Origin of the sequence: Stenotrophomonas sp. AS012628 (assembly GCF_010608305.1) — a bacterium.
GTDB lineage: Bacteria > Pseudomonadota > Gammaproteobacteria > Xanthomonadales > Xanthomonadaceae > Stenotrophomonas > Stenotrophomonas geniculata.
Map to the genome: position 1 here is coordinate 1 of NZ_VMBJ01000026.1, position 57671 is coordinate 57671.

Below are 57671 nucleotides of genomic sequence, written 5' to 3' on the forward strand. Positions count from 1 at the left end.
CGCCCCCCCCGCCGACGGCGAACTGGCCCAAGACCGTGCCGGACAACCCCGAGGCGGCCAACTCGGTACTGATGCGTGCCATCAGCCTGGTCGGCACGCCCTACCGCTACGGCGGCAACACCCCGGATTCCGGCTTCGACTGCAGCGGTCTGGTCGCCTATGTCTATCGCGAGATGCTGGACCTGAAACTGCCGCGCACCTCGCGCGACCTGGCGGCGGTACAGGGCCCGAAGATCGATCCGCAGCGCCTGGCCACCGGAGACCTGGTGTTCTTCGGCAGCCGCGGCAGCGTCACCCATGTCGGTATTTATGTGGGTGAAGGGCGCTTCGTGCACGCGCCGAGCACCGGCGGCACGGTACGCCTCGACTCGCTCAGCGGTCCCTACTGGAAGGACCACTACACAGGGGCGAAACGCGTCCTTCGCTAAAATGAACAGGCAATATATTCAAAACTGTGACGCCCATCACCACGAAGCTAACGGTTTACTAACGGAATTTTTAACTTATTGCCGCTTTTACAGGGCATGATGCCCCATCGTTTTTTTCCTGTGACCGACGCGTGACGACTGACGACCTGAAAAGCGAAGGCCAGACTTCCGTATCTTCACGTAGTGCCCGCCCGCTGTTGCTTGGCCTGGCACTGTGTCTGACCAGCCTTCCGGCCTGGTCGCAGACTGCTCCGAATCGTTCCGATGTGACCCCGGCCCCGGTGGCCGAGAGCACCGCCCGACCGGCCACCAAGGCCGAGGCCGCTGCTCCGCAGCGCAGCCGCGTCGATGCCGCCGCCAGTGCCACGCTGGCCGCCCTGCTGCCGCACCTGGCCGCCAATGACACCATTCCGCTGATGGACCGCTCGGCCGTGGTGGCCGGCGATCTCAGCCGCCTGCTCGCCAACTACGACACCAGCAGCGCCGCCAATGGCAGCGTTGTCGGCACCGCCGCCGATAATGGCAAGGTGCAGTCGCTGCTGCGCCGAGCGATGACCCTGCTAGGCACCCCGTACCGTTGGGGTGGCAGCAACCCGGACAGCGGCTTCGACTGCAGCGGCCTGGTCGGCTACGTGTTCCGCTCGGCGCTGGGCATCGAGCTGCCGCGCGTCTCGCGCGAGATGGCCCACGATGACAACGCCGAGCTGATCAACGACCGCACTGCGCTCGCCGCCGGTGACCTGGTGTTCTTCGGCCGCAAGGGCCGCGTCGACCACGTCGGCATCTATGTCGGTGATGGCCGCTTCCTGCACGCACCGAGCTCGGGCAAGGACGTCCGCGTGGACACCCTGCTCAGTGGTTACTGGGGCAACAAGTTCATGCAGGCCCGCCGGGTCGATCTCTGACCCGCTGGCGCTACGGCGCCGCCTGAAAGACAAAAAGCCGCTGCCCCGCAGCGGCTTTTTTGTTTGCGCCCCCGGTAGGTGCCGACCTTGGTCGGCATCGCGCCGCCTGCCCTGGTGGGTGCCGACCGTTTGTCGGCACTGCCTCCATCCACGCATGGCGTGGATCTACCAGGACCCGCCTTGGCCGCCACCGCGCCAACCAGCTCCCAAACAAAAGGCCCGCCGGGTCAGGGCGGGCCTTTTACATCTCCACGCAACCTCAGGCGCGTGGCGGTGTCGGGTCCGGATCGTCCACCCCGACATTGCTGGACGGATTGTCATACACCGCCTGATCGAGCAGCCCGGTCTCCTTGGCCACGATCACCGGCACCAGCATCTGGCCCGTCACGTTCGTCATCGTGCGCATCATGTCCAGGATGCGGTCGATGGCATACAGGTAGCCGATGGTCTCCAGCGGCAGGTTGGCCGCGCTCAGCACCACCGTGGCCATGATCACCGCGGTACCCGGCACGCCGGCGGTACCGAAGCTGCCCAGCACCGAGGCGATCAGCACCACCACATACTGTTCCGGGGTCAGCGGCACACCGCTGTACTGCGAGATGAACACCGCGCACAGCGCCGGGTAGATCGCGCCGCAGCCATCCATCTTGATGCTGGCGCCCAGCGGCACCGCGAACGAACCGTAGTCCTTGTTCACACCCAGGTTGTGGGTGATCGAACGCAGCGCCACCGGCATCGCGGCGAAGCTGGACGAGCTGACAAACGCCACCTGCATGCCCGGCGCGGCGCCACGGAAGAACTTCAGTGGGTTCAGGCCGTGCGCCAGCAGCAGCGCGCTGTAGACCACCACGATGTGCAGGGCGCAGGCCACGTACAGGGCCAGCACGAAATGCCCCAGCGGCAGCAGCTTCTCGAAGCCGTAGCTGCCGACCAGGCCAGCGATCAGGCCGAAGGTGCCGATCGGGGTGACTTCCAGCACGAAGCGGGTCACTTGGATCATGATGTCGCTCATCTGGCCGACCAGCTTGCGCGCCTCGGTCACCTTCTCGCCCAGCTTGACGATGGCGAAACCGACCAGACCCGCAAAGAAGATCACCGGCAGGATCGAGCCACGGCCCGCGGCCAGCACGGTTTCGCCGGCGGCATTGACCTTGGTGCCGATGCCGGACAGCGCGTAGAAGACATTGGCCGGCACCACATCCAGCAGCACCTGCACCACGCTGGGCACTTCACGCGGCACGTAGTTGCTGGCCATCGTCAGCTGCAGGCCACCGGCGCCGGGCTGCAGCACGGTGCCCACGCCCAGGCCGACGCACACCGCCAGCGCAGCGGTGATCACGAACCACAGGAAGGTGCGGCCACTGAGCGCGGCGACCGATTTCTGGCCGTGCAGCGACGAGATCGCGTTGATGACCGCGAAGAACACCAGCGGCACCGCGATCATCTTGATCAGGGTGACGTACAGCTCGCCGAGCGGGCCGAACCACGTTTCCGCGGCCGGGCCGAGCGCCCAGCCGGCCAGCGCGCCGAGCACGAAGCCACCGACCACGCGCTGCCAGAATGGAATCCGCAGCCAGGCAGAGACCAGCTTCATAGGCAATCCAGAGGGGAAGGAAGGGATATTGGCACGATAGCCCAAGGCGGCCCGCAGAACGACCGCCCGGCCGGCAAATCAGTGTGTCATCGGCGTGCCTTGCGAGGGCGGGCATAATGAACGTCCCGTTACAGTTTGTGAGATCCCAGCGTCCATGCGCCGTTCCGTCTCCCTGTTGGCCGCCTGCGCCACCACCCTGCTGCTGGGCGCCTGCGCCAGCACCGCCCCCGCGTCCGCTCCGGCCGGCCTGAAGGTCGCCGTCGATCCTGTTACCCACCCGGCCGGCGAGACGCCGCAGTGGTGGTACCGCAGCGGCGCGGCCCAGGCTGCAGCGAACGGTGCGATGTCCGGCAAGGCCAAGAACGTCATCCTGTTCCTCGGTGACGGCATGAGCCTGACCACGGTGGCCGCCTCGCGCATCTACGAGGGCCAGCAGAAGGGTGGCTCGGGCGAAGAGAACCTGCTGTCCTGGGAACGCTTCCCGGCCACGGCGTTCAGCAAGACCTACAACACCGATTCGCAGACCCCAGATTCGGCCGGCACCATGACCGCCATCACCACCGGCGTGAAGACCCACATGGGCGCGATCGGCGTCAGCGCCGGCAGCCGCACCGACTGCGCCGACAGCCTGTCCAAGGGCCTGCTGACCTGGCTGCAGCTGGCCGACAGCGCCGGCCTGGCCACGGGCGTGGTGTCCACCGCACGCCTGACCCATGCCACCCCGGCCGCCACCTATGCACATTCACCCGAGCGCAACTGGGAAAACGACACCGACCTGACTGAAGCGGCCAAGGCGGCAGGCTGCAAGGACATCGCCCAGCAGCTGCTGTCGACCTCGCGCTATGGCCGCGGCCCGCTGGTCGCCCTCGGCGGTGGCCGCGGAGAATTCACCACCGTGGAAGAGCGCGATCCGGAGTACGACGACAAGGTCGGCCAGCGCCTGGATGGCCGCAGCCTGGTGCAGGAATGGCAACAGGCCCATCCGCAGGGCGCCTACGTCTGGAACAGCAAGCAGCTGGCCGCCGCCGCCAATGCGCCGGCCATCCTTGGCCTGTTCGAGCCGGACCACATGCGCTACGAGTACGAGCGACCGCAGGATCCGGGCGGTGAGCCGAGCCTGGCCGAACTGACGGCTGCGGCGATCAGGAATCTGTCGAAGCACCAGGAAGGCTACGTGCTGATGATCGAAGGCGCGCGCATCGACCACGCCAACCACAGCGGCAACGCCTACCGTGCACTGACCGAGACCGTGGCCCTGTCCGATGCAGTGCGCGTGGCCAACGAACTGACCTCGGCCGACGACACCCTGATCATCGTCACCGCCGACCACTCGCACACGCTGAACTTCGTCGGCTACCCGGCACGCGGCAATCCAATCCTGGGCAAGGTGAAGGACAAGGGTGGCGAAGATGGCGCCGGCAAGCTGGACTACGCGCTGGACGGCACCGGCCAGCCGTACACCACGTTGAGCTACGCCAATGGCCCGGGCCATACCGGCAGCAGCAACCAGCAGCCGGCCGGCCCGAAGCGCTACCCGCACAACCCGAGCAGCTTCGAACCGGCCAACGGCCGCCCGAACCTGCGCGAGGTCGACACCGAGCATCCGGACTACATGCAGGAAGCACTGGTGCCGATGAAGTCCGAGTCGCACGGCGGCGAAGACGTCGGCATCTGGGCACGTGGCCCGGGCAGCAAGGCGATCCGCGGCACGCTGGAACAGAACGCGATCTACCACATGATCGTGCAGGCCACCCCGGCCCTGCGCGAGCGCCTGTGCCAGGCCGGCACCTGCGATGACAAGGGCGTGCCGGTGCAGCTGCCGGCGCCGACGGCCTTCGAACGCAAGGCCGAGGCCAAGTGATCGCACTGCAGGCCCGCCCTGCGCCTGCCAGCGGCCGCTTCGCGCGGTCGCTGGCCCTGCTCGGCGTGCTGGCCAGTGCCAACGCGCTGGCGCAGGCACCGGCGTGCAAGCTGCTGACCGACGAACACGGGTTGTGGCCGCTGCCCAACTGCGAAGTGGTCGACCACCGGCCGAAGATCCAGCCGGACACCCTGAAAGACCTGAACTTTGATGACCACGGCCTGGCCGTGGTGTATGCCGACCAGGGTTTCCACTACGTCGACCGCAAGGGCCGCAGCCTGCCGGTGCTGACCTGGGACAACGGCCCGGAGATGCCGGAAGAAGGCCTGCTGCGCGGCCGCGTCGGTAATCGCGTGGGCTACTTCGATCTGACATTCCGCCAGGTGGTGCCCGGCACCTTCGATTTCGCCTGGCCGTTCCGCGACGGCGTGGCCGAGGTCTGCAACGGCTGCCGTCGCGGCACGCCGGATGCCGATGGCCACACGCCGGTGGAAGGCGGAGAGTGGTTCCGGATCGACCGCTCGGGTCGTCGGGTGAAGTAGGTTTTCGGCAGGGCTGCGCCCTGCACCTGCAGACGCAACGGCAACGGCAACGGCCGAAGCAACAGCAACAGCGTGCATTCCGTGGGATGGCGGGGCACTGTGGGTTTGCGGGGACGGCGCAAGTACGTCCATGTAGCCTTGGTCGCCGCATCCATGCGGCTCACACCCCGCAAACCCACAGTGCCCCGCCTTCGACAGTTGTCCGGTGGCCAGTAGATCCACGCCATGCGTGGATCAGATCTGTCAGATATCGAATTGAATCCGGGGTCAGATCCGTTTTCCGCAGGAAAACGGATCTGACTCAAGAGCAATTCCGACAGTTCGCAGGAAACTGTCGAAGGCGGGGTGGGTCCGGTTGCGGGAGTGTCCGCGGCATGGATGCCGCGGCCAAGCCCCCATGGATGGGTTTACGGCGTCTCCCGCAACCGGGCCCACCCCGCCATCCTTCAGGAACCCAGCTTCTGCTGTTGCTGTTGCTGTTGCTGTTGCTCTGGATCGTAGCGGGTGCAGGGCGCAGCCCTGCCGAGCAACCCTATACTTGCCGCCGTGACTGCCTTCCCTGCCCTCGTTCCGCTGGATGCGCCGCTGCTGGTGGGCTACAGCGGTGGTGTCGACTCCACCGTGCTGCTGCACTGGCTGTGGCGCTGCGCCCAGGCTTCCGGCACGGCGCTGCGTGCGGTGCACGTACACCACGGCCTGCAACCAGCAGCCGACGACTGGGTACGGCATTGCCAGCAGCAGTGCGCGGCACTGGGCGTCGAGCTGGCCGTGCGCCACGTACAGATCGACAGAACCACAGGCCTGGGCCTCGAAGGCGCAGCGCGCGAAGCACGACGTGCAGCGTTCACTGCTGAACTGCGCGAAGGCGAAACACTGGCGCTGGCACAGCACCAGGACGATCAGGCCGAGACCTTCCTGCTGCGCGCGCTGCGCGGCTCCGGTGTCGATGGCCTTGCCGCGATGGCCGATGACAGTCAGCTCGGTACGCACCGCCTGTGGCGTCCCTTGCTGCATGCACCGCGCACCGCACTGCTCGACTATGCCCGGCAACACGCGCTGCGTTGGATCGAGGATCCCAGCAACGCCGAAGACCACGCCGATCGCAACTTCCTGCGCCTGCAGGTACTTCCACTGTTGCGCCAGCGCTGGCCGCACGCCGCCGCCGCGTTGGCCGGCAGCGTCCTGCATTGCCGGCAGACCCGCGAACTGCTGGATGAAGAAGACGCCGAGCTGATCACACACCTGGAAGTCGCTCCACGCGTGCTGTCGCTGCAGTTGCTGCGTCAGGTGTCACCGGGACGCGCCGCGCGCGTGCTGCGCGCCTGGGTGATCGGCCATGGTGCCGCCCCACTGCCGGCCACGGTGCTGCAGCAAGGCCTGGACGAACTGCTGCCGGCCGGCAATGATCGCCAGGCGCGGGTGCGCTGGCACGATCATGCCATCCAGCAATGGCGCGAGCATGCCTATCTGCTACCCGCGCAGCTGCCATCGCTGCCCCGCGCGTGGCAGGCCGAATGGGATGGGCATGCCCCCCTGGCGCTGCCCGATGGCGGCCAGCTGCGGCTGCAGGGCGGCGCCGCCTTCGAGCGCCCGCTGCAGGTCCGTGCACGCGTGGGCGGTGAGCGCATCCTGCTGCCAGGTCGCCAGCATTCGCACGCATTGAAGGACTGCCTGCAACGCGAACATCTCGCCCCCTGGCGACGCGCGCAGCTGCCGCTGATCTTTGATGGCCCGCAGTTGCTGGCCGCCGCCGACGTGGTCATCTCCGCGCCACTGCAGGCCTGGTTGCAGGCCCACCAGGCACAGCTGCAGTGGCGTCCCGGCGGCTGGTGAATTGACCCCCGCGCGCGGCCCGTCCACACTTGCCACATGGCCAAGAAGTCCCCCGAAAACGCCTCCCCGGTCGCCCAGTTCGAGCAGTCGCTCGAATCGCTGGAACAGCTGGTGGAGCAGATGGAAACCGGCGAGCTGAGCCTGGAAGCCTCGCTCAGTGCTTACGAACGTGGCGTCGGTCTGTATCGCCAGTGCCAGCAGGCGCTGGAGCAGGCCGAACTGCGCGTGCGCCTGCTCAGCGATCCGGCGCAGCCGGAAGCATCCGAGCCCTTCGATCCGCCCAGCCATGACGGCTGAGGTTCTGTTCGCGCGCTGGCGCGACCGTATCGAAAGCCAGCTCGACGCTGCCCTGCCCTCGCCTGCCGAAGCACCGCAGCGCCTGCACCAGGCCATGCGCTATTCGGTGCTGGGCGGTGGCAAGCGCATGCGCCCGCTGCTGGTCTACGCCAGTGGCCACCTGTTCGGTGCACAGCTGGAAAGCCTGGATGCGGCGGCTATGTCCGTCGAACTCATCCACGCCTACTCGCTGGTGCATGACGACCTGCCGGCGATGGATGACGACGCGCTGCGCCGTGGCAAGCCGACCACCCACATCGCCTTCGACGAAGCTACCGCGATCCTCGCCGGCGACGCGCTGCAGACCCGTGCCTTCGGCCTGCTGGCCGATGCACCGCTGCCGGCCACGCTGCGCGTGGCCTGCCTGCAGACCCTGGCCCACGCCTCCGGCGCGTCCGGCATGTGCGGCGGCCAGGCCCTGGATATCGATGCCACCGGCCAGCAGCAGACGCTGGCGGCATTGACCCGCATGCATGCGCTGAAGACCGGCGCCCTGATCCGCGCGGCAGTGCGCATGGGCGCGCTGTGTGGCCAGGCCCACGAACCGCAGCTGGCCCAGCTGGACAGCTTCGCCGATGCACTCGGCCTGGCCTTCCAGGTACGCGACGACATCCTCGATGTCGAGGCCAGTTCCGAGCAGCTGGGCAAGACCGCCGGCAAGGACCAGGCGCAGGACAAGAGCACCTTCCCCGCCCTGCTTGGCATGGACGGCGCAAAGGCCCAGCTGCACGAACTCGCTGCACGCATGCAGTCGATCCTGGCCGGGTATGGCGAGGAAGCCGATGCGCTGCGTGCGCTGGCGACGCTGGCGGTCGAACGCGATCATTGATCGCTCGCCGGGCACCGCCCGTCGCTCCCCACACATGAAAACGCCCGGCAATGCCGGGCGTTTTCAGTTCCGCATGCAGCCGGTATTACTTGATCAGGCGCAGCGCGAACGGGTAGCGATAGGCTTCGCCGTTGTTGGCCTTGACCGCTGCGATGATGCTGAACACCAGGCTGATGATGCCGACGATCGGGGCCAGGAAGACGCCGATGATCACGATGGTCAGGATCATGCTGATGACCATGGCGATGGTCACGGTGATCTGGAAGTTCAGGGCTTCCTTGGCCTGGTCGATCACGAAGGCCTTGCCAGCATCGTCCTTGTTGATCAGCCAGATGATCAGTGCGCCGATGAAGCCGGTGAAGATGCCCAGCAGATGGGCAGCCAGGGCCATGGTGCGCTGGTCGGCCGGCACGTCGGTGGTGGCCGGCGGCGGCGGGACGTTATCGAATTCGCTCACGACAAAACTCCTTTTCATTGGGTGGTCTTGACCCACCAGCACCAAGCTGGTTGCGTCAGGCGGGCATAGCTTACGCCATCGACGCCATCAATCATTACCGGCGATGGTCATCCGCCCCAGCAGGATCGAACCGGTCCGGATGTGCGAGCGCGGGTCGACGTCGCTGCCGACCGCTTCGATGCTGCTGAACATCTCGCGCAGGTTGCCGGCGATGGTGATGCCATCCACCGGGTACTGGATCTCGCCATTCTCGACGCGGAAGCCGCCGGCACCGCGCGAGTAGTCGCCGGTCACCCCGTTCACGCCCTGCCCCATCAGCTCGGTCACCAGCAGGCCATCGCCCATCTGGCGGGCGATTTCATGCAGGGAGCCCGCGTTGGCGGCCAGTTGCAGGTTGTGCACGCCACCGGCATTGGCGGTGGTCTGCAGGCCCAGCTTGCGCGCCGAGTAGCTGCCCAGCACATAGCGCTGCAGCACGCCGTCACGGACCAGGGCCGAAGCACGGGTGGCCACGCCGTCACCGTCGAAGGCGGCCGAGCGCAGGCCACGGCGCAGGTGGGGCAGTTCCTCGATCTGCATCCAGTCCGGGAACAGCTGCTGGCCAACACTGTCCAGCAGGAAGCTGGCCTGGCGGTACAGGGCACCGCCGGACACCGCCGACAGCAGGTGACCGACCAGGCTGCGCGCGACTTCCGGGGCGAACAGCACCGGCATGCTGCCGGTGGCCATCGAGCGAGGCTGCAGGCGGGCGACGGTACGCTCGGCGGCACGACGACCGACCAGGCCTACCTCCTCCAGGTCCTCGCGGGCCAGCGCGCTGGTGTACCAGCCATCGCGCTGCATGCCATCGCCCTGGCCGGCGATCAGCGCACAGCCCACCGAATGATGGGTGCCACGCTCACGGCCGAAAAAGCCATGCGAATTGGCGTACACCGACAGGCTCTGCATGCTCGACACCGAGGCGCCGTCGGAGTTGCGGATCTGCGCATCGGCCTCACGACCTGCGTTCTCGCAGGCCAGGGCCAGGTCCACCGCCTCGTCGGCCTGCAGTGCCCACGGGTGCCAGGCATCCAGATCCGGGAAATCGGTGGCCATCAGCGCGGCATCGGCCAGGCCGGCAGCCGGGTCATCTTCGGTATGCCGGGCGATCGCACAGGCCTGCTCGACCGTGGCGGTGAGGCTGGCCTCGTTCAGGTCGCCGGTGCTGGCGCTGCCCTTGCGTTGGCCGAAATAGACGGTGACGGCGATACCTCGGTCGCGGGTGGACTGCACGGTCTCAACCTCGCCAAGGCGGACATTGACCTCCAGGCCACGGTCCTCGCTGCAGCTGACCTCGGCCTGGCTGGCGCCCAGCGCCCGGGCACGGTCGAGCAGCTGCTGGGAAAGGTCGGCCAGCCGTTCCAGCCGGGCCGGGCTGTCGTCGCCGACAGCGACTTCAGGGGCGATCACGTTCAATGCTTTATCCTGTACGGGTTGGGCCCGGCATCACGCCGGGCGACTTTTTTTGAGATCAGGTAGGAACGATGCGCGGACGCGACGAAGAAACCGGTGAATTCCACGACAAGAGCCGCAGCCAGAACCGGCGCGATGCGCTCGACGTCCTGGCCCTGGGCGAGAAGCTGGTGTCGTTGACCCCGGCCCAGCTGGCGCGCCTGCCGATTCCGGAAGACCTGCTGCCGCATATCGCCGAGTGCAAGCGCATCACCGCCCACATCGCCCACAAGCGCCAGCTGGCGTTCCTGGCCAAGCACATGCGCCGCGAAGAAGACGCCACGCTGGATGCGATCCGCGATGCGCTGGACGCCAACAGCGAAACCGGCCGCCGCGAAGTGGCGATGATGCACCGCGCGGAAGACTGGCGCGAGCGCCTGCTGGCCGAGGGTGACAAGGCACTGGCGGCACTGCTGGACGACTACCCGCAGGCCGACCGCCAGCAGCTGCGCACGCTGGTGCGCAATGCCCAGGCCGAGAAGGCGAAGAACAAGCCGCCGCGCGCCTACCGCGAAATTTTCCAGGTGCTGCGCGCCCTGATGCTGCCGGCCGCGTTGGGCCTGAAGGCCAGCGCCGAAGACGCCGACCCCATTGAAACCGACGAAGCCGACGAGGACTGAGTCCTCGCCGGCAGGGGCGGTGGCACTGGCCATCGCCCGGCTCAGGCCTGGGTACCGCCGACGGTGATGCCCTCGATCAGCAACGAGGGCTGGCCGACACCCACCGGCACGCTCTGCCCGTCCTTGCCGCAGATGCCCACGCCCTCGTCCAGGGCCAGGTCGTTGCCGACCATGCGCACCTTCTGCATGGTTTCCGGACCGTTGCCGATCAGGGTCGCGCCCTTCACCGGCGTGGTGATGCGGCCATCCTCGATCAGGTAGGCCTCGGTGGCCGAGAACACGTACTTGCCACTGGTGATGTCGACCTGGCCGCCGCCGAAGTTGACCGCGTACAGGCCCTTCTTCACCGAACGGATCATCTCCTGCGGGTCATGCTGGCCGGCGCGCATGTAGGTGTTGGTCATGCGCGGCATGGTCATGTGCGCGAACGATTCGCGGCGACCATTGCCGGTCGGCGCCACGCCCATCAGGCGCGCGTTGAGGCTGTCCTGCATGTAGCCGACCAGGATGCCGTCCTCGATCAGCGTGGTGCACTGGCTGGGATGACCCTCGTCGTCGATGTTCAACGAACCACGGCGTCCATCCAGCGTGCCGTCATCGACGATCGTCACGCCCGGGGCGGCAACGCGCTCGCCGATGCGCCCCGCGTAGACGCTGGTGCCCTTGCGGTTGAAGTCGCCCTCCAGGCCATGGCCGACCGCTTCATGCAGCAGCACACCGGGCCAGCCCGGGCCCAGCACCACCGGCATCACGCCGGCCGGTGCCGGTACCGCTTCAAGATTCACCAGCGCCTGGCGCAGCGCCTCTCGGGCGAAGGCTTCCGGGCGGCCGTCGGCGAACAGCTCCTCATAGCCATAGCGACCACCGCCACCGGCATAGCCGGACTCGCGACGGCCGTTGTGCTCGACGATCACCTGCACGTTCAGGCGCACCAGCGGGCGCACGTCGGCGCCCAGCACGCCGTCGCTGCGGGCGATCAGCACCGTATCGACGCCGCCGGACAGGCTGACCATCACCTGCTTCACGCGCGGGTCGGCAGCACGCAGGTAGCCGTCCAGGCGCTTGAGCACCTCGACCTTGGCCTCGTTGCCGACGCCATCAATCGGGTCCAGCGCCGGGTACAGCGCGCGCGCGTTGCCGCGCAGCAGCGAGCGCCCGGTCTGGGCACCACCTTCACGCGAGATCGCGCGCGCCGACTGCGCCGCCACCCGCAGCGCATCGGCATGGATGTCGTCGGAGTAGGCGAAACCGGTCTTCTCGCCGGAAATCGCCCGCACGCCCACGCCCTGCTCGATGGAATGCGCGCCGTCCTTGACGATGCCGTCTTCCACGCTCCAGCTCTCGCGGCGGGCGTGCTGGAAGTAAAGGTCACCAAAGTCCACACCGGGGCCGAGCAGCTGCCCGAAGGTGTGCTCCAGGCCAGCGGTATCCAGGCCACCAGGGCGCAGCAGGCGGTCTTGGGCAAGCGTCAGGGCGATATCAGTCATGGTTCTCGATCTGGGGATGCGGGGGCGCTCAGGCAAGCCCCGTGAACAGGAAAGCCGCGCTCAACGCGCGCGCGGCAGGCCGGTGACGGTCGGCGGAATGGCCGGCGCCGGTGCCGCCGCGGGTGGCGGAGCCTTGTCGCGGCTGCGCTCGATCACTTCCACCTTCGGTTCCTTCCATGGACCGGTCACCTTGTAGGTACGGGCGCCAATCTCGCCCAATGGTTTGGACAATACCGCATTGGTGGCCGCGCCCAGCGCCGCCCCCACCGGGCCACCGGCCACTGCCCCCACCACGGTCAGCAGATTGCCTGCGCGCGGGTTGACGTCGATGGTCTGGTCGAACTGCTGGTTGCGCAGGTCGGCCTGGCCGCGGATGGTGATGTTGGCTGCCGGGCCTTCGATCAGCACCTTGTCTGTGCGCGCCATGCCCTGGCCGAACTGCATGCTGCCGTCGATCTGGTTGAACGCGAAGCCCTTGGAGAAGAAGTCGCGGAAGTCGAACATCAGGCGCCGCGGCAGCTGGGTCACGCTGAGCAGGCCCAGCACGCGGCCGGCGCCCGGTTCCAGCTCCAGCAGCTGGCCGTTGCGTGCGTGCAGGTCCAGGCGGCCCTGCAGGTTGCCCAGCTGGAAGTCCGACGGCCCCCCACTCCACGTGGCCTGCAGCTGCGCCTGGCCGGAACCGCCACGCAGCTGGCCGCCGTAGTCGAGGTTCTGCATCAGTCCGCCCAGGTCCTCGCTGCGCACCTGCGCGGTCAGTTCGGTGCGGGCACCACCGGTGCGGCCCAGCCAGCGACCGCTGATGTCGATCTCCTGGTCGGGCGCACGGAAGCGCAGCTCATCCACGTTCAGGCCATTGGCCAGCGGCCGCGTACGCAGCACCGCCTGGCCCAGCACCACCTTGCCGAACTTCAGGTCGGCGATGTCCAGCGCGAACGGCGGCAGCTTGGCCGGGTCCATGTCATTGGCGCCTGCCTGTACCCGTGCCGGTGCGGCCGGTACACCTGGAGCCGCCGGCAATGACTGCCAGTGCACGCGGTCGAGCTGGCCACTGATGGTGCCGCCGTCTGCATTGGGGACGGTCAGGCGCCCGGCCAGCGACGGGCCGTCCAGGCGTACATCCAGTGCCTGCGCTCCCGGGCGCAGCTGCAACCGGGTCTGCTCGAACACACCACCGATCAGCATCAGCTTGCCGACCTGCACATCCACCGCACGCAGCGGCATGCCGTCATCGTCGTTGCCACCACGGGCCAGGCCGATCCACTCCAGCGCATCCAGGGTCGGGCTGCGGCCATTCACGGACAGTCCGCTCGGTGGCGGCTCGCGATCGGCATGGTCGCTGCCCAGCGTCACCTGCACACCCGTCTGGTTGTTGTGGCTGCGCGCAGCCAGCGCAAGGCGCTGGCCGAACGACACGTCGATGCGGCCGGCCCCCATCGGCAGCTGTGCAGCCACGGTGGTCGCCAACGGCTCGGCAGCCGGTTTGTCCAGCGGCGCCGGCAGGTCCAGCCGGGTCCCGACCAGATCGGAGCTCAACCGCAGCTCGCTGGGCGGCGCAGGCGCCCCCGGAGCGACCTTGGGCAGATTGACCGCGATGGTCCACGGCGAGGTGCCGGCGATGTAGGGCTTCAGCCACGCCATTTCCGGCGCGCGGTCGATCAGCACGCCAGCATCGAGGTTGGCCGACAACTGCGATTCAAAGGCCAGCTTGCTGTCGTGCACGTAGCCACCGGCACGCAGGCTCAGACGACCGTCCTGGCCGAGGTGGCGCACCGCCAGTTCCTCGGCGCCGAAACCGCCGTTGCTGTAGCGCGCCTGCCCGTGCATGTTGTCAAAGGTGAGCTGGAAGCGCTTGTCGACCAGCTTCACGCCGGCCAGATCGACCGTTCCCTGCAGGTGGCCGCCACCTTCATCGTGGTGCAGCGGCTGCAGCAGATCGAAGGTCACATGCGCCGGGCCCGCAGCGGTGAGGTTGTCCAGGGTGTCGCCATAATCCTTGTGCAGCGGGCTCTGCCGCAGCATGGCCAGCAGCCTGCCGGCCTCGCTCTGCGCATCGGCACGCACGTACAGCGGCTGCTGCCCGAAATCCTGGATGCCCGCCTCGAATTTCTGCACCGCCACGCCGGCCAGATCGCCGCGACCGTGCATGTCGAAGCCGGGGCCGATGAAGGCGATATCGGCATCGACCTGGCGCATCAACGGCCAGTCGTGCTGGAAGCGGATGTCACCATTGGTGATATGGCCGGTCGCCTCGAAGCGGCCATCGTTGTTGTCGAACGGCCAGTCGTCCAGGTCGCCACTGACCAGGCCGATGCCGTTGCGCACCTGCCCACCGGCCAGCGCCATGTCCAGCCAGTCGGTGGCGCCCTTGCTCATCTTGGAGTGGATCCAGAAGCGCTTGGCCGCGGTCATCGGCACGTCGTCCAGCTTGGCCGCCAGCTGCAGCCACGGCCGCGTACCGTCGCCCTGGAACCAGACACCACCGCGCACGTCCGCCGCATAATCGGTGCCTTCCACGCGCATCGCTGCCGTGCCGATGCGCCAGCCACCGCCTTCATCGCGCCAGCCCACCACCTGGCCCGCCAGGTGCAGATCGTGGCGCACGCCGAAGCCGGTCGGCCAATCGAACTGCAGCTGGCGTTGCGACTGCAGCTGCAGGCTGAAGCCATCCGCGTCGCCTTCGAAGCGCCCGCCCAGGCCGCGCAGGCCGGGCGAATTGCCCACGCTGGCGAAGCCCAGCGACTGCAGTTCGCCCTGCGCCCACAGCGGGCCATCGCGTTCGCCCGCCAGCTGCAGCTCGCGCACGTCCAGCTGCGGCCTGGACAGGAACAGCCAGCGACGCAGGCCCGGTTCAAGACGATCGCTCAGGGCCAGCGCACGCAGCGCGATGCCGGCCTGCACTTCGCGAGAACTGACCCGCAGCTGCTTGCCGAGCTGCAGCTGCAGGCCATCGAGCTGCTGCTCGCCTTCTTCGGTTTTCAGGCGCAGGCGCGGCACCTGCAATGCCCAGCCATCGGCCTGGCGCTGCCAGCGCAGGCGTGCCTGCAACCGCTGCAGCTGCAGCTGCGGAGCCGCCATCGCGGGCATCGGTGCGCCATCGATGCGGACATCACGCAGGTCCGAATCGGTGGTCACCGCCACCGGCGCGAAATCGCGCAGGGTCAGCCACAGGTTGAGTTCGCCCTTGCCTTCGCGCAGGCGCACACCGCCGGCCGCCAGCAGCGGCGACCAGGCATGAAAATCGACCGGATCGGCGCCCAGCCAGGCCTGGCCGTTGCCGCGCACGCGGTCCACGTCCAGCACCGCCGTCAACGGCAGCGCTTCGGTCTGGGCCCAGGCGCGCACGCCTACACGCAGGCGGTCGCCATTGACCCGCAGGCGCACGTCGATGCGTGGCAGCGTGGTATCGATCCCCAGCCCCGGCGCATGCACGCCCAGGCGGCCACCGATCACCTGCAGTTCGCCCAGCCGGCGCAGCGCATCCAGCGGGTCCCCGCCATTGGCGGCCTGCGGCAGGCCACGCACCGACCAGCGGCCGTCCTCGCCCTGCTGCAGGTCCAGTGCCAGGCCACGCAGGCGCAGTTCGGTCAGCGAGCGGCCGGGCAGCAGCCCGCTGTACATCGACACCAGCACCTCGGCCTCGCCGATCGCCAGGCCCTGGCCGGCGCCAATGCGCAGGCCCTTCAGCTGCAGCAGCGGACCACGACGGGTCCAGGCCGTCTGCAGCTGGTCGAAACGCACCGGCTGGCCGGCGCGTTCACTCAACCAGGCGGCAATCCTGTCGGGATGGCGCTCGGCCAGCGGCAGCAGCTGGCTGAGGGTGCCCACCAGCAGTGCCAGCCCGACCAGGCCCACCGCGCAGGCGGCAATGAAATGACGGCGGATCCTTCGCAGTCGCAGGCGCGGCGGCGCGCTCATCGGCCACCGCCGGCCTGCGGCCGGCGAGGATCAGAGCAGAACAACATCGAATTGCTCCTGCAGGTACTGCTCGTCCGCCTGGAAGCGGATGCTCTTGCCGAGGAATTCCTCCAGCTCGGCCACCGCCGCGGATTCCTCGTCGGTGATGCGCGCGACCACCTTGGTCGAGGCGATCACCAGCAGGCGCGCGGCATCGAACTGGCGCACGGCACGGGTGATCTCGCGGAAGATCTCGTAGGTCACCGTCTCGGTGGTCTTGATGCTGCCGCGGCCGCTGCACTGCGGGCAGGTTTCCGACAGCTGGCGCTCCAGGCTTTCCACCGTGCGCTTGCGGGTCATCTCCACCAGGCCCAGCGGCGAGAAGTCGTACACCGTGGTCTTGGCATGGTCACGGGCCAGCGCCTTTTCCAGCGTACGCAATACCTGGCGGCGGTGCTCGGCATCATCCATGTCGATGAAGTCGATGATGATGATGCCGCCCAGGTTGCGCAGGCGCAGCTGCCGTGCCACCGACTGTGCCGCTTCCAGGTTGGTGCGGAACACCGTCTCTTCCAGGTTGCGCTGGCCGAGGAACGAACCGGTGTTGACGTCGATGGTGGTCATCGCCTCGGTCTGGTCGATCACCAGGTAACCACCGGATTTCAGCGGCACCTGCTTGTCCAGCGCGCGGCCGATCTCGTCCTCCACCCCGAACATGTCGAAGATCGGGCGATCGCCGCTGTACAGCTCGATCTTCTCCGCCAGCACCGGCATGTACTTGGCAACAAAGGCCTGCAACTGCGCGAAGGTCTCCTTGGAGTCCACCTTCACCTTGTCCACATCCTTGCGGATCAGGTCGCGTACCGATCGCAGCGGCAGGCTCAGGTCTTCATAGATGTTGCTGCACGAGGCCGCTTCGCGGCCACGACGCTCGACCACGTTCCATACGCGCGACAGGTAGGCGATGTCCTCGGCGATGGCTTCGGCCGGCTGGCCCTCGGCATTGGTACGCACGATGTAGCCGTAGCCCCCGTGCTGCGCCGACAGTTCGGTCACCAGCGCCTTCAGGCGCGCACGCTCGGTTTCATCCTCGATGCGCGCCGACACGCCCACCACCTTGGACTGCGGCAGCAGCACCATGTAGCGCGAGGGAATGCTGATCTGGGTGGTCAGGCGGGCGCCCTTGGTGCCGATCGGATCCTTCACCACCTGCACCACGATGTCCTGGCCGTCGCGCAGCAGCTCGACGATCGGCACGCTGGACGGCGGCGGCAGCGTGGTGTTCTCGGTGTCGGCACTGGCTACCGGCGCCGGCCGCACCACGTCGTTGGCGTGCAGGAACGCGGCACGCTCCAGCCCGACTTCGACGAAGGCCGCCTGCATGCCTGGCATCACCCGCTGTACCTTGCCCTTGTAGATGTTGCCGACCACACCCCGGCGCCAGCCGCGCTCGATGTGCAGTTCCTGCAGCATGCCATTTTCGATCACCGCGACCCGGGTCTCGCGCGGGGTCACATTGACCAGGATTTCCTCAGACATCGGCAGCCTCCCTGGCGGCATCGGCAGTGGGGGCCGGCACGCCACAGCGCGCCAGCAAACGATCGGTGTGCAGCAACGGCAGCCCCATCACCCCGGAGTAACTCCCGGACAGGTGCTCGATCCAGCGCTCGGCCCCGCCCTGGATGGCGTAGGCCCCCGCCTTGTCCAGCGGTTCGCCGGTGGCCACGTAGGCGGCGATGTCGGCGGCGTCGATCGGGGCGAAGGTCACTTCGGAAATGACCAGCTCGCTGTCCAGCCCGTCCGCGCCGACCACCACCACCGCGGTCATCACCTGATGGGTACGCCCGGCAAGACGCGCCAGCATCGCCCGCGCATCGGCGGCGTCGGTGGGCTTTCCGAACACGTCGCCGTCCAGCACCACCTCGGTGTCCGAACCGAGCACCCGCGCCTGCGGGTCATCGGCCAGCACCCGGGCCAGGCCGGCGCGCGCCTTGTCGGCGGCGACCCGGCAGACATACTGTTCGGCGCTTTCAGCGGGCGCGCGCTGCTCGACGACCTCCAGGTCCAAGGCTTGGAAGGGGCGTCCGAGTCGGGCCAGCAGCTGGTTGCGTCGGGGGGAGCGGGAAGCAAGGTAGAGCATCGGCACAGCATAACCTGAGGCTGCCACCTGAATCGTCGGCAACCCGTTCTGGAACGCGCTCAACCCCGAACGGGCTCACAGCGCGTTCATCGCTACGACACCACCCTCAACGGCACAACAAGGAGTTCTCCATGCGCCTGACCGCCACCCCGCTGCTGCTCGCCCTGTCCCTCGCCCTTGGAACCTCGATGACCGCCCATGCTGCCCCGTCGTCGCCGTCGATCGCCGCTCCGGCCGAAGGCACCCTGCTGAACATCTCGGCCAACGCCGAGGCCACCCGCGTGCCGGACGTGGCCACCCTGTCGGCCGGCGTGGTCACCCAGGCCGCCGATGGCAACAGCGCCATGCGCCAGAACGCCCAGCAGATGGACAAGGTACTGGCCGCGATCAAGGCCGCCGGCATCGCCGAGCGCGACGTGCAGACCAGTGGCGTCAGCCTCAACCCGCAGTACCGCTATGCCGACAACGAAGCGCCGAAGATCACCGGCTACCAGGCCAGCAACACGGTCAGCCTGAAGGTGCGCGACATCGCCAAGCTGGGCAAGGTGCTGGACGCACTGGCTGCGCAGGGCGCCAACCAGATCAATGGCCCCAGCTTCGAGATCGACCAGCCGGAACCGGTCTATGACGAAGCCCGCCTGGCTGCACTGAAGAAGGCCCAGGCCCGCGCCCAGACCTATGCAAAGTCGCTGGGCCTGCAGGTGCGCCGCATCGTCAGCATTTCCGAGAACGCCGGCGGCGGCTACCGCCCGATGCCGATGATGCGGGCCATGTCGGCCGGCGCGGCGATGGACAAGGCCACCCCGGTCGCACCGGGTGAATCGACCGTCTCGGTCAACCTGGACGTGGTGTTCGAACTGGGTCGCTGATCCCGTCCGTCATTGCCGGCAAAGGCGGATCCCGCAGGGGATCCGCCTTTTTTCATGTCCGCAGCCGGCACTGGCTGAAGGCCAGCCCAACGATCGCCCCCCTGCCTCTAGGCAGTGGCCGCCATGTCGCGCTACTGATGGACTGCCAGCCGCGTGCGGCAACCCCGCCACGGGCCCTGGTGCGTTGAGGACTTCGTCACTGGCATGGAGGTGGACCATGGTTCGTACGTATCCCGTTGCATCCCCGCAGTTCGACCCCGCCCGCGTTGCCGCCTGGAGCGCGGCCATCGCCCTGCATCTGCTGGCCTTCCTGCTGCTGCTGATCCCGGCGACCTACCAGGCTGTGCAGGTCCCGCGTGACAAGACTGCGGTCAGGCTGATCGAGAAGATCCCGCCACCGCCCACGCCGCCGGTTCCGATCCCGCCGAAAGAGATCGTCCAGGTGGTGCCCAAACCGCGGACGCAGCCGGTGGTACCGCCGCTGCCCGCACCCACCGCGACCGTAGAGGAAACCCAGGGCATCGCACTGCCGGCCGCCGAACCGGCCCCGCCCCAGCTCGCACCGAGCATCGATACCGCCACACCACTGGCCGGCGCCCAGCTGCAATACCGCAGCGCCCCGCCGCCGGCCTACCCGCTGGCGGCACTGCGCAATCGCGAGCAGGGTACGGTGCTGTTGCGGGTAGAGGTGGACACCCACGGGCAGCCGGCGGTGGTCAGCATCGAGCGCAGCAGTGGCTCGCGCAGCCTGGACCAAGCCGCACGCCAGCAGGTGCTCAGGCACTGGCGCTTCGAGCCGGCCCAGCGTGATGGCGTGGCCGTGCCGGCCATCGGCATGGTGCCGGTGCAGTTCTCGCTGCCAGACTGAAGTGATCGCCGGCCCGGCCATCTGCCGGGCCGGCCCTTCCGTCCGGGCGGGCACGGACGGAACAGGATCAACTGTTATTGATTAAGCAAAAATTCACGACTTCGTCACCCGCCGGAAACCTAGATTGGTCCGTCCCGGAATCTACCGGAGACAGCCCTCAACGCTACGGTTTTCCAGTTAGGAGAGAAGCTGTGAAACACCTGATCCAACGGCCCGCCAGCCGCCGCCGCACCACCCTGGCATCGTCCATCACCCATATCCTTACCGGCGGCACCCTGCTGCTGGTTGGCGCCGTGGCTTCCACCTCCGCTTTCGCGCAGGAGAAGGCCACCAACCTGGACCGCATCACGGTCACCGGTTCGAACATCCCGCGCACCAACACTGAAACACCGTCCCCGGTGCAGGTGGTGACCCGCCAGGAAATCGACCGCACCGGCAAGACCACGGTTGCCGAATATCTGCAGACGCTGACCGCCGACGGTTCCGGTTCCATTCCCAAGACCTTCGGCAACGGCTTCGCCGGTGGTGGCGCCGGCATCTCGCTGCGCGGCCTCGGTGCCGGCTCGACGCTTGTGCTGTTGAATGGCCGCCGCATGGCCACCTACGGCCTGGCCGATGACGGCCAGAAGGTTTTCACCGACCTGAGCACCATCCCGCTCGACGCCGTGGAACGCGTGGAAGTACTTAAGGACGGCGCCTCGGCAATCTACGGTTCCGACGCCATCGCGGGCGTGGTCAACATCATCCTGCGCAGTGATTTCCAGGGCGCGATCCTTCGGGGCTCCTACGGCCTGTCCGGCGACAGCGATGGCGACGCGAAGAAGGCGACCTTGACCGCCGGTACCGGCGATCTGGCCACCGACGGCTGGAACGCTTTCTTCAGCCTGGATGTCGCAAAGACCGATGCCATCAAGATCAGTGATCGCAAGAACCGGAAGTGGATCGGTACCGGCGATACCCGCCCGTGGGGCTACGGCAACAATGCCCAGTTCCTGGGCGGCGCCTTCCTCAGCGGCAAGACCCGCGGTGGTGTTGGTCCGAATGGTTCGGTGTATGACGACCGCAATGTAACCGAAGATAATCCTGCCTTCCTGGTCGCCCTGCCGGGCTGTGCTGGCCTGACCACGATTCCAGGCCAGACCGAGGCTACGGCGCAGGCGCAGGGCTGCCTGTGGGATCCGAACCAGCTGTATCGCGACCTGACCCCGGAAGAGAAGTACGTCAACGTGTTTGGCCGTGCCAGCTTTGCCTTTGGTGAAGGTGGTGAGATCTACACCGAGATCGGCTACTCGAAGAAGGAAACCACTTTCAGCAACACCCCGTCGGGCGTCTCAGGTGGCTGGGGCTATCCGGAAGGCCCGGTCAATGCCAACAGTGGTGACGGCGCTACGGTGCTGGGTCCGAACCATCCTGACAATCCGATTCCCGGCCAGGCCTCTCGCCTGCGTTATTCGGCATGGGATGTCGGTCCGCGCGTGACCAACAACACCAATGAGTTCACCCGCTTCCTGGTCGGCATCAAGGGCAACTGGGGCGACTGGAGCTACGACACCGCGTATCTGCACTCCGGCACCGACCTGGTCAACAAGCGTACCGGCTTCCTCAACTACGACAATGTACGTTGCGCACTGGCCAATCCGAACTGCGCCGGTGGTGTCTGGCGTATCGGTGACAACGCCGGCATGAACTCGCAGGCGCTGTACGACTTCATCTCGCCTGACATCAGTGCCCGAGCCAAGTCCAGCCTGGACATGTTCGACTTCACCGTGTCGCGCAGCCTGATGGACCTGAAGGGTGGCCCGCTGGGCCTGGCACTGGGTACCGAATGGCGCAAGACCAGCAACAGCCTGACCCCGCAGACCTATACCGACCAAGGCCAGATCATCGGTCTGGGCTACTCGGCCTACGACGGCACCCAGAACGTGTACGCCGGCTACGTTGAGCTGTCTGCACCCGTGCTGGAAACCCTGGAACTGTCCGGTGCGGTTCGCTACGACAAGTACGAGAGCGGTGAAGGCAAGGCGACACCGAAGATCGGCATCAAGTGGACCCCGGCCGACTGGATCGCACTGCGTGGCAGCTACGCCGAAGGCTTCCGTGCACCGAACCCGGCCGAGAACGGAGATGGTGGCCTGGCCGCCTTCTCCAACGCGTCCGATCCGGTACGTTGCCCCGGCGGCAACCCCGCACCAGGTGCGAACGACGACGACTGTGGCGCCCTGCCAGTCGCCATCATCACCCGCCCGAACAAGGACCTGAAGCCGGAAGAATCCAAGAGCTACTCGGTGGGTATCGTCCTGCAGCCCACGGCCACGACTTCGCTGACCATTGATGCCTGGCAGATCAAGCGCACCAACGAAATCGCCCAGGGCAGCACTTCCGAAGCCATTGCCGCCGGCAACGTACTGCGTGACAGCAACCTGCTCAACGGCGTGCCCGGCACGGGCAGCATCCTGGCGGTCAACACGCAGTACATCAATGCTGCATCGACCCGGGTACGGGGTATCGATACCGATATCCGCCAGACCTTCGACATCGGCCCTGGCCAGCTGGAGATGGACCTGCAGTGGAGCCATGTACTCAAGTTCGAGCGCACCGATGCCGACGTGACCGTCGACTACGCAGGTACTCACGGCAACTGCGACGTGACCAACTGCATCGGCACCCCGAAGGACCGCATCAACTTCGGCACCACCTGGAGGCAGGGCCCGTGGAGCGTCAGCGGCGTGGCCAACTACATCTCGAAGATGGACAACAAGGACTTCCGTGGCCCGAATGGATCCTACCTGTTCGCGTATGCGGACGGCACGGACGTCAAGAAGATCTCCTCGTTCACCACCTTCGACCTGTCGGGCCGCTGGAACATCACTGAAGCCTTCGAGCTGAACGCCTCGGTGCAGAACGTGTTCGATCGCATCGCCCCGCTGGATCCGTCCACCTACGGTGGTGTCAACTACAACCCGCTGCACTTCAGTGGTGCCATCGGTCGTTACTTCACCGTCGGTGCCAAGTACACTTTCAAGTAATACAGGCAACACGCTTCAACGCAACTTCGAAGGCCCGGGCAGCTGCCCGGGCCTTCGTCGTTCTGCCCCTTGCAGGCATGTTCACGGGCACAAGGCTACCGTGTGCACGCGGCATCACCGCCGCAGGGGATCTCCATGGCCGCGACATCGCAGCGCTTGGGCCTGCCCGCGTTGACTGCACTGGTGGTCGGCTCGATGGTCGGCGCCGGTATCTTTTCATTGCCACAGAACGTAGCGCGCAGCGCCGGTCCGGCCGCCGCGCTGATTGGCTGGGCGGTGAGCGGCGCGGGCATGCTGATGCTGGCGTTCGTGTTCCAGGCGCTGGCCAACCGCCGGCCTGATCTCGATACCGGCATCTACGCATACGCGCGCGAGGGCTTCGGCAATTACATCGGCTTCTCCGCTGCGTGGGGTTACTGGGTTGCCTCGGTGCTCGGCAACGCCAGCTTCTTCGTGCTGATCTTCAGCGGCCTTGGCCACTTCATGCCCGTGTTCGGCGAAGGCAATACCCCGGCCGCCGTGGCCGCATCGTCATTGCTGTTGTGGACGGTGCACCTGTTGGTGCTGCGCGGCCTGCGTACTGCAGCCATCGTCAACGGCCTGGTGACCGTGGCCAAGCTGCTGCCGATCGCGCTGTTCCTGATCCTGGCCACCGGCGCGTTCCGCATGGACGTGTTCCGCGCCGATTTCCTCGGCACGCCTGCACTCGGCGACCTTGGCCAGCAGCTGCGCGGCATGATGCTGGTGACCGTGTGGGTGTTCATCGGCATCGAAGGGGCCAGCATCTATTCGCGGCGCGCGGCACGGCGCGCCGACGTGGGTCGCGCCACGGTGATCGGCTTCCTGGGCGTGTGGCTGCTGCTGGTGCTGGTCAGCCTGTTGTCGATGGGCGTGCTGTCGCAGGCGGAACTGGCCGGACTGCCCAATCCGTCGATGGCCTATGTGCTGCGCGCCATTGTCGGCGAATGGGGCGCGACGGTGATCATCATCGGTTCGATCATCTCCGTTCTCGGTGCATTGTTGGCCTGGGTGCTGCTGTGCGCCGAAGTGCTCTATGCCGCTGCAGGTGACGGCACCATGCCCGCCTTCCTGGGCCGTGAGAACGCGCGCGGCGTGCCGGCCAATGCACTGTGGTGGAGCAACGGCCTGATCCAGTTGTTCCTGCTGCTGGTGCTGGTCAGTTCCGGCAGCTACACCGGGCTGGTGCTGCTGGCCGCATCGATGAGCCTGGTGCCCTACTTCCTGTCCACGGCATTCGGCATGCAGCTGGCCTGGCGCGGGCAGGCCTATGCCGGTGAGCCGGGTGTGCGCTGGCGTGATTTCGGGGTGGCAGTGCTGGCCAGTGCGTATGCGCTGTGGCTGGTGTATGCCGGTGGCCTGGACAACCTGCTGCTGTCGGTATTGCTGTACGTGCCCGGCGTGGTGTTGTTCGCACTGACCCGGCGCCAACGCGGCGAGCGGGTATTCACGCGTTGGGAATGGGTGCTGTTCGGTGCGATCCTGATCGTGGCGATCGCCACGCTGGTGGCGTTCTGGCGAGGAGCGCTGGCACTGTAGAGCCGAGCCCACGCTCGGCTTCGCACAGGCAGCCGAGCACGGCTCGGCTCCACAACAACAGTCGAGCAAGCTCGACTCCACAAAGACGCAAAAAAAAACCTGCATCTCGCGATGCAGGTTTCTCAAGGTGGCGCCCGAAGTTGGACTCGAACCAACGACCCCCTGATTAACAGTCAAGTGCTCTAACCGGCTGAGCTATTCGGGCAGACGACTAGTATAACCACTCTTCACGCGCGATGGTAGGGGTGATTGGCGATCATTGCGGCAGCCCGATACAGCTGCTCGGCCACCACCAGGCGTACCAGCATGTGTGGCAGCGTCAGCGGTCCAATCGACCACTTCTCGTCGGCCAGCGCGGAGACTTCCGGCGAATGCCCTTCCGGGCCACCGATCAGGAACGCCAGGTCCCTGCCCTGCCCGCGCCAGTGTTCCAGGCGCTGTGCCAGCTGTTCGGAACTGAGCTGGCGACCCGGCACATCCAGCGCCACTACATAGGCATTCTTCGGCAGCGCAGCGATCACCCGCTTGCCTTCATCTTCAGTGGCGCGGCGCGGATCACGGCCTTTGCCGCGCAGGCCGGGCTCGATTTCCACCAGCTCGAACGGCAGCCAGTGCGACAGCCGCTTCTGGTACTCGGCGAAGCCCTGCGCCACCCAGCTGGGGGCGCGTTCACCGGTGGCGATCAGGCGGGCTTTCATCAATGGTCCTCCAAAACGTCGACGGCGCCATCGGCGCCGTCGAAGGGATGCATCAACGCGTGGCTCAAGCCACTTCGTCGTCGCTGGACGGCGGCTGGTCACCGACGGTCCACAGGCGCTCGAGGGCGTAGAACTCACGCACGCGCGGCAGCATCACATGGACGATCACGTCGCCCAGATCGACCAGCACCCACTCGGCTTCACGCTCGCCTTCCACGCCCAGCGGCATCACGTCGATGTTCTTGGCGAAGCGCACCACTTCATCGGCAATCGACTTGACGTGGCGGGTCGAGGTGCCCGAAACGACAATCATGTAGTCGGCAACGCTGGACCGGCCGCGCACGTCGATCTCGACCAGGTCCTTGGCCTTCAGGTCTTCGGTGGCTTGGCGGACGCTGGCCAGCAGTTCCGGCACGGACGGCGGCGGGCTGGGCAGATCGACCTTGATGGTCTGGGGCTGGGTCTGGTTGCTCAAAGTGGATCGACTCGATAAACGTGGGGGCGATTATACGGGGATGGCGCCGCTACGCCATTCACGCTGTGGCCGGGCGGTACAGCCCGTGTGCAGCCACATAGTCCGCCACGCCGGGTGGCAGCAGGGCGCGCCAGGGGCCGCCGCCGGCGATCTGCGAACGCACGGCGCTGGCCGATTCCTCGCGCAGCGGGTGGTGCAGGCGCAGGATGCGCCCGGCCGGGCTGGCGAACAGGGCCTGCTCGGTGTCGGCCCAGCGCCCTTCCAGCGCCCGGCCCAGCTCGCCATCCACCGCAGCCTGCAACGGGCTGCCCGGGCGCTCCGCCACCACGAAATGAGCCAGCCCGAACAGCGCCTCCCACTCGTGCCAGCGGGACAGGCCAAGCAGGCTGTCGGCGCCGACCAGCCAGGCCAGCGGCCGGCTCGGACCCAGCTCGCCACGCAGCTCGCGCAGGGTGTCCACGGTGTAGGACGGCCGACCGGGGAAACGCGCTGCACGGTCCAGCTCGCGGCGGTCCAACAGCAGACCCGGTTCGTCGCCGATGGCCAGCGACAGCATGCTGCAACGCTGCTCGGCCGTGGCACCGGGCACCGCACGGTGTGGCGGATCGGCGGCCGGCAGCATGCGCACGGCAACCTGCAGTTCGTCGCGGGCAGCCCGCGCGATCGCCAGGTGCCCGAGGTGCACCGGATCAAAGGTGCCCCCGTAATAGATCCGCAGGCTCATTGCTCAGGCCCGCGCCAGCAGGCGCACGGCACGCGGTTCGGCCACGGCCACCAGCAGGCGCTCCAGCGCCAGCCAGGCATCACCGTCGGCGCGCCCCTTGGCGATGCGGTCGACCAGCCCGGCTTCGGCCACGAAGCGCTCCCAGCGCTTGCTTTCCGGATGCCGCTGCAGCGCGCGCTTGTACGGCGCCTGCCGCGACTCCCAGATGCCGCGCGATTTCATTTCGGCGGCCAGGTTGCCGCCACGGGCCTGCACCCGGGCCAGGCCTGCACCAGCCAGCAGTTCGCGGATCACCATCGGCATCAGCGCGGCGACCGCCTCGCCTTCTCCGCGCAGACCGGCCAGCATGCGCAGGACCGCCGCTGCCTGGCCGGAGAGGGTGGCTTCCACCAGCCGGAACACGTCGTAGCGGGCCGCATCGGCCACCAGCGACTCCATCCGTTCCACGTCCAGCGGCTGGCCGTCGGCCAACAGCGCCAGCTTGTCGATTTCCTGGGCGGCAGCCAGCAGATTGCCTTCCACCCGCTCGGCCAGGCGCTGCACGGCGGCCGGGTCCGCGCGCAGGCCCTTGCCACGCAGGCGGCGCTCGATCCAGTCCGGCAATTCGTGCGGCTTGATCGCCCAGGCCACCGACAGCACGCCGATGCGGTTGACCGCCTCGGCCCACTTGCCCTGGTGGGCCTTGCTCCATTCGTTGGCGGTAATCATCAGCACCACGTCCGGCGCCGGATTGGCGCAGAACTCGCTGATCACCTCGGCCCCGTCCTTGCCCGGCTTGCCGCTGGGCAGGCGCACCTCGACCAGGCGGCGGGCGCTGAACAGGCTGGGCGCGTTGAAGCTGGCATCGAGCTGGTTCCAGTCGAAATCACGGCCATCGGCATCGAACACTTCCCGCTCGCCGATGCCGGCGGCGCGCGCACGCGCGCGGATGGCGTCGGCCGCCTCAAGCACGCGCAGGGTTTCCGGGCCGGCAATCAGGTAGACCGGCGCCAGCGCGGTATCAGCGCCCTGGCTGGCCAGCTGCTCCGGACGCAGTTCCATCGTCGCGACTCAGCGCTTGGCTGCGGGAACCGGCCCGGCCGGCTCCACGCCTTCAACCGGCTTGTCCTTCGGCGCCGACAGGCTGCCGCCCTTCTCGATCTCGGCACGCACCACGCTGTCGATGCGGCGGATGATCGAGGCGGACATTTCCCGGCGCAGTTCATTGGCCAGGATTTCACGTTCGGTGGTGGTACCGGTGGCGTCGGTCGGCGGTGACACGTAGTCGCGCGACAGCTCGATCACCTGCTGTGGCACCAGCTCGCTGCCGTCTTCGCGACGGAAGATGAAGATCACCGCGTAGCGCAGGCTGTATTCCTGCGCACGGCCCTGCGAGTCGATGGCGATCGGCAGGTCGCCCCAGCGTTCGGACAGCACCTGCAGCTGGGTACTGGGTTCCTTGCTGTCCTCATCGGCCAGCCTGGCGCCGGACGCCAGCAGGCTGCGGTTGAGCAGCTTGACCAGTTCGCTGTACGGCGCAGTGGAAACCACCTTCACCGGTGCCGTGTCGGTCGGCAGCATCAGCTTGTTGCGCAGATGGAAACCGCAGCCGGCAAGGCCGAGGACAAGAACGAGGGCAAGCAGGATTCGGGTCATGGAGACAGTCTGGCGGAGCCGGGCGATCACGGCAACACACAGCGTGCCCGAAGCCGCGTGAATGCAGGGCCATCAAACGCTTGGCCCTGCACCGGAATGGCACCGGCCACCATACGGGTGGCCGGTGCGGGGTACATCAGGCGGCGACGATGTTCACGATCTTGCCGGGCACGATGATGATCTTGCGCACCGTCAGGCCTTCCATGAACTTGGCCGCGTTGGGCTCGGCCAGGGCCAGTGCCTCGACCTGCTCGCGCGCGGCGTCGGCCGCCACGTCGATGGTGCCCCGCAGCTTGCCGTTGACCTGCACGGCCAGGGTCAGCGCGTCGCGCACCAGCGCACCGGCATCGGCCTGCGGGAACGGCTGGTCTTCCAGCAGGGTCTCGCCGTGGCCCAGCACCTGCCACAGGGCATGGCTGGCATGCGGGGTAATCGGGTTGAGCAGCAGCACGACGGCCTGCAGCGCTTCCTGGCGCACCGCACGCCCCTGCGCACTGCCGTCCTCGAACTTGGCCAGCGCGTTCATCAGTTCCATCACCGCGGCAATGGCGGTGTTGAAGCTGTGGCGGCGGCCATAGTCGTCACCGACCTTGCCGATGGTCTCGTGGGTCTTGCGGCGCAGTGCCTTCTGGTTGGCATCCAGTGCTGCAACATCCAGTGCCGGAGCGGCACCGTCGGCAGCATGCTTCTGCACCTGGGCCCACAGGCGGCGCAGGAAGCGGGCCATGCCATCCACGCCGGCTTCGTTCCACTCCAGCGACTGTTCCGGCGGCGCGGCGAACATCGAGAACAGGCGCACGGTGTCGGCGCCGTACTTGTCGACCATCGCCTGCGGGTCCACGCCGTTGTTCTTCGACTTGGACATCTTCTCGGTGCCACCGACCACCACCGGCTGGCCGTCGGCGATCAGGGTGGCGCCGGTGATGCGGCCGCGCTCGTCACGCTGCACGTCCACGTCGGCCGGGTTGATCCAGTCCTTCGAGCCGTCCGGGTTCGGGCGGTAGTAGGTCTCGGCAATCACCATGCCCTGGCACAGCAGGTTGCGCGCCGGTTCGTTGCTGTCCACCATCCGCGCGTCGCGCAGCAGCTTGTGGTAGAAGCGGAAATACATCAGGTGCAGGATCGCGTGCTCGATGCCACCGATGTACTGGTCGACCGGCAGCCAGTAGTTGCCGCGCTTGTCGACCGCGTCACGGGCACCCGGCGAGGTGTAGCGGGCGTAGTACCAGCTCGACTCCATGAAGGTGTCGAAGGTATCGGTCTCGCGCTCGGCCGCACCGCCGCAGTCCGGGCAGGTGGTCTTGCGCCATTCCGGATCGGTCTTGATCGGCGAACCGGTACCCGAGAACGCCACGTCCTCCGGCAGCACCACCGGCAGCTGTTCTTCCGGCACCGGCACCGCACCGCACTTGGCGCAGTAGATCACCGGAATCGGGCAGCCCCAGTAGCGCTGGCGGCTCACGCCCCAGTCGCGCAGGCGGTAGTTGACGCGGCGCTGGCCCTGGGCCTTGCGCTCGAATCGTTCGGCCAGGGCTTCGAAGGCGCCCTGGAAATCCAGGCCATCGAACTCGGCCGAGTTGACCAGCTCGAAGGCACGGCTCTTGTCGCTGTACCAGTCCTGCCAGCGGCTGCCATCCCAGGTGCGCTCCTCTTCGGTGCGCGCGTCCTTCAGGGCAATGACCTGCTTGATCGGCAGGCCGTACTTGTTGGCCACTTCGTTGTCGCGCTGGTCGTGGCCCGGAACGGCCATCACCGCGCCGGTGCCGTAGCCCATCAGCACGAAGTTGGCGACCCACACCGGCACCGGTTCGCCGGTGACCGGATGCAGCGCGCGCAGGCCGGTGTCCATGCCGCGCTTTTCCTGGGTTTCCAGCTCGGCCTCGGATACACCGCCCTGCTTCAGGTCGGCCAGCATCGCCGCCAGCTCCGGGTTGTTCTTCGCCGCGTGCAGTGCCAGCGGGTGTTCGGCGGCGATCGACACGAAGGTCACGCCCATCACCGTGTCCGGGCGGGTGGTGAACACGCGCAGCGGGTCCAGCATGCCGCCGTCTACATCACGCACGTCGAACTGGATTTCCAGGCCCTCGGAACGGCCGATCCAGTTGCGCTGCATGGTCTTGACCGATTCCGGCCAGCCGTCCAGCTCGTCCAGGCCGTCCAGCAGTTCCTGGGCGTAATCGGTGATGCGCAGGAACCACTGCGGGATCTCGCGCTTCTCGACCAGGGCGCCGGAGCGCCAGCCGCGGCCATCGATGACCTGCTCGTTGGCCAGCACGGTCTGGTCGACCGGGTCCCAGTTCACCACCGCGTTGCGGCGGTAGGCCAGGCCCTTGCGCATCAGGCGGGTGAACATGCGCTGCTCGTGGACGTAGTAGTCCGGGCGGCAGGTGGCGAACTCGCGCGACCAGTCGATGGCATAGCCCAGCGACTTCAGCTGGCTGCGCATGTGGTCGATGTTCTTGTAGGTCCACGCCGCCGGCGCGGTCTTGTTCTTGATCGCGGCGTTTTCCGCCGGCAGGCCGAACGCGTCCCAGCCCATCGGCTGCAGCACGTTATGACCCGTCATGCGCTTGTAGCGGCTGATCACGTCGCCAATCGTGTAATTGCGCACGTGGCCCATGTGCAGCGCACCGGACGGGTACGGAAGCATCGACAGGCAGTAGTACTTCGGCTTGTCCGAAGTCTCGTCGACTTCGAAGGCACGGGTGGCGTCCCAGTACTGCTGGGCGTCGGATTCAACCTGCTGCGGGTCGTAGGCGTTGGTTTCAGCGCTGGTCATGGAACACGCGGATGCGGCGGCAAAGCGGTACAGCGTACCGCAGTGCGGCAAACGTCTCCAATCCCGCCGGCTCAAGGCAGGCTCCGCCAGCGCCCGCGGCCAGTCTCAGCGTGGCCGCGACAACGGCAGGGCCAGGACCAGCCAAGCCGCCCAGCAGGCGAACGCAAGCCGTTGTGCCAGCGGCGCCGGCAGCACGCCCTGCAGGGCAAACGCCGCCAGCGCGGCCAGCACGCCACAGGCGAGCGCCACGGCGCCCAGCGCGCGCCCATGCGCCTGGCGCACCTGCGACGTGCCCAGCAACAAGGTCCCGGCGACAAAACCCAGCACCCAGATCATCCAGGCGCTGGCATGCAGCTGGCTGGCCGGCCCGTGCAGGTCGTCCACATCCAGCGGCAGCAACCCCATCGCGGCGAACGCCAACCCGGCCAGCAGCAGCATCTGGCTGCCCACCCGCGGCGCCCAGCCGGCGGTTGCCGGCAGCCTGCGGCGCAGGCACTCGGCCACAACCACCGCAAGCAGCCCCGGCAGCACGAAGCCCAGCAGATTGAAGGCCAGCGCATGCGGCACCCCCTGTGCCCCCAGCAGCGCTACCGGGTGGCGGGCCTGCGCGTAGCCGTCCAGGCCGGCACCGAAACCGAGCACCGCCAGCACGAACAGCAGCGCGGCGACCAGGCCGGACAGGCCGGACAGGCGCAGCAACGGGGACAGGGACGACATGCAGGCTCCGGAAAGAACGGCGACAGGAAGCCTGCATTGTCAGGCATTTACTACAACCCGGGTTGAGACCGGCATCGATCGTCACCATAGAATCGGTCTCCAGACGCCAAACGATGCTTCCCCCCATGACCGAGACGACCTACGTATTCGACGCCACCACTGCGACCTTCGAGGCCGAAGTCCTGCAGAAGTCGCTGCAGACGCCGGTGCTGGTCGACTTCTGGGCCACCTGGTGCGGGCCGTGCAAGACCCTGGGGCCGATGCTGGAAAAGCTGGCTGCCGAGTACAACGGCGCCTTCGAACTGGCCAAGGTCGACGTTGACAAGGAACAGCAGATCGCCGCCGCCTTCCAGATCCGCTCGGTGCCGACCGTGTTCCTGGTCAAGGGCGGCCAGCTGGTGGACGGCTTCCCGGGGGCCATCCCGGAAGGCCAACTGCGTGAGTTCCTGGCCCAGCACGGCATCGTGCCGGCCGACATCGGCGACGCCGTCGCCGAAGATGAAGCCCCGCTGGACCCGCAGGCGCAGGTAGACGTACTGCGCGCGCAGATCGCCGCCGAGCCGGACAAGGACGAGCTGAAACTCGACCTGGCGCTGGCGCTGCTGCAGATCGGCGGCGTCGATGAAGCCAGCCTGCTGATTGACGGCCTGCCCGCCAACCTGTCCACCGACGACCGGGCTGTGCGTGCACGCGCCCGGCTGGCCTTCGCCTCGGCCCTGAAGGACGCCCCGGCCGCTGAAGTGCTGGACGCCCGCATCGCCACCGATGGCAAGGACCTCAAGGCACGCCACCTGCGCGGCGTACAGCTGCTGCTCGGTGGCCACGACGAAGCCGCGCTGGCCCAGTTCCTGGAAATGCTGCGGATCGACCGCACGTTCGAGGACGGACTGCCGCGCAAGGCCCTGATCGACGCCTTCAATGTGATCTCCGACGAGGACCTGGTCGGCCAGTACCGCCGCCGGATGGCCTCCCTGCTGTTCTGAACGGAAACCCACTTCGTTCAGAATCCCTGCACTGAACGCGGGCAATAATGCGCGGGATGGCGGCCGTACGGCCGCCACGATCCGTTCGGGGGGATGAGGTCGGGGCCATGGGGTCTTGCAGCTGCGCCCCCGCATTGCCGGGATTGCAAACTGTGACCTTCGTCCGCTCGCTGTCGTTCGCCATGCGCTTCCAGGGCGCGCTGCTCTGCGCTCTTCTCTTCCTGCCGGCCATCGCCGCCGCCCAGGACTGGAACTACCGGGTCCGTCCCGGCGATACCCTGTGGGATCTGGGAGGCCTGTACCTCAAGCCCTCGGTGCGCTGGCAGCAGCTGCAACAGCACAACCGCATCGACAACCCCTACCAGCTGCCGCCGGGCCAGCTGCTGCGCTTCCCGATCAGCTGGCTGCGCATCGAACCGGCACCTGCCCGCGTGCTGTCGGTGCGCGGCAAGGTCGAATTGTCCGGCGCCGATGGCAGCGCCACGCGCGCGATACTCGCCGGGGAACAACTTCGCATTGGTGACACCGTGCAGACCGAAGGCGACTCCAGCGTCACGCTTGAATTCGCCGACGCCTCGCGCCTGCAGCTGCGCGAGTATTCCCGGCTGCGCCTGGACCAGCTCAGCCGCTACGGCCACACCGGCATGGTCGATACCCGCCTGCGCCTGCAGCAGGGCCGCGCGAGCAACCGGGTGACACCTGCCCGTGGCCCGGCCTCGCGCTACATCATCGATGCACCTACGGCGACCAGCAGCGTGCGCGGTACCGTATTCCGGGTCAGCGCCGGTGACACCGGCCACGTCGCTGCCACCGAGGTACTGCAGGGCAAGGTGCAGGTCGGCAACACCCACGGCAAACGCCTGGTCCAGCCTGGACAGGCCAGCCGCAGCATCAGCGCCGATGCCGCACCGGACGCTGTCTCCGCCCTTCTTCCCGCGCCGCAGCTGCGCAGCGACGATGTGCGCCTGGCGCCCCTGCCGACCCTGCTCGCCTGGGACCCCGTCGACGGCGCCGCGCGCTACCGTGTGGAAGTGGTGCAGGCAGCGACGCCGGAAATCCTGCTGTTTGCCGCCACCACTGCCGACACCCGGCTGGCGATCGGTGACCTGCCCCCCGGCCAGTTGCGCATCCTGTTGCGCGCCGTGGATGCGCAGGGCGTGGAAGGCCTCGACGCCAGCGCCGATTTCGAACTCAGCGACCAGCCCCCGCCGCCGCTCACCGTGACCCCCCTGCATGGGCAGACCGTCAACAGCGACCGCCCGCGCTTCCGTTGGAGCCAGGCGCCGGGCGCGCGCAGCAGCGTGCTGCAGATCGCCGCCGAGCCGAGCTTCGTGCAGCCGCTGCAGGAACAGAGCACCCAAGGCACCGACCTGCGCCTGGCGCAGCCGCTGCCGCCCGGCGAGTACTTCTGGCGGGTGGCGTCGCGCGATGGCAACGGCCACCAGGGCCGTTACGGCCAGGCCCTGCCCCTGCAACTGAGCAATGAACCGGTCGACCCTGCCCTGCAGCCGCCTGAAGCCGCGCATGGCGAGCTGACCCTGCGCTGGCAGGCCGGCAGCGAAGGCCAGCAGTACCGGGTGCAGGTGGACCGTCGTGGCGACTTCAGGACGCCCCTGGTCGACCAGACCGTGAGCGAGCCGCAGGTCAGCTTCAAGCGGCCGTGGAGCGGCACCCTGCATGTGCGTGTGCAGTACATCGACGACGACGGTCATGCGGGCGAGTACTCACCGGCCCAGCAGATCAAGCTGCCCTGCCGCCTGTGCTACGGCGCCGGTGGTGGCGCCCTGCTGCTGTTGCTGTTGTTATGAGGCGCTCGCCGCTGCCGTGGTCGAAGCGGATCCTGCTGGCACTGCTGGCCGGCGTACTGACGGTGATCGCCAGCCAGGGCCAGTGGCTGTGGCGGCAGGACGAAGCCGCCTATGACGCCATGGTCGGCAACTGGGACTACCGCCCCGACCCCAGCGTGCTGATCGTGGCCATCGACGAGGGCAGCCTGCAGCGCATCGGCCAATGGCCCTGGCCCCGCTCGATCCATGCCCGCCTGCTGGACCGGCTGACCGACGCCGGTGCCGAGCGCGTCGCACTGGACCTGATGCTGTCCGAACCTGATCGACGCGACAGCCGCCAGGACGATGAACTGGCCGCAGCGATCCGCCGCAATGGCCGGGTGGTGCTGCCGGTACTCGCGGCGCCGGCCGCCGGCGACCGCATGGCCGAGGAAATGCTGCCGATTCCGCAGATCGCGGCCAGTGCCGCGGCGATCGGCCATACCGACGTGGAAGTGGATGGCGATGGCGTCGCGCGCGGTGTGTATCTGCATGCGGGCATCGGCCAGGCTCACTGGCCGGCACTGGGCCTGGCGCTGGCCGCCCTGCCGCCGGGCGCGGTGCACGGCCTGCCCGACCCTGATCCGGAGATCGGTTCGCCCTACCAATGGCGGCGCAACGACTACGTGCGCGTGCGCTATGCCGGGCCGCCCGAGCGCCTGCCACAGGTGTCCTATGCCGACGTGCTGGATGGTCACGTGGACATGGCGATGCTGCATGGTCGCCGCATCGTGGTAGGCATGACCGCCAGCGGCATCGCACCGCGGCTGCTGACCCCGACCACCCGCGAGTTCTGGATGAGCGGCAGTGAGTACCAGGCCAACATCGCGTCGATGCTGCTGCAGCACAAGCAGATCGATCTGCTGCCCCGCCTCTGGCAGCACGCCATCAGCGGCGTGCTGGTGGCGCTGTGCGTGATCCTGCTCGGCCTGCGCCTGCCATGGCTTGCTGCGCTGTGCTCGCTGCCGCTTCCACCGCTGCTGAGCTGGTTGCTGTTGCGCGCCGGTGACCTGTGGTGGGCACCGGCCAGCGCAATGCTGGGCATCCTGCTGGTGCTGCTGGCCTGGGCGATCTGGCGAGTCTCGGCCTGGCACCGCCTGGCCAATCGCGATGCGCTGACCGGTCTCGGCAATCGCCTGCGTTTCGAGCAGTCGCTGCAACAGGAATGCGATGCCGCGCGACGCAGTGGCAAATCCCTGAGCCTCGCGCTGATCGACGTTGACCATTTCAAGCGCCACAACGACCGCCACGGGCATCAGGTCGGTGACCGCGTGCTGCGCGATGTCGCGCGCCTGATCGGTGCACATGCGCGACGTCCACGCGACATGGCCGCGCGCTACGGTGGCGATGAGTTCGCACTGGTGCTGCCGGATACCCCGGCCGAAGGCGCACGCCAGGTCATCGAGGACCTGATCGCCTGCGTGCGTGCACTGCCGGCGCCTGGTGACGGCGGCGAAGCAGGCGTCACCCTCACCATCGGCGTGTTCACCCGCGTACCCGACGGCACGCTGCAACCGCACCATTTCGTCGAAGGCGCCGACACCGCGTTGTACCAGGCCAAGGCCAACGGCCGCGACGGGTATGTGATCGACGGCGAGGCATGACCCTCGCCGCCCGGGGTGCAACATACGCATGCGAATGGTTAGACTGGGCGCCTCGCCCTGCGCTCCCGGATCCGCATGAACGCCCGCCTGTTCCGCTTCGGCATCAATCTCTGGCCGCCGTTCCTGTTCACCGGCATCCACGTCACCCGCATCACGCCGGACTACCGGCAGATCGATGTCGAACTGCGCCTGCGACCATGGAACCGCAACTACGTCGGTACCCACTTCGGTGGCAGCCTGTTCGCGATGACCGATCCGTTCTGGATGCTCGGCCTGCTGCACATCCTCGGCCGCGACTACTACGTGTGGGACCGCGCCGGCGCCATCGACTTCCTCAAGCCGGGCCGTGGCATCGTGCGGACGTCGTTCCGCATCGACGACGCGCTGCTGGACCAACTGCGCGCCGAAGCGGCCAGTGGCGAGAAGGTGCTGCGCTGGTTCAGCAACGACGTGATCGATGAGAGTGGCGAGGTGGTCGCCCAGGTGCGCAAACAGGTCTACCTGCGGTTGAAGCCACACGCACGCTGATCATCGCTTGGGCGCTATCCTCTGGCCTCTGCCATGGAGGCCCCGATGCGCCCGTACACCCTTGCTGCACTGCTGAGCACCCTGCCGTGCGCGGCCCATGCGCTGGACCTGCCGCCGGTGCAGTACCCGACGCTGCCGGCACAGGCTGCCACTGCCGCCGGCTTCGTGCCCAACGGCTGGACGCTTGAATCCAGCATCGAAGGCGATCTCGACCAGGATGGCCGCGCTGATCTGGTCCTGGTACTGCGCCAGCAGGACCCGCGCAACGTCATCGAACACGATGGCTTCGGCCCGTCCCCGCATGACAGCAACCCGCGCATTCTCGCCGTGGCGTGGTCACGGCCAACCGGCTATGTGCTGGCGGTGCAGGACCATCAGCTGATTCCGCGCCCGGAGAACCCGGTGATGAGCGATCCGCTTGAAGAAGGGGGTGTCAGCATCCAGCGTGGCACGTTGAAGGTCGCGCTGTTTTCATTCGCCAGCGCCGGAAGCTGGTCGATGGGTACCACCGCCTTCACTTTCCGCTGGCAGGACGGCGCGTTCGCGCTGATCGGCTACGACCAGGATTCGGTGATGCGCAATTCCGGAAAGACCGAATCGCTGAGCGTGAACTTCTCCACGCGCAAGGTAAGGCGCGTCGAAGGCAGCATCGAGAACGACAAGGACAGCGTGCGCTGGCAGCCACTGCGCGGCACCCGTCGCTGGACGCTGCAGACGGTCGGCGATGGCTGGGCATTCGATCCGCAGGCCGGCACCGACTGAGCCACGGCTCAGTCGCGGGCAGCGGCGGTTGCGCCGGCGCCGGCCACCAACGGTACGGACAACCACGGGCTCTCAGCGTTGCCACGCGGCGGCGAACGACGCGGCACCTGCAGATGGTGGCCATCGGCGGACAGCTGCGGCGACCGCACCGGCGAGCGGAACTGCGCCGGCAGCCGCTGCAGGGCGTGCACCGGATCATCCGTCTGCTGCCGCAGCCAACGCTGCGCCCCCAGCAGCCGCAGCATCGCCGCAGCATCCTGTGGCCGTGACGAATAGGCAGGATAGATCGGCGCGGCGATATCGGTCAGCACGCAGCCCATGACGTTCGACAGGCAACCGAAGTCATGCTGCGGTGGCGCCGGCACTGGCAACGGGCGATCCACTTCCAGTGCCGCTGTGGCTGCCGCGCCACAGGCCCAGCCGAGATTGCCGGCCGCGCGGGCCAGGGTGCTGCTGCGATCCAGCACCAGCACGCCGCCGAACTCCCGCGCCGATGTCTCGATCGCCGCCCGGCTCATCGCGTACTCGCCCTGCATTGCCCGGCACAGGCTTTGCTCTTCGGCCCGCAGCGGCTGCAGCGCCTGTTCGCATTCCCTTGGCAACGGATGGTCGGCAGGCAGTTCAACCAGCATGTCGGCCAGCAGCTGGGCATTGGCCTGCACCAGGCTGGCACCGATGATGCTCTCGACCAGATAACTGCTGCCGGGCACCAGCCGCCGGCCCAGCTGCAGGCCACGGCAGGCGCCACGCAGGGCACCGTCGATATCGCCCTGCACGTACGCCAGCGCGCGTGCACTGGTGGCGTCCATCACCACGCCATAGGCCGGCAACGGGACCAGAATGCCCTCGCCCTTCGGCGGAAACGGCGACATGAAGTAGTCCGCTTCGGCCAGCTGATCCAGCCGCGCATGCAACTGCTGGTGGCCGGCGTGGGCCTCCACGAAGCGTTGCGGGTCCGCGCGGACCTGGGCGAGGCAGCCGCTGGCGGCCGGCCCGCAACTGGCACCGGGCCGCGAGTGCAGCTCGGCATGGTTGGCCACCAGGTGTGTCCGGCCGCCGCCTCCACCGTGTGGGTCGGCCTCCCAGCGCCGTACATCCTCGGCCAGCGCCTGCTCGCGCTGCTGGGCATCCAGGTCGTCGAATGGCAGCGTCCACAACAAGGCATAACCGTTGTGCCCGGTCGCCGGCAGGCGTGCTTCCAGTCGCTGCTGCGCCTGCAGCCGCGATTCGGGTACCGGCCACATGCGCGAGGCGCACCACACCACGATGGCCAGCACCAGCAGGCCTGCCAGGGTCCAGCCCAGTCCGCGCAGAATCTTCAACACAGCTTCCCTTCCATGTGCCGTTGCCGCAGTCGATTTCCCAGCGTAATCGACCTGCAGTGACCGCTACAATGCGCGCATGTCGCTCGAAGCCCCCGCCCTGGTCCCCCGCCCCTCCCTGCAGCGCCTGTTCCTGACCGGCCTGCTCACCCTGCTGCCGATCTGGCTGACCTGGGTCGTGGTCAAGTTCGTGTTCGTGCTGCTGTCGGGCATTTCCAGCCCGCTGGTGGTGCCGCTGTCCGAACAGATCGCAACCAGCTTCCCGCACTATCTGGGCTGGGTCCGCGCCGAGTGGATCCAGGACACCATCGCCCTGCTGGCCACCCTGCTGGTGATCCTGGCGGTGGGCGTGGCCAGTCGCCGCGTGCTTGGCCAGCGCCTGCTGCGCTGGGTCGGCGCGGTCATCAAGCGCATCCCCCTGGCCAGCATCATCTACGACAGTGCCAAGAAGCTGCTGGACATGCTGCAGACCGAGCCGGGCAGCACCCAGCGCGTGGTGCTGATCGACTTCCCGCATCGCGACATGAAATCTGTCGGGCTGGTCACCCGCGTGATCAAGGAACACGGCACCGACCGTGAGCTGGCCGCGGTGTACGTGCCGACCACGCCGAACCCGACCTCGGGCTACCTGGAAATCGTGCCGGTGGAACTGCTGACCCCGACCGACTGGACCGTCGACCAGGCCATGAGCTTCATCATTTCCGGCGGTGCCGTGGCGCCGTCCAGCGTGCCATTCACCCGCGCCGGCGAACGCACCGAATGACCCCGGCGCCGATCGAGCGCCCGCTGCAGGACCGCGCGGTCCTGCTGTTCATCGTGCTGGCCGCGTTCTTCTGCGGCAATGCGGTGCTGGCCGAGCTGATCGGGGTGAAGATCTTCGCGCTGGAAGACACCCTCGGCATCGCTCCACTGAACTGGAACCTGTTCGGCCAGACCGGCTCGCTCAGCTTCACCGCCGGCACCCTGCTGTGGCCGGTGGTGTTCATCATGACCGACACCATCAACGAGTTTTTCGGCAAGCGCGGCGTGCGCTTCATCTCGTGGCTGGCGGTGGTGCTGATCGGCTACGGCTTCCTGTTCGCCTTCGCCGCCATTTCACTGGCGCCGGCCAGCTGGTGGGTCACGTCGATGGATGGCCACGGCGTGCCCGATTACCAGGCCGCGTTCGCAGCCGTGTTCGGCCAGGGTATGTGGACCATCGCCGGTTCGCTGGTGGCCTTCCTGCTCGGCCAGCTGATCGACGTGGCCGTGTTCCATCGCATCCGCCAGGCGACCGGTGAGCGCCATGTGTGGCTGCGTGCGACCGGATCGACCGCGATCTCGCAGGTGGTGGACAGCTTCGTGGTGATCTGGATCGCCTTCGTGCTGGGCCCGCAACACTGGCCGACCTCGCTGTTCCTGGCGGTCAGCAGCGTCAACTACATCTACAAGATGGGCTTTGCGATCGCACTGATTCCGTTGCTGTACCTGATGCGGCGTGCCATCACCCGCTATCTGGGGGCCGAGCGGGCCGCATCGTTGCGGGCTGCCGCTGCGGCTGACTGAAGCCCCAGCAGCGGAAAGCTGACTGCGCCCTCACGCTGGCCGTACGCGGCCGGATCGTGCAAGCTCCACGGTCTGTGTTCCACGGAAGCTCCTGATGCCGCATCCCACCCGCGCCCTGGCCGTCGCCATCGCCGCGTTGTTCCTGTTCAGCGCCGTGCCGTCGGCCGAAGCAGCGAAGAAGAAGGCCAGCCGCCCTGCCGCCGCGCAGACCCGCCAGGCCGCCAAGCCCAAGGCCCGGCCCGCCCGCGCCACCGCGCCGGCCCGTGGCAGTTCGGCGCGCCGCACCGCGCCGCGTCCGGTCGCAGCGGCCCGGGCCGTGCCCAAGCAGGTGCAGCTGGAGCGCCTGTACGACGAATACTGGGATGCCTCGATGCGGTTGAATCCGCTGCAGGCAACCTTCCAGGGCGAGGCCCGCTACAACGACCAGCTGCCCAACATCCTGTCCGCCGCATGGCGCCAGCAATCGCACGACTTCACCACCGAGTGGCTGGGCAAGGTCGAGAAACTCGGCAGCGACGGCCTGCAGGGCCAGGACCTGCTCAGCTACGAGATCTTCGTGCGCGACGCGCGCGCATCGCTGGCCGCCGAGCGTTACCCGAGCTGGATGATGCCGATCAGCCAGTACTACAACATCGGCAGCATCATGGCGATCCTCGGTGCCGGCGCCGGCGCGCAGCCGTTCAACACCGTGCAGGACTACGACACCTGGTCGCGCCGCTCGCTGGGCATTCCCGAACTGTTCGACCAGGCCATCGACAACATGCGCCAGGGCATGAAGGCCGGCGTGGTGCAGCCGCGCGACCTGATGGAGAAGGTGCTGCCGCAGCTGGATGCGGTGATCAAGCCGACCGCTGAAGAGAGCATCTTCTGGTCGCCGATCCGCACTATGCCCAATACCATCGCGGCCGAGGACAAGGCGCGCATCAGCGCCGAGTACAAGCGCATGATCGAGCTGCGCATCATGCCAGCCTATCGAGCCCTGCGCGGTTTCATCGCCACCGAATACCTGCCGGCCACGCGCACCAGCAGCGGCCTGGGCGCACTGCCCGATGGGCAGGCCTGGTACGCCAACCTGATCGTGCAGACCACTGCCAGCGACCAGACTGCGGCGCAGCTGCACGCACTGGGCGAACAGCGCGTGCAGGAGCTGCAGGCGCAGATCGCCACCGTGATGAAGGATGCCAGGCTGCGTGGCACGCCGTCCAAACTGTTGCGCAGCATGCGCAACGATCGCCAGTTCCAGTACGGTGACGCCAACGCATTGATCAACCGCTACCGCCAGGTGCAGCAGCAGGTCAACGCACGCCTGCCGCAGGTGCTCGATACCCTGCCCAAGTCCACGCTGGACGTGCGCGCAGTGGAACCGGAGCGTGCGCTGACCGCTGCAGCAGCGGCCTACCAGCCGTCTGCGGCCGGGCAACCGGGCGTGCTGTACGTGAACACCCGCGACCTGCCCAGCCGCAAGCGCTGGAACGTGCCGGTGCAGTACCTGCATGAAGCAATCCCCGGCCACCATGTGCAGCTGGGACTGCAGCAGGAGCTGGCCAAGCTGCCGCGTTTCCGCCGCCTCGGTGGCGACCTCGCCTTCGTCGAAGGTTGGGGCCTGTATGCCGAAACGCTGGGTGAGAACCTCGGCATCTACACCGATCCCTACGACCGCATCGGCTACCTGTATTCGCGCCTGCTGCGTGCTGCCCGCGTGGTAGCCGACACCGGCGTGAACGCCCAGGGCTGGAGCAAGCAGCAGGCCGTGGCCTACCTGCAGAAGACCGTGGACATGAGCAGTGACGACGCCAACGCCGAAGTCGAGCGGATCATGGCCCAGCCCGGCCAGGCGCTGTCCAACGTGGCCGGCCTGACCACCATCGTCGCCCTGCGCGACAAGGCCAAGAGCCGCCAGGGCGCCGCCTTCGACCTGCGCCGCTTCCACGCCGAACTGCTGAAGGACGGATCGATGCCGCTGGACGTGCTGGACCGCAAGATGGAACGCTGGATGGCGCAGCCCGCCAGCGCCACACCTGCCCCTTCACCCTGACCCCCTCCGGAGCCGCCATGCGCCCTGCCGTCGCCCTGTTCGCCGTCGTGCTGGGCCTGCTGCCAGTGGCGGGCTGCGCCGCACCGGTGCTGACTCCACCGGATGCGGGCATCGACGGCCTGATGCAGGCCTACGACGGTCAGGTACCCGGCGCTGCGGTACTGGTACTGCACGACGGGCAACCGGTGTTCCGCCGCGGCTACGGCCTGGCGGTAGTGGAAGACGGTACTGCGGTCACCGCGGCAAGCAACTTCCGGCTGGCCTCGGTCAGCAAGCAGTTCACCGCCGCGGCGGTGCTACTGCTGGTGGAAGACGGCCGGCTCGGGCTGGAGCAGACTGCCCGGCAGTGGCTGCCCGAGCTGCCGCCGGCAGCGGCGGCCATCACGATCCGCCAGCTGCTCTCGCATACCAGCGGCCTGATCGACTACGAAGACCTGATGGATCCGGCTGACCCTCGGCAGGTGCATGACGCCGACGTGCTGACCCTGCTGTCGCACGAGGACCGGCTGAATTTCGCACCCGGCACGCAGTACCGCTACAGCAACAGCGGCTACGCGCTGTTGGCACTGATCGTCGGCCGCGCGTCCGGGAAAGATTACGCGACCTTCCTGCAGGAGCGCATCTTCCGCCCGCTGGGCATGGCGCATACCGTGGCCCACCAGGACGGCGTGGACACGGTCGCCGCACGCGCCTATGGCTACAGCCGGATCGACGGCCGCTGGCAGCGCACCGACCAGAGCACCACCAGCGCCGTACTGGGAGACGGCGGGATCTATTCCTCGCTGGACGACCTCGCCCGCTGGGATGCGTCGCTGTACGACGACCGCCTGCTGTCGAAGGCCTCGCGCCAGGCGATGTTCAGCCCGGCCACATCGACGCCCGAAGCCGACGTGCCGCACTACGGCTTCGGTTGGCGCTTGAATGGCCCGGTGCAATGGCACAGCGGCGAGAGCATCGGCTTCCGCAACGTGATCGTGCGCCACCCGGAAAAGCACCTGACCGTGATCGTGTTGACCAACCGCAACGATCCCGAACCCTATCCGCTGGCGCAGAAGATCGCCCAGCGCTGGCTGGACACCCTGCAATGACCCCCGGTTCCGACGCCCTGCTGGGCATCCACCACGCTGCGCTGATCTGCAACGACTACGCACGCTCGAAGGACTTCTACGTGCGTATCCTCGGCCTGCGCGTGCTGGCCGAGAACCACCGTGCGGCGCGCGACTCCTGGAAGCTCGATCTGGCCCTGCCCGACGGCGGCCAGCTGGAGCTGTTCTCCTTCCCCTCGCCACCGCCCCGTCCCAGCCGCCCCGAAGCCCAGGGCCTGCGCCACCTCGCGTTCCGCGTGGCTGCACTGGAACCCTTCATCCAGCGCCTGGCCGCGCATGGCGTGACCTGCGAACCGATCCGCGTGGACGAGTACACCGGCCGCCGTTTCACCTTCTTCGCCGATCCGGATGGCCTGCCGCTGGAGCTGTACGAAGTCGGTTGAGCGTTTTTCAATCGTGATTCATCCATGCACGGCATGGATCTACGTGTCGACCAAGGTCGACACCCACCGAGAGCAGGCCGTGCCATTCCGACAGATCGCAGGAATCTGTCAGAGGTGGGGCGGTGTGGATGGGCAGGACCGTTGGCGCCATGGATGGCGCCATCGAGCCCCCATGGATGGGTTTACGGCGTGTCCTGCCCACCCACACCGCCCCGCCATCCCACGGATAGCTCGCTGTTGCGGTTGCTTCGGCTGTTGCCATTGCCTCTGCAGGTGCAGGGCGCAGCCCTGCAAGCCCCCCCCTTCCCCATACCCCGCCGAATGGGTATACAGTCGACCCGTACCGGCACCGTGCCGGAATGAACCCTGGGAGGGGACCATGCGCAAGACCTTCAAGACCCTGCTGCTGGCACTGCCGCTGTGCCTGGCCGCGCTCTCGGCGCAGGCCGCCGATGGCGCCGCCGGCCGCTGGAAGACCATCGACGACAAGACCGGCAAGGTGAAGTCGATCGTCGAGATCACCCAGGCCGCCAACGGCACCCTGACCGGCAAGGTGGTCGACATCCTGCACTCGGACAAGGGCCCGAACCCGGTCTGTGACGGCTGTGAAGGCGCCAACAGGAACAAGCCGGTGAAGGGCATGACCATCCTCTGGAACCTGAAGGCCGACGGCGCCAACAAGTGGTCCGGCGGCACCATCCTCGATCCGGCCAATGGCAAGACCTACAAGTCGAAGATGGAACTGCAGCCCGGCGGAACCAGGCTTGACGTGTCCGGCTGCATCGCCTTCATCTGCCGCGCGCAGACCTGGCAGCGCGAATAAGCGCCCCCCCTGCTTCACCCCCGTGACCCGGCCCCGGCCGGGTCACCTCGTTGCGGGCATGCGATACTCTGCGGTTCCCCTCGGCTTCACCCCGCGACCATGACCCGTACCGCGCTCGTCACCACCGCCCTGCCCTACGCCAACGGCCCGCTGCACCTGGGCCACCTGGTCGGCTACATCCAGGCCGACATCTGGGTGCGTGCGCGGCGAATGAGCGGCGGCAAGGCCTGGTTCGTCTGCGCCGACGACACCCACGGCACGCCGATCATGCTGGCCGCGGAAAAGGCCGGGGTCACCCCGGAAACTTTCATCGCCAACATCCAGGCCAGCCACGAACGTGACTTCGCCGCCTTCGGCGTGGCCTTCGACCACTACGACTCGACCAATTCGGCGGCCAACAAGGCGCTGACCGAGCAGTTCTACCTGAAGCTGGAAGCGGCCGGTCACATCAGCCGCCGTTCGGTGGCGCAGTTCTACGACCCGGCCAAGGGCATGTTCCTGCCCGACCGCTACGTCAAGGGCATCTGCCCCAACTGCGGCAGCCCCGACCAGTACGGCGACAACTGCGAAGTCTGTGGCGCGACCTATGCGCCGACCGACCTGAAGGAACCGCGTTCGGTGATCTCCGGTGCCACGCCGGAAATGCGCGATTCGGAGCACTTCTTCTTCGAGGTGGGCCACTTCGACGCGTTCCTGCGCGAATGGCTGACCGGCGACGTCGCCCTGCCGGGCGTGAAGGCCAAGCTCGGTGAGTGGCTCAATGCCGAAGGTGGCCTGCGCGCGTGGGACATCTCGCGCGATGCACCGTACTTCGGTTTCCAGATTCCCGGCCAGCCGGGCAAGTACTTCTACGTCTGGCTGGACGCGCCGATCGGCTACCTGTCCAGCTTCCAGACTCTGTGCGGCAGGATCGGCGAGGACTTCGAAGCGCATCTGCGCGCCGGTACCGCCACCGAGCTGCACCACTTCATCGGCAAGGACATCGTCAACTTCCACGGCCTGTTCTGGCCGGCGGTGCTGCACGGTACCGGCCACCGCGCGCCGACCCGCCTGCACGTCAACGGCTACCTGACCGTGGACGGCGCCAAGATGAGCAAGTCGCGCGGCACCTTCGTGATGGCGCGCACCTTCCTCGACGCGGGGCTGGAACCGGAAGCACTGCGTTACTACTACGCAGCCAAGTCCGGCGGTGGCGTCGATGATCTCGACCTGAACCTGGGTGACTTCATCGCCCGCGTCAACGCCGACCTGGTCGGCAAGTTCGTCAACCTGGCCAGCCGCTGCGCCGGCTTCATCAGCAAGCGCTTCGACGGCCAGCTGGCCGCGCAGCTGCCCGATGCCGCGCAGTACCAGCGCTTCGTCGATGGCCTGGCGCCGATCCGTGAAGCCTACGAGCGCAACGACCCGGCCGCGGCGATCCGACTGACCATGACCCTGGCCGACGAAGCCAACCGCTACATCGACGACGTCAAGCCGTGGGTCATCGCCAAGCAGGAAGGCGCCGACGCGCAGCTGCAGGCGGTGTGCAGCCAGGGCCTGAACCTGTTCCGCGTGCTGGTCACCGCCCTGAAGCCGGTGTTGCCGGCCACCGCCGCGCAGGCCGAGGCCTTCCTGGCCGCGCCGGTCAACGACTGGACCGAACTGGCGCAGCCGCTGCTGGGCCACCGCATCACCGACTACACCCCGCTGTTCACCCGTATCGACCCGAAGAAGATTGACGCCATGATCGACGCCTCCAAGGACACCCTGCAGCCGGCCGCTGCCGCCGCCCCCGCCGCCAAGACCGAAGCGGTCAAGCCGGCCGCCTCGGCCCCGGCCAAGGACGACGCAAAGAGCGCCGACGCCCCGGCCTACATCGGCATCGACGATTTCGCCAAGCTCGACCTGCGCATCGGCAAGGTGCTGGTCTGCGAGTTCGTGGAAGGTTCGGACAAGCTGCTGCGCTTCGAACTGGACGCCGGCGAGCTGGGCAAGCGCCAGATCTTCTCCGGCATCCGCGGCAGCTACGGCGAGCCGGAAACGCTGGTTGGCCGCAGCGTGGTGTTCATCGCCAACCTGGCCCCGCGCAAGATGCGCTTCGGCCTGAGCGAGGGCATGATCCTGTCGGCCGGTTTCGACGGCGGCGCACTGGCGCTGCTGGACGCCGACAGCGGAGCGCAGCCGGGCATGCCGGTCCGCTGATGCCCGCAGCGGGCGTGGTTGCGGCCACGCCCGCCGGCAGCACCGGCCACGGGGCAACGCGATGGGAGGCAACGGAATGGAACTGGCGCTGTTCGACTTCGACCACACCGTGACCACCTGCGATACCTATGGCCGTTTCCTGCGCCGCGTGGCCACCGCCGAACAGCTGGCACAGGCGTGGTGGAAGATTGGTCCATGGCTGGCCGCGTACAAGCTGAAACTGATCTCGGCCGAGCGCATCCGCGCGCGCGTCACCCGTTTGACCTTCAGCGACCGCCACAGCGATGACATCGCCACGCTGGCCGCCGGCTTCTCGCGTGAGTTCCTGCCCGACGTGGTGCGCCCGGAAATGCTGGAGCAGATCCGCTGGCACAAGGAACAGCAGCACACCGTGGTGATCGTGTCCGGCTCGCTGGACCTGTACCTGCGGCCATGGTGCGAACAGCTGGGCCTGCAGTTGATCTGCAACAGGCTGGAAAGCCAGGACGGCCGCCTCACAGGCCGTTATGCCGGTGGCGACTGTGGCCCGCGCAAGGTTGAGCACATCCGTCGCCAGTTCGACCTGTCGCGCTACGTGCGCATCCATGCCTACGGTGACAGTTCCGAAGACAAGCCGATGCTGGCGCTGGCCCACGAGCGCTGGTTCCGTGGCAAACCCCTGAAATGACCCCAACGCGCAGCCTTCGCCACGCATGAGCCTGATCCCGCCCCTGACCGAACGCCTCGACCGCCTGCTGCCGCAGACCCAATGCGGGCAATGCGGCTACGACGGCTGCCGCCCGTACGCGCAGGCCATGGCTCGCGGCGAAGCAGGCGTGGACCACTGCCCGCCGGGCGGAGATACCGGTGCGCGCGCACTGGCGCAGGTGCTCGGAGTACCTGCCATTCCCTTCGATCGATCGCGCGGCGAGCACAAGGCGCCGCAGGTGGCGCTGATCGTGGAAGCCGACTGCATCGGCTGCACCAAGTGCATCCAGGCCTGCCCGGTGGACGCCATCGTCGGCGGCGCCAAGTACATGCACACGGTAATCGCCGATCTGTGCACCGGCTGCGAGCTGTGCATCCCGCCATGCCCGGTGGACTGCATCGAGCTGGTGCCGCTGTAACGGGGTCAGATCCGCTTTCCTGAGCGAAAAGGATCTGACCCCATTCAATCGTTACGGTACTGCCGCCGTCACCACGATCTCGACCTTCCAGTCAGCGTGGGCCAGCTTGGCCTCGACCGTGGCACGTGCCGGGGTCGCGCCTTCAACCACCCACTCGTCCCACGCCTTGTTCATGCCGTCGAAGTCGGCCATGTCGGCCAGGAACACTTCGGCGCGCAGCACGTGCTGGCGGTCACTGGCGACCAGCGCCAGCAGCTTGTCGATCTCCGCCAGCACCTGCCGGGTCTGGCCGGTGATGTCCTGGCTGGTGTCTTCCGGAATCTGGCCGGAGAGGTAGGCGACCTTGTTGTATACGGTCATTTCGGACATGCGCGGTCCGACGTCGTAACGCTCCATCATGGGCGTGGCTCCTGCGGTTGATCAGGCCTGCATTGTCCTCCAAACCGGTCGACGGTGGGTGCACGGGTACCCTCCGCGACACGTCACTACCGGGCTCCGACGGTCCCACTGGTCAAATGACGATGACAGGCGCACGATGCGCCACGCCCGCGTTGACACCGCCCTCGCCCCTCCTGCCGCACCCTTGCGCCGATGACCGCCCCCGTCGATTCCACCACTGCCCCTTCCACGCCAACCTGGAAGCGGGTTGCCACCATCGTCATCCCGCTGCTGATCCTCGCCCTGGCCCTGCACGGCCTGGCCAATGAGTTCGACGAGCACGGCTATCGTGCGATCCGCCAGGCGTTCCGGCAGCTCAGCGGCACGCAGATCGCGCTCACCGTGGTACTCGGCCTGGCCAGTTACGCCTGCCTGATCGGCTTCGATGCCATCGGCCTGCGTCGCAGCGGCATCCGCGTGCACCCCGCGCGCGTCGGCATCACCGCTTTCCTTGCGCACACGCTGGGCCAGACCGTGGGCTTTGCCGCGTTGACCGGTGGCGCGGTGCGCCTGCGCGGCTACCGCAGCGCCGGCCTGGACCTGGCGCAGATTGGCCAGGTGGTGCTGATGAGCACGCTCGGTTTCGTATTCGGTGCATGGCTGTTGATCAGCGTGGCCCTGTGCATGGAACCGGCGGCGGCAGCGTTGGCATTGCCCTTGAATCCCGATGCCGTGCGCATCGTCGGCATCGTCGCCCTGCTCGCCTATCTCGGCACCGTGCTGCTGGTCGGCCGCGATGGACGGCAGTTCAGCGTGTTCGGTCACGCCTTGTGGCTGCCCGACCGCAGCACCATGATCGGTGTCACCGTACTCAGCGTCATCGAGCTGGTGCTGGCCAGTGCCGCGTTCTACGTGCTGCTGCCGGACTCCACGCCGACCGGCCTGCCGGGCTTCGTCGGCCTCTACCTGGTGGCAGTGCTGGCCGGCCTGGTCTCCACCGTGCCCGCAGGCCTGGGTGTGTTCGAGTGGAGCCTGCTGAAGCTGTTGCCGCAGGTGGCACCGGCAGCGGTGCTGGCGGCAGCGCTGATCTACCGCGTCACCTACTACGTGCTGCCGCTGGTGCTGGCCACCCTGCTCGCCCTTGCGCCCGCCCTGCGTCAGCCGCTGCAGGCCAGCGCCGGGGCAACCCGTGCCGGCTGGAACGCGCTGCGCCCGTGGCTGCCGCAGATCATCGCACTGGCGGTGTTCAGCATCGGCGCCGCGCTGGTCATCGACGGCACGCTGCCGACGCCACGCCGTCACCTGGTCAACGCATCGCTGCCGATCCTGGAAACCTCGCACCTGATCGGCAGCCTCAGCGGCGTCGCCCTGCTGCTGATCGGCCAGGGCCTGGCCCGGCGCAGCCACGCCGCGTGGATGCTGGCAATGGCGGTGTGCGTGATCACCCCGTTGCCGCTGTGGCTGCGGGGTGGCCAACTGTTGATCGCCGTCTCTGCAGTACTGGTGGCGATGGCGCTGTGGGCCGCACGTCGCGAGTTCTACCGCCAGGGTGCGCTGCTGGACGAAGCCTGGTCGTGGCCGTGGCTGCGCAATCTCGGCCTGGTGCTGGTCGCGGTCACCTGGCTGCTGTTCTTCACCTACAGCCATGTCGAGTACCAGAACGAGCTGTGGTGGCAGTTCGCGGTGTCGGGCAACGCACCGCGCGCGCTGCGTGCATTGCTGGTGGTAGCCATCGCGCTGGTGATGTTCGGCCTGGCGCGGCTGCTGCACAGCACCCGCAGCCCGCTGCCGGCCGCCGACGAAGCCACGCTGCAATCACTGGCGCCGGTATTGGCCGGCGCCACCGATACCCAGGCCTGCCTGGTACTGACCGCCGACAAGGCAGTGCTGCGCGATGATGCGAAACAGGGCTTCGTGATGATGCAGCGCTACGGCGGTTCGCTGATCGCGATGGGCGACCCGGTCGGCCCGCCCGACGTGGCGCGCGCGCTGATCTGGCGCTTCCGCGAGGAAGCCGACCGGTTGGGCCTGCGCCCGGTGTTCTACCAGGTGGGCGAGACCTACTGGCAGACCTACCTCGACCTGGGCCTGGGCCTGGTCAAGCTGGGCGAGGAAGCGATGGTGCCGCTGCATGATTTCGGGCTGGAAGGTCGCGAACGCGCCGATCTACGCCAGGCCTGGAACCGGGGCAAGCGCGGCGGCCTGTCCTTCCGCGTGGCACCGGTGGAGGAGATTCCCAGCCTGCTGCCGCGCCTGCACGCAATTTCCAATGCATGGCTGGAAGACAAGGCCGGCGATGAGAAGGGCTTCTCGCTGGGCAGCTACGACCCCGATTACCTGGTGCGCTTCCCGGTAGCGCTGGTCGAGGCCGAAGGCCAGATCGTGGCGTTCGCCAACCTGTGGCAGGCACCGGCCGGCGCCGAGCTGTCGGTCGACCTGATGCGCCACGTCAACGAAGCACCGAAGGGCACGATGGACTTCCTCTTCATCGAACTGTTCCTGTGGGGCCGCGCGCAGGGTTATGCGCGTTTCTCGCTGGGCATGGCGCCGTTGTCCGGTCTGGCCCAGCATCGGCTGGCCGGTCGCTGGAACCGCCTGGCCGGCCTGCTGGCGCGGCATGGCGAACGCTTCTATGGCTTCAGTGGCCTGCGCCGCTTCAAGTCGAAGTTCGATCCGCAGTGGCGGCCACGCTATCTCGCGGCGCCCGGCGGCATGCATCTGCCGGCCGCGCTGCTGGATGCCACGCGCCTGATCTCGCTGGATCCGCGGCGGAACTGAAGCCGCGATGCGTCGGGCATGGCTTGACGCTACGCCCCGCCCTTGAGGATCACTTCAGCCAAGCGATCGTAGTCACCCCCGAAATGGTGATCGCCCGGCAGCTTCACCTTCCTCACGCCGTCATTGGCCGGCAGGTCCGGGCACAGTGCGTCCTCATCCTTGTCGCCGTACACGCACAACGTTTTTTCCGCCGGCAGCCTGGCCACTTCCGGCGCGATCGGCAGGCCGTCGCCGCCACCGCCCAGCCAGTTGCTGACATGGAATTCGAAGTCGGCCTTCCTGCCCACCGACAGCAGCACGATGCGCTCCAGCGCCTCGCGGGTACCGGCGTCGAGCTGGTTGATCGTGGCCGGCAGCACGTCGGCGCCCTGCGAGAAACCAATCAGCATCACCTTGTCTCGGTGCCACTGCTGGCGGTAGTGGTCGATGATCTTCTGCAGGTCGCCCGCAAAGCCCTTCGGTGTGCGCTCGCTCCAGAAGTAGCGCAGCGAATCGATGCCGACTACCGCCACGCCATGCTCGTTGAGTGACGACGCCACGTTCTTGTCCAGGCCAGCCCAGCCACCGTCGCCGGAGACGAACACCGCCAGCGTATCGCCGTTGCCGGTCGCCGGCATTTCCACCACCGGCAGGCCCTTCAGTGCAGCAGGCGGGGGTGCCAGGCTGACGCCGGCCTGCGCGCCGATCACCCGTGCCGCAGCCACCAGGCCCGGTGACGCATCACCGCGCGCAGTACGCTTGAACTCGCGCGCCATGGCGACCTGCTGCACGAACTGGCTGGCCTCCCCCACCTTGCAGCCGTGGTCACCGGCCGCACTCAACCACGGGAAGTTCAGCTCGGTAGGCTGAAGTTTGTTGTGCTTCACACCATCGCCGCAGACCATGCGCTGGTGGTTGTGGTCCGGGCAGAAGCCGGTGGTCAGCACGCCGGCGAACACCTGGGTATCGGCCTGCGCTGCGAGCGAATAGGCCATCTCGGCACCTTCACCATCACCGCCGACCAGCGGCAGGTGGTAACCGGGCAGATGCAGCGAGGCCTGCAGCCAGCGTGAGAAATTCTCGACGTCACCGGAACCGAACGAACAGGTCGGGTCCCCCTCGCGCTTGAGCACACCGCGCAGGTGCGCAATGTCCACTGCCGCGACCAGCGCGCCATCGGCACGTAGGGCCTCGATCGGCAGGCGGCTGGTGTCACCGCCAGCCGTGGGTTCATGGAACCAGATCACCACCCGTTGCGGCGTGCCGGCCGGCATGTGCACCGGAATCTGCTCGAACCGCCCATGGCTGAACTGCTGCGGGGTCACTGCCGCCGTCGCCGGCAGCGCGGCCAGCGCCAGTACCACACCCATTGCCCTGCCCAGCCCTGCACGCTTCATATCGCATCCCCGATGGAATGCGCACACGATACGCCGCCGCCGCGTGCACGGCACGTACCGGCGCAGGCCGTTGGGGATTCAGTGGGCCGCGGCCTGGCGGCTGCGACGGTACAGGGCCATCGCCAGATACAGCAGCCAGCCAACGATCACCGCGATCACCACTTTCTGTCCCAGCCCACGCGGTGGTCCACCACGCCACAGCACATGCAGCCACAGCAGCACGAAGGCCAGCCATGCCCAGCCCCAGAGCAGGCCCGCGGCGGACTGCCAACCCGGTTCGCGGCGCAGGTACCAGGCCTGCAGCAGCATGCCGACGCTGGCACACAGGAACGCCGTGTTGGCTGCCAGTCCATGGATGAACGGTGCCAGCAACGGCGTCGCTTCAGGCAGCCAGCTGTCGCCGATCGCCACCGTCGCCAGGCCCAGCGCGGAAACCGTGAACAGCAAGGGGGCGGCCGCACTGCGCCGCGGGCCGATGCTGCCGCGATACAGCGCAATGCCAAGTGCGGCAATGGCCAGCGCCAGCAGGCAGTAGGCAGCACGCAATGCAAGCCCCCACGGCCCGTGCAGGTACAGGCTCAAGGTCGCCCGCACCCAGTCCAGATCACTGCGCGCGACCTGGGTCCACAGCGCGGTGGCCACGAACAGCAGCAGCGCCACCAGTGCCAGCACCGCCGCCGGGCGCGCACGGCTCATGGTGCGGCCTCGGGATGCCGCGCCTTCCACTCGGCCAGTGCCTTGCGGTAGCGCTGCAGCTCATCGGAATACAGGTCCAGCACGCACAGCGGGCAGCCACTGCCGCAGCATTCGTTGGGACCGGGCTCTTCCGGTGGCAGCGGGCGGGGATCGGGATCAGGAACGGACACGGTCGGAAACAACAATCATTGGAAACAGGCCACCAGTGTAACGGGCCAGCTCAACCACCCAGTTGGCGACGCAGGTTGTCACGCGCGGCCGCGTCCAGGCGCTGATGGAAGAACTCACTGAGGAAAATCCGCGGTGCGCGCAGCAGGCCCTGCAGGAATCGGCGGCGGCCGGCACGGTACAGGAAGCCGGGCACCACGCCCTTGTATTCTTCGGCCACGCCACGGTCATAGGCGGCGAACACCGGCTCCGGTGCAGCCAGGATCGCCATGTCGCAGTCCAGGAACAGCGCCGCCTCGGCATCCACATCCTCCGGACCCAGCGCGCCATGGCGGGCGGTCAGCAGGATCAACTGCTCCACGCGAGCAGCGTCGACACCGGCAAGCGCCGGCGCCTGTGCGATCGCCTGCAGGGCCAGCTGCGCCGAACGCGCCTCGTTGTCCTTGCGCCCCGCCTGGTAGATCGCGTCGTGATAGAGCACGGCCAAATAGATCTCGGCCGGCTGCTTCCAGCCGGGGCCATCGGCCACCTCCTGGCAGTGCTGCAGCACCGCGCGCACATGGCCGAAGTGGTGGTAGGCGCGTGGCGGCGTGGCATAGCTGTCCTGCAGCGCCTGCCACTGCGCCGGGGCAAGCGTCAGCGGTGAGAAGTCCATGCCCGGATCATCCCGCCTGTGCCGGCGCCGGGCAAGCTGGCGGTTTTTTCACCACGCACTCACAACGCTTGCCAGGCGAGGCCCGGAGCCAGTTGTCCACAGCTTTGTCGCGCGCTGGTCCACATCGGTTGTGGATGAACGCGGCGCCGACCAACGGTCGCTGCAGCTGGACATCCATGGGAATACACTCGCCACAGGCGGGAGCGCCCGCCGCTGCCGGGAACCGTCATGTACCGTTCTGCCGCCCATTGCCTCACCCTTTCGCTGCTGGCCTTCTGTGCTCCTGCCTTCGGCGCAGGCCAGGCACCGCCCGCCGATGTGGTGACGACCCCGACCATCACCGTGTCGGCCGCACGCGTGCCGACCCCGGAAGAAGTGTTCGCCATTCCCGCGGACCTGCGTGCGATGCTCCAGAAGCAGGTGATCCAGCGCAGCTACTCCCGCGACCAGCGCCTGCAGGCGCTCGTGGAGATGATCTTCGACCAGCACGGGCTGGACCTGCAGTACGACGCCAATGCGACCTACACCGTCAGCGATATCTGGCAGCACCGCCGCGCCAACTGCCTGGCCTTCACCCTGCTGTTCGTAACGCTTGCGCGGGAGGCGGGCATCCAGGCCCGCGTGCAGGAAGTGGGGCAGGTGGTGTCCTGGTACCAGGACCAGGACGCGGGCGTGGTCTACAGCGTTGGTCACGTCAACGCCGGCGTCGATGTCGGCGGCCGCTTCGGTACCGTCGACCTGGATCGCAATGTGCTCTATGACCGCCGCGGGCCGGTTCCCGTCAGCCGTGCGCGGGCATTGGCGCATTTCTACAACAACCGGGGTGCGGAGCGCCTCGCCGACGGGGACTTCGGCGGCGCCCGTGCATTCTTCGACGCGTCCCTGGCTCAGGACAGCGGATTCGCTCCGGTGTGGAACAACCTCGGCGTGCTCGACCACCGCGAAGGCAACAACGAGGCGGCGCGGCAGGCGCTGGATCGATCGCTGCAGCTGGACGGCCGCCAGGATGCCGCACTGACCAATGCCTCCGCGCTGTTCCGCAGCCTGGGCTTGACCGCGCAGGCGCAGTCACTTGAGCGCCGGTTGAAGTCGGTGCAGCGCGAAGACCCGTTCGCGCAGTACATGTTAGGCGCCAAGGCCGAACGGGCCGGCCAGCTGGACCAGGCGATCCGCTATTACCGGCAGGCCGTGCGCCTGTATGACACCGCGCATCAGTTCCACTTCGGGCTGGCGCGGGTCTATTTCCTGGCTGGCCAGCTCAAGCGCGCCGATCGCGAACTGCTGCGTGCACAGGAACTGGGGGGCGCGCCGGAGCAGGCGCGCTACCAGGCCAAGCTGGACAGCCTGGCCCGCTGGCGCGCGCAGCAGCAGGCCAGGCGCTGAAGGCGGTCAGGCCTTCTTGAGGAAGCAGGTCTTCAGGACCAGGCCCTTGATCTTGTCCGAGTTGCCTTCGATGTGCTCGGCATCATCCTCGACCAGGCGGATGTTGCGGATCACGGTGCCCTGCTTGAGCGGGATCGAGGAGCCCTTGACCTTCAGGTCCTTGATCACGGTGACGGTGTCGCCGGCCTGCAGGGTATTGCCGTTGCTGTCACGCACGACCAGGGCGGACCCGGCGCTTTCCTCGGCGGTCCATTCGAAACCGCAGTCGGCGCAGATCCACAGCGCACCATCGGCGTAGGTGTTTTCCAGGGTGCACTGCGGGCAGGCGGGGGCAGAAGACATCAGCAAGTACCTCAAAGTGAATCAACAGCCGCCATTGTAACCGGCTGGCTTCCCCGGCCCTTTTCCGGGCAGGCTCCGGCTGCCCACTGGACCCGGACCAGAACAGCACGCCCGCTGGAACTTGCAGTCGGCGGCGAACTGCAGCAGAGTGCGCGGCCCCTGATCGCCCCCGGAACTCCCCATGCGCCTCGGCATCGACTTCGGTACCAGCAACTCCGCCGCCGCCATCGTGCATGAGGGAAAACTGCTGCCGATCCGCTTCGGCGATGCCGAGCAGTTCCGCACCAGCGTGTATTTCCCCGGCGTGGTGCCCGACCCGGACGACTTCCAGCTCGATGACGGCCAGGAACACCAGCTGCAGCAGATGATCGACAGCGCCGCGCGCGCAGCCCGTGCCGCCGGCCAGGAACGCACGCCACAGGCACTGCGCCGCGAAGCCCTGCGCGCACTGCGCCGGGAATGGATGGAAGCCCGCGCCGGCAAGGAACGCAGCGCCAGCGACCTGCTGCAGAACGCGGTCTACGGCGATGACGCGCTGGAAGCCTATTTCGAGGAACACGAAGGCAACCTGGTGCAGAGCCCGAAGTCGATGCTGGGCTACAACCTGCACCCGCGCGCGAAGCAGACCATCACCGGCATCGCCGCGCACATCCTCGAACATATCCGACTGACCGCCAGCGCCCAGCTCGGCCAGCCGCTGCGCGCGGCCCTGCTCGGTCGCCCGGTGCAGTTCCGCAGCTCGATCGGTGCGGCCGGCAACGACCAGGCGCTGGACATCCTGCGCGAGGCCGCCACCCAGGCCGGCTTCGACCAGATCGATTTCCTCGAGGAACCCGCTGCGGCGGCCATGCATTACCACGCCGAAAGCCGCGAGCGGCACCAGGCGGTGATCGTCGACATCGGTGGCGGTACCACCGACATCGCGCATGCCGAAGTCGGCGGCGACGATGCCCCGCGCATCCACCGCGCCTGGGGTATCGCCCGCGGCGGTACCGACATCGACCTGGCGCTGAGCCTGTCCAGCTACATGCCGCTGTTCGGCCGCGGCATCACCCGCGTGCCGGCCCACCACTACGTGGAAGCGGCCACGGTGCAGGACATGACCCGCCAGCGCGAGTTCCGCCTGCACAAGTACGACCATGTGGACGCACCGTGGGGCGACCGCCTGCAGGCGCTGCAGGACATCGGCAACACCGCGCGGCTGTACCGCGACGTCGAACGCGCCAAGATCGCCCTCAGTGCCGCCAGCGAGCACCGCAGCACGCTGGACTACATTGCCCGCGACCTGCATGCCGACAGCAGCGCCGCCGGCCTGGCCGCTGCCGCTCACGGCTACCTGGAGCAGATCCGGGAACTGCTGGCCCAGGTCCGCAGCGACATCGGGGGCGACCCGGATGCGGTGTTCCTCACCGGCGGCATGTCCCGCGCCGGTTACCTGCGCCAGGCCGTGGCCGAGGCCTTTCCAGGCGCCCGCATGGTCCACGGCGAGCCCTCGCTGGGCGTGGTCCAGGGCCTGGCCTTGGCGGCAGCCAGCCAGGATTAACAAAACGTTACGCGGTCTAAGTTACTCTTGGTTGGCTAGAACTCCGCTGCACCTTCCACCGGCCACGCCGGTGTGTGTCCACGGTGCAGCCTGGCCCGCCCTGCGGGCCTAGCGGCCATGCCTTCCTGGCTCGTTCATGGTCCGCGCAGCACCTGAGCCGCCATCGAGACCCGCTTTGGGCACCCGCCAGGCCCCTGTGGCCTTACAACCTGACGCAGCACCTGCACCCATCGACTGCCGCCGTTGTGACGCGGTCTGTTGCCGGCTGCCCGTGCTGCTGCAGCCCGGCGACCACGTGCCTGGCCAGTTCCTGTCACGCGACACCCACGGCCGTGCCGTGATGGCGCGCAACGAGGAAGGCTGGTGTGCGGCGATCGATCCCT

Annotated in this window: 51 protein-coding genes and 1 tRNA gene (1 of these 52 running past the window's edge); 30 read left to right on the top strand and 22 right to left on the bottom strand. The window is 67.6% G+C overall.

Annotated features, from left to right (window positions below):
- Together G5A07_RS12655 and G5A07_RS12660 are read left to right on the top strand one after the other, a co-directional pair.
- On the top strand, positions 1–428 hold a 428-nt coding region (locus G5A07_RS12655; protein WP_164173645.1), incomplete at its 5' end, for a C40 family peptidase.
- 197 nt (positions 429–625) lie between these two features.
- The gene (locus G5A07_RS12660; RefSeq protein WP_134958098.1) at positions 626–1333 is read left to right on the top strand and encodes a C40 family peptidase; all 708 of its coding nucleotides are present in this window, start codon (positions 626–628) and stop codon (positions 1331–1333) included.
- A 259-nt stretch (positions 1334–1592) separates the two neighbouring features.
- Here the strand turns inward: G5A07_RS12660 and G5A07_RS12665 are convergent, their stop codons facing one another.
- A complete protein-coding gene (locus G5A07_RS12665) occupies positions 1593–2927 on the bottom strand; it encodes a dicarboxylate/amino acid:cation symporter (protein WP_019338617.1) in 1335 nt (444 codons plus the stop codon).
- A gap of 154 nt (positions 2928–3081) precedes the next feature.
- Between G5A07_RS12665 and G5A07_RS12670 the strand changes: the two genes are divergently transcribed.
- From G5A07_RS12670 to G5A07_RS12690, 5 genes are all read left to right on the top strand, one after another.
- Positions 3082–4788 carry an alkaline phosphatase gene (locus G5A07_RS12670; RefSeq protein WP_171955195.1) on the top strand — a complete coding sequence of 569 codons (1707 nt, stop codon included), beginning with the start codon at positions 3082–3084 and terminating at the stop codon, positions 4786–4788.
- Positions 4785–5330, top strand: a complete 546-nt coding sequence (locus tag G5A07_RS12675; protein WP_191863392.1) for a WG repeat-containing protein — start codon at positions 4785–4787, stop codon at positions 5328–5330. The genes G5A07_RS12670 and G5A07_RS12675 overlap by 4 nt, the downstream gene beginning before the upstream one ends.
- 546 nt (positions 5331–5876) lie before the next feature.
- Entirely contained in the window at positions 5877–7163 is a 1287-nt protein-coding gene (gene tilS / locus G5A07_RS12680) for a tRNA lysidine(34) synthetase TilS (RefSeq protein ID WP_049482160.1), read from the top strand.
- 36 nt (positions 7164–7199) lie between these two features.
- On the top strand, positions 7200–7460 hold the full coding sequence (locus G5A07_RS12685) for an exodeoxyribonuclease VII small subunit (RefSeq protein WP_005410522.1): 261 nt from the start codon (positions 7200–7202) through the stop codon (positions 7458–7460).
- Entirely contained in the window at positions 7450–8328 is an 879-nt protein-coding gene (locus G5A07_RS12690; protein WP_019338621.1) for a farnesyl diphosphate synthase, read from the top strand. The genes G5A07_RS12685 and G5A07_RS12690 overlap by 11 nt, the downstream gene beginning before the upstream one ends.
- Before the next feature lie 85 nt (positions 8329–8413).
- Here the strand turns inward: G5A07_RS12690 and G5A07_RS12695 are convergent, their stop codons facing one another.
- Complete coding sequence (locus tag G5A07_RS12695) at positions 8414–8785, bottom strand: DUF4870 domain-containing protein (RefSeq protein ID WP_134958095.1); 372 nt, start codon at positions 8783–8785, stop codon at positions 8414–8416.
- 87 nt (positions 8786–8872) lie between these two features.
- The gene (pmbA, locus tag G5A07_RS12700; protein WP_049482167.1) at positions 8873–10240 is read right to left on the bottom strand and encodes a metalloprotease PmbA; all 1368 of its coding nucleotides are present in this window, start codon (positions 10238–10240) and stop codon (positions 8873–8875) included.
- 68 nt (positions 10241–10308) lie between these two features.
- Between pmbA and yjgA the strand changes: the two genes are divergently transcribed.
- A complete protein-coding gene (gene yjgA, locus G5A07_RS12705) occupies positions 10309–10896 on the top strand; it encodes a ribosome biogenesis factor YjgA (protein ID WP_010482967.1) in 588 nt (195 codons plus the stop codon).
- Between the two features lie 41 nt (positions 10897–10937).
- On the opposite strand, the gene tldD is transcribed toward yjgA, so the two are convergent.
- From tldD to G5A07_RS12725, 4 genes are read right to left on the bottom strand one after another with little or no spacing between them, the layout of a single operon-like run.
- Positions 10938–12383 (bottom strand): metalloprotease TldD, encoded by a 1446-nt coding sequence (gene tldD / locus G5A07_RS12710; protein WP_010482965.1) that lies wholly within the window; start codon positions 12381–12383, stop codon positions 10938–10940.
- Positions 12384–12443: 60 nt separating this feature from the next.
- A complete protein-coding gene (locus tag G5A07_RS12715; protein ID WP_191863393.1) occupies positions 12444–16298 on the bottom strand; it encodes a YhdP family protein in 3855 nt (1284 codons plus the stop codon).
- 30 nt (positions 16299–16328) lie between these two features.
- Entirely contained in the window at positions 16329–17816 is a 1488-nt protein-coding gene (rng, locus tag G5A07_RS12720; protein ID WP_049454682.1) for a ribonuclease G, read from the bottom strand.
- Positions 17809–18417 (bottom strand): Maf family nucleotide pyrophosphatase, encoded by a 609-nt coding sequence (locus tag G5A07_RS12725; RefSeq protein WP_029379848.1) that lies wholly within the window; start codon positions 18415–18417, stop codon positions 17809–17811. Before G5A07_RS12725 ends, rng begins: the two co-directional genes overlap by 8 nt.
- A 131-nt stretch (positions 18418–18548) precedes the next feature.
- Here G5A07_RS12725 and G5A07_RS12730 point away from each other — a divergent pair, with 131 nt between their 5' ends.
- From G5A07_RS12730 to G5A07_RS12745, 4 genes are all read left to right on the top strand, one after another.
- Positions 18549–19286 (top strand): SIMPL domain-containing protein, encoded by a 738-nt coding sequence (locus G5A07_RS12730; RefSeq protein WP_006382138.1) that lies wholly within the window; start codon positions 18549–18551, stop codon positions 19284–19286.
- A 217-nt stretch (positions 19287–19503) separates the two neighbouring features.
- A complete protein-coding gene (locus tag G5A07_RS12735; RefSeq protein ID WP_019338627.1) occupies positions 19504–20154 on the top strand; it encodes an energy transducer TonB in 651 nt (216 codons plus the stop codon).
- 191 nt (positions 20155–20345) lie between these two features.
- A complete protein-coding gene (locus G5A07_RS12740) occupies positions 20346–23180 on the top strand; it encodes a TonB-dependent receptor (protein ID WP_043402691.1) in 2835 nt (944 codons plus the stop codon).
- A 135-nt stretch (positions 23181–23315) separates the two neighbouring features.
- Positions 23316–24737, top strand: coding sequence for a basic amino acid/polyamine antiporter (locus tag G5A07_RS12745; RefSeq protein WP_049454678.1), 1422 nt, complete (start codon positions 23316–23318; stop codon positions 24735–24737).
- 128 nt (positions 24738–24865) lie between these two features.
- Here G5A07_RS12745 and G5A07_RS12750 read toward each other — a convergent pair.
- The 8 genes from G5A07_RS12750 to G5A07_RS12785 form a co-directional block, all read right to left on the bottom strand.
- Positions 24866–24942 (bottom strand) — tRNA-Asn (locus G5A07_RS12750).
- 22 nt (positions 24943–24964) lie between these two features.
- Entirely contained in the window at positions 24965–25435 is a 471-nt protein-coding gene (gene rlmH, locus G5A07_RS12755) for a 23S rRNA (pseudouridine(1915)-N(3))-methyltransferase RlmH (protein ID WP_005418108.1), read from the bottom strand.
- Between the two features lie 64 nt (positions 25436–25499).
- Entirely contained in the window at positions 25500–25910 is a 411-nt protein-coding gene (rsfS, locus tag G5A07_RS12760) for a ribosome silencing factor (RefSeq protein WP_005418109.1), read from the bottom strand.
- Between the two features lie 58 nt (positions 25911–25968).
- The gene (nadD, locus tag G5A07_RS12765; protein ID WP_171955189.1) at positions 25969–26634 is read right to left on the bottom strand and encodes a nicotinate-nucleotide adenylyltransferase; all 666 of its coding nucleotides are present in this window, start codon (positions 26632–26634) and stop codon (positions 25969–25971) included.
- A 3-nt stretch (positions 26635–26637) separates the two neighbouring features.
- A complete protein-coding gene (holA, locus tag G5A07_RS12770) occupies positions 26638–27675 on the bottom strand; it encodes a DNA polymerase III subunit delta (protein WP_191863394.1) in 1038 nt (345 codons plus the stop codon).
- Positions 27676–27684: 9 nt separating this feature from the next.
- Positions 27685–28269: an LPS assembly lipoprotein LptE gene (gene lptE / locus G5A07_RS12775; protein ID WP_191863395.1), complete on the bottom strand. Its 585-nt coding sequence runs from the start codon at positions 28267–28269 to the stop codon at positions 27685–27687.
- Between the two features lie 136 nt (positions 28270–28405).
- A complete protein-coding gene (gene leuS, locus G5A07_RS12780; protein WP_171955188.1) occupies positions 28406–31048 on the bottom strand; it encodes a leucine--tRNA ligase in 2643 nt (880 codons plus the stop codon).
- A 105-nt stretch (positions 31049–31153) separates the two neighbouring features.
- The gene (locus G5A07_RS12785) at positions 31154–31765 is read right to left on the bottom strand and encodes a DUF998 domain-containing protein (RefSeq protein ID WP_049482177.1); all 612 of its coding nucleotides are present in this window, start codon (positions 31763–31765) and stop codon (positions 31154–31156) included.
- A 125-nt stretch (positions 31766–31890) separates the two neighbouring features.
- Here G5A07_RS12785 and trxA point away from each other — a divergent pair, with 125 nt between their 5' ends.
- The 5 genes from trxA (at position 31891) to G5A07_RS12810 (ending at position 37468) form a co-directional block, all read left to right on the top strand.
- Positions 31891–32748, top strand: a complete 858-nt coding sequence (gene trxA, locus G5A07_RS12790) for a thioredoxin (RefSeq protein WP_019336992.1) — start codon at positions 31891–31893, stop codon at positions 32746–32748.
- Positions 32749–32855: 107 nt separating this feature from the next.
- On the top strand, positions 32856–34556 hold the full coding sequence (locus G5A07_RS12795; protein ID WP_043402713.1) for a FecR domain-containing protein: 1701 nt from the start codon (positions 32856–32858) through the stop codon (positions 34554–34556).
- The gene (locus tag G5A07_RS12800; protein ID WP_043402716.1) at positions 34553–36178 is read left to right on the top strand and encodes a CHASE2 domain-containing protein; all 1626 of its coding nucleotides are present in this window, start codon (positions 34553–34555) and stop codon (positions 36176–36178) included. Before G5A07_RS12795 ends, G5A07_RS12800 begins: the two co-directional genes overlap by 4 nt.
- 75 nt (positions 36179–36253) lie before the next feature.
- The gene (locus G5A07_RS12805; protein WP_049411875.1) at positions 36254–36706 is read left to right on the top strand and encodes a DUF4442 domain-containing protein; all 453 of its coding nucleotides are present in this window, start codon (positions 36254–36256) and stop codon (positions 36704–36706) included.
- A 45-nt stretch (positions 36707–36751) separates the two neighbouring features.
- Complete coding sequence (locus G5A07_RS12810; RefSeq protein ID WP_043402719.1) at positions 36752–37468, top strand: hypothetical protein; 717 nt, start codon at positions 36752–36754, stop codon at positions 37466–37468.
- Between the two features lie 8 nt (positions 37469–37476).
- Here the strand turns inward: G5A07_RS12810 and G5A07_RS12815 are convergent, their stop codons facing one another.
- Positions 37477–38793, bottom strand: coding sequence for a hypothetical protein (locus G5A07_RS12815; RefSeq protein ID WP_191863396.1), 1317 nt, complete (start codon positions 38791–38793; stop codon positions 37477–37479).
- Between the two features lie 76 nt (positions 38794–38869).
- On the opposite strand from G5A07_RS12815, the gene G5A07_RS12820 reads away from it, so the two are divergent.
- The 9 genes from G5A07_RS12820 to rnfB all read left to right on the top strand — a co-directional run bounded on the left by G5A07_RS12820 (position 38870) and on the right by rnfB (position 47969).
- Complete coding sequence (locus tag G5A07_RS12820) at positions 38870–39553, top strand: DUF502 domain-containing protein (RefSeq protein ID WP_054172268.1); 684 nt, start codon at positions 38870–38872, stop codon at positions 39551–39553.
- Positions 39550–40335, top strand: coding sequence for a queuosine precursor transporter (locus tag G5A07_RS12825; RefSeq protein ID WP_049437362.1), 786 nt, complete (start codon positions 39550–39552; stop codon positions 40333–40335). Before G5A07_RS12820 ends, G5A07_RS12825 begins: the two co-directional genes overlap by 4 nt.
- 94 nt (positions 40336–40429) lie before the next feature.
- Complete coding sequence (locus G5A07_RS12830; protein ID WP_099560692.1) at positions 40430–42370, top strand: DUF885 family protein; 1941 nt, start codon at positions 40430–40432, stop codon at positions 42368–42370.
- A 17-nt stretch (positions 42371–42387) separates the two neighbouring features.
- Positions 42388–43458 (top strand): serine hydrolase domain-containing protein, encoded by a 1071-nt coding sequence (locus G5A07_RS12835; protein WP_053443352.1) that lies wholly within the window; start codon positions 42388–42390, stop codon positions 43456–43458.
- On the top strand, positions 43455–43859 hold the full coding sequence (locus tag G5A07_RS12840) for a VOC family protein (RefSeq protein ID WP_191863397.1): 405 nt from the start codon (positions 43455–43457) through the stop codon (positions 43857–43859). The genes G5A07_RS12835 and G5A07_RS12840 overlap by 4 nt, the downstream gene beginning before the upstream one ends.
- Before the next feature lie 379 nt (positions 43860–44238).
- Entirely contained in the window at positions 44239–44682 is a 444-nt protein-coding gene (locus G5A07_RS12845; protein ID WP_005410552.1) for a DUF2147 domain-containing protein, read from the top strand.
- Between the two features lie 99 nt (positions 44683–44781).
- Positions 44782–46863: a methionine--tRNA ligase gene (gene metG, locus G5A07_RS12850; protein WP_049411854.1), complete on the top strand. Its 2082-nt coding sequence runs from the start codon at positions 44782–44784 to the stop codon at positions 46861–46863.
- Positions 46864–46939: 76 nt separating this feature from the next.
- Positions 46940–47530 (top strand): HAD family hydrolase, encoded by a 591-nt coding sequence (locus tag G5A07_RS12855; RefSeq protein WP_010482899.1) that lies wholly within the window; start codon positions 46940–46942, stop codon positions 47528–47530.
- Positions 47531–47555: 25 nt separating this feature from the next.
- A complete protein-coding gene (gene rnfB, locus G5A07_RS12860) occupies positions 47556–47969 on the top strand; it encodes an Rnf electron transport complex subunit RnfB (RefSeq protein WP_053091869.1) in 414 nt (137 codons plus the stop codon).
- Between the two features lie 51 nt (positions 47970–48020).
- On the opposite strand, the gene G5A07_RS12865 is transcribed toward rnfB, so the two are convergent.
- Positions 48021–48368, bottom strand: coding sequence for a RidA family protein (locus tag G5A07_RS12865; protein WP_005410556.1), 348 nt, complete (start codon positions 48366–48368; stop codon positions 48021–48023).
- 192 nt (positions 48369–48560) lie between these two features.
- On the opposite strand from G5A07_RS12865, the gene mprF reads away from it, so the two are divergent.
- The gene (mprF, locus tag G5A07_RS12870; RefSeq protein ID WP_191863398.1) at positions 48561–51125 is read left to right on the top strand and encodes a bifunctional lysylphosphatidylglycerol flippase/synthetase MprF; all 2565 of its coding nucleotides are present in this window, start codon (positions 48561–48563) and stop codon (positions 51123–51125) included.
- Positions 51126–51154: 29 nt separating this feature from the next.
- On the opposite strand, the gene G5A07_RS12875 is transcribed toward mprF, so the two are convergent.
- From G5A07_RS12875 to G5A07_RS12890, 4 genes are all read right to left on the bottom strand, one after another.
- Positions 51155–52501, bottom strand: a complete 1347-nt coding sequence (locus G5A07_RS12875; RefSeq protein ID WP_029379846.1) for an AcvB/VirJ family lysyl-phosphatidylglycerol hydrolase — start codon at positions 52499–52501, stop codon at positions 51155–51157.
- 78 nt (positions 52502–52579) lie between these two features.
- Entirely contained in the window at positions 52580–53197 is a 618-nt protein-coding gene (locus G5A07_RS12880; protein ID WP_010482890.1) for a DUF998 domain-containing protein, read from the bottom strand.
- Positions 53194–53367, bottom strand: coding sequence for an oxidoreductase-like domain-containing protein (locus G5A07_RS12885; RefSeq protein WP_049411906.1), 174 nt, complete (start codon positions 53365–53367; stop codon positions 53194–53196). Before G5A07_RS12885 ends, G5A07_RS12880 begins: the two co-directional genes overlap by 4 nt.
- Positions 53368–53417: 50 nt before the next feature.
- A complete protein-coding gene (locus G5A07_RS12890) occupies positions 53418–54020 on the bottom strand; it encodes a hypothetical protein (protein WP_019337000.1) in 603 nt (200 codons plus the stop codon).
- A gap of 228 nt (positions 54021–54248) precedes the next feature.
- Here G5A07_RS12890 and G5A07_RS12895 point away from each other — a divergent pair, with 228 nt between their 5' ends.
- On the top strand, positions 54249–55403 hold the full coding sequence (locus G5A07_RS12895) for a tetratricopeptide repeat protein (RefSeq protein WP_049434158.1): 1155 nt from the start codon (positions 54249–54251) through the stop codon (positions 55401–55403).
- A 6-nt stretch (positions 55404–55409) separates the two neighbouring features.
- Here G5A07_RS12895 and G5A07_RS12900 read toward each other — a convergent pair whose 3' ends face one another.
- Positions 55410–55745 (bottom strand): zinc ribbon domain-containing protein YjdM, encoded by a 336-nt coding sequence (locus tag G5A07_RS12900; protein ID WP_019337002.1) that lies wholly within the window; start codon positions 55743–55745, stop codon positions 55410–55412.
- Between the two features lie 181 nt (positions 55746–55926).
- Here G5A07_RS12900 and G5A07_RS12905 point away from each other — a divergent pair, with 181 nt between their 5' ends.
- Together G5A07_RS12905 and G5A07_RS12910 are read left to right on the top strand one after the other, a co-directional pair.
- The gene (locus G5A07_RS12905; protein WP_191863399.1) at positions 55927–57288 is read left to right on the top strand and encodes an Hsp70 family protein; all 1362 of its coding nucleotides are present in this window, start codon (positions 55927–55929) and stop codon (positions 57286–57288) included.
- A gap of 229 nt (positions 57289–57517) precedes the next feature.
- On the top strand, positions 57518–57671 hold the 5' portion of the coding sequence (locus G5A07_RS12910; RefSeq protein ID WP_053462562.1) for a YkgJ family cysteine cluster protein. Its footprint extends 140 nt past the window's final position; only the first 154 of its 294 coding nucleotides appear in the window; it begins with the start codon at positions 57518–57520; its stop codon lies off the right edge, out of view.

What these genes read in the sequence shown, in the direction of transcription:
- G5A07_RS12690 (WP_019338621.1), top strand. Translation starts at nt 7,450, where the DNA reads ATGACGGCTGAGGTTCTGTTCGCGCGCTGGCGCGACCGTATCGAAAGC.
- rng (WP_049454682.1), bottom strand. Translation starts at nt 17,816, where the DNA reads ATGTCTGAGGAAATCCTGGTCAATGTGACCCCGCGCGAGACCCGGGTC.
- yjgA (WP_010482967.1), top strand. Translation starts at nt 10,309, where the DNA reads ATGCGCGGACGCGACGAAGAAACCGGTGAATTCCACGACAAGAGCCGC.
- G5A07_RS12895 (WP_049434158.1), top strand. Translation starts at nt 54,249, where the DNA reads ATGTACCGTTCTGCCGCCCATTGCCTCACCCTTTCGCTGCTGGCCTTC.
- rlmH (WP_005418108.1), bottom strand. Translation starts at nt 25,435, where the DNA reads ATGAAAGCCCGCCTGATCGCCACCGGTGAACGCGCCCCCAGCTGGGTG.
- G5A07_RS12875 (WP_029379846.1), bottom strand. Translation starts at nt 52,501, where the DNA reads ATGAAGCGTGCAGGGCTGGGCAGGGCAATGGGTGTGGTACTGGCGCTG.
- G5A07_RS12830 (WP_099560692.1), top strand. Translation starts at nt 40,430, where the DNA reads ATGCCGCATCCCACCCGCGCCCTGGCCGTCGCCATCGCCGCGTTGTTC.
- G5A07_RS12840 (WP_191863397.1), top strand. Translation starts at nt 43,455, where the DNA reads ATGACCCCCGGTTCCGACGCCCTGCTGGGCATCCACCACGCTGCGCTG.
- trxA (WP_019336992.1), top strand. Translation starts at nt 31,891, where the DNA reads ATGACCGAGACGACCTACGTATTCGACGCCACCACTGCGACCTTCGAG.
- G5A07_RS12900 (WP_019337002.1), bottom strand. Translation starts at nt 55,745, where the DNA reads ATGTCTTCTGCCCCCGCCTGCCCGCAGTGCACCCTGGAAAACACCTAC.
- G5A07_RS12880 (WP_010482890.1), bottom strand. Translation starts at nt 53,197, where the DNA reads ATGAGCCGTGCGCGCCCGGCGGCGGTGCTGGCACTGGTGGCGCTGCTG.
- G5A07_RS12785 (WP_049482177.1), bottom strand. Translation starts at nt 31,765, where the DNA reads ATGTCGTCCCTGTCCCCGTTGCTGCGCCTGTCCGGCCTGTCCGGCCTG.
- G5A07_RS12795 (WP_043402713.1), top strand. Translation starts at nt 32,856, where the DNA reads ATGGGGTCTTGCAGCTGCGCCCCCGCATTGCCGGGATTGCAAACTGTG.
- G5A07_RS12685 (WP_005410522.1), top strand. Translation starts at nt 7,200, where the DNA reads ATGGCCAAGAAGTCCCCCGAAAACGCCTCCCCGGTCGCCCAGTTCGAG.
- holA (WP_191863394.1), bottom strand. Translation starts at nt 27,675, where the DNA reads ATGGAACTGCGTCCGGAGCAGCTGGCCAGCCAGGGCGCTGATACCGCG.
- G5A07_RS12825 (WP_049437362.1), top strand. Translation starts at nt 39,550, where the DNA reads ATGACCCCGGCGCCGATCGAGCGCCCGCTGCAGGACCGCGCGGTCCTG.
- nadD (WP_171955189.1), bottom strand. Translation starts at nt 26,634, where the DNA reads ATGAGCCTGCGGATCTATTACGGGGGCACCTTTGATCCGGTGCACCTC.
- G5A07_RS12820 (WP_054172268.1), top strand. Translation starts at nt 38,870, where the DNA reads ATGTCGCTCGAAGCCCCCGCCCTGGTCCCCCGCCCCTCCCTGCAGCGC.
- G5A07_RS12800 (WP_043402716.1), top strand. Translation starts at nt 34,553, where the DNA reads ATGAGGCGCTCGCCGCTGCCGTGGTCGAAGCGGATCCTGCTGGCACTG.
- G5A07_RS12890 (WP_019337000.1), bottom strand. Translation starts at nt 54,020, where the DNA reads ATGGACTTCTCACCGCTGACGCTTGCCCCGGCGCAGTGGCAGGCGCTG.
- G5A07_RS12835 (WP_053443352.1), top strand. Translation starts at nt 42,388, where the DNA reads ATGCGCCCTGCCGTCGCCCTGTTCGCCGTCGTGCTGGGCCTGCTGCCA.
- mprF (WP_191863398.1), top strand. Translation starts at nt 48,561, where the DNA reads ATGACCGCCCCCGTCGATTCCACCACTGCCCCTTCCACGCCAACCTGG.
- G5A07_RS12905 (WP_191863399.1), top strand. Translation starts at nt 55,927, where the DNA reads ATGCGCCTCGGCATCGACTTCGGTACCAGCAACTCCGCCGCCGCCATC.
- G5A07_RS12665 (WP_019338617.1), bottom strand. Translation starts at nt 2,927, where the DNA reads ATGAAGCTGGTCTCTGCCTGGCTGCGGATTCCATTCTGGCAGCGCGTG.
- G5A07_RS12845 (WP_005410552.1), top strand. Translation starts at nt 44,239, where the DNA reads ATGCGCAAGACCTTCAAGACCCTGCTGCTGGCACTGCCGCTGTGCCTG.
- rnfB (WP_053091869.1), top strand. Translation starts at nt 47,556, where the DNA reads ATGAGCCTGATCCCGCCCCTGACCGAACGCCTCGACCGCCTGCTGCCG.
- tldD (WP_010482965.1), bottom strand. Translation starts at nt 12,383, where the DNA reads ATGACTGATATCGCCCTGACGCTTGCCCAAGACCGCCTGCTGCGCCCT.
- G5A07_RS12855 (WP_010482899.1), top strand. Translation starts at nt 46,940, where the DNA reads ATGGAACTGGCGCTGTTCGACTTCGACCACACCGTGACCACCTGCGAT.
- G5A07_RS12670 (WP_171955195.1), top strand. Translation starts at nt 3,082, where the DNA reads ATGCGCCGTTCCGTCTCCCTGTTGGCCGCCTGCGCCACCACCCTGCTG.
- G5A07_RS12810 (WP_043402719.1), top strand. Translation starts at nt 36,752, where the DNA reads ATGCGCCCGTACACCCTTGCTGCACTGCTGAGCACCCTGCCGTGCGCG.
- G5A07_RS12805 (WP_049411875.1), top strand. Translation starts at nt 36,254, where the DNA reads ATGAACGCCCGCCTGTTCCGCTTCGGCATCAATCTCTGGCCGCCGTTC.
- G5A07_RS12865 (WP_005410556.1), bottom strand. Translation starts at nt 48,368, where the DNA reads ATGATGGAGCGTTACGACGTCGGACCGCGCATGTCCGAAATGACCGTA.
- G5A07_RS12730 (WP_006382138.1), top strand. Translation starts at nt 18,549, where the DNA reads ATGCGCCTGACCGCCACCCCGCTGCTGCTCGCCCTGTCCCTCGCCCTT.
- G5A07_RS12745 (WP_049454678.1), top strand. Translation starts at nt 23,316, where the DNA reads ATGGCCGCGACATCGCAGCGCTTGGGCCTGCCCGCGTTGACTGCACTG.
- G5A07_RS12735 (WP_019338627.1), top strand. Translation starts at nt 19,504, where the DNA reads ATGGTTCGTACGTATCCCGTTGCATCCCCGCAGTTCGACCCCGCCCGC.
- leuS (WP_171955188.1), bottom strand. Translation starts at nt 31,048, where the DNA reads ATGACCAGCGCTGAAACCAACGCCTACGACCCGCAGCAGGTTGAATCC.
- lptE (WP_191863395.1), bottom strand. Translation starts at nt 28,269, where the DNA reads ATGACCCGAATCCTGCTTGCCCTCGTTCTTGTCCTCGGCCTTGCCGGC.
- metG (WP_049411854.1), top strand. Translation starts at nt 44,782, where the DNA reads ATGACCCGTACCGCGCTCGTCACCACCGCCCTGCCCTACGCCAACGGC.
- G5A07_RS12725 (WP_029379848.1), bottom strand. Translation starts at nt 18,417, where the DNA reads ATGCTCTACCTTGCTTCCCGCTCCCCCCGACGCAACCAGCTGCTGGCC.
- G5A07_RS12715 (WP_191863393.1), bottom strand. Translation starts at nt 16,298, where the DNA reads ATGAGCGCGCCGCCGCGCCTGCGACTGCGAAGGATCCGCCGTCATTTC.